Raw genomic sequence first — 57,671 nt, 5'->3', positions numbered from 1 at the left:
TGTCGGTGAGCTCGCTGGGCTCCTCGTCGAGGAGGATCAGCCGTCGGCGTACGACGGCCGGCTCGCCCTCGGGGACGCCGAGCAGCGCCGCCACGTCGGCGGGGGCGGGCACCTCACCGGCGTACAGGATGCGCTGGGTGCCGCGCCGCCCCTGTGCCGCGGCCTCGGCCGCCCAGGCGTCGCCCTGCCCGGTGCCCCGTGGCGTCAGATACGGCAACGATGTGCTGACCCATCCGCTCGCATCCACGACTCCTCCTGTACGGCCGACCGTTCTTTCGACCCTGCCGCCCTACACGGTAGGCGACTTGACTCATCCGCCAACCGCCACCCTCAGCCACCATCAGCCACCCTTCACGACCTTGTTACCTTTCGCGAATAACAGTAAGGTTTCGCCGCAGGACGCCCCAGGACCACCGGAGGTGCCCCCGTGCCCCTGTCACGGCAACGTCGTTTCCCCCGCTCGCGCGCCTCCGTGCGGGCCGCCCGGGTCTTCGTCCACCAGGTGCTGAGCGACTGGGGCCGCGTCGACCGGCTGGACGACATAGAGCTGTGCGTGTCGGAGCTCGCCACGAACGCCCTGCTGCACGGGGTGCCCCCCGGCCGGCAGTACTGCGTGACCCTCACCCTGGACGGCCCCCTGGTCCGCCTCGCCGTACGCGACACCGGCGACCATCCCGTCCCCGCGTGCCCGCCGGCCCCCGACGCCTGTTCGGGCCGGGGCCTCTTCCTGGCGCGGGAACTGGCGGACGACCTGGGCATCACCGAACACCCCGTCGGCAAGACGGTGTGGGTGACCTTCAAGACGGAGAGCCGGCCCGGATCGCCCTGACGACGGCTCCCGGCCTCCGGGCCGGGAGCGTCACGTGGGCTCAGGTCCTCCGGCTCAGGTCCTGGGGCTCAGGTCTTCTTGCGGGTCGTCATGAAGCGCTGGACCAGGATGAACGCGCACAGCAGCACCCCGGTGGCGATCTTCGTCCACCAGGAGCTGAGCGTGCCCTCGAACTGGATGATGCTCTTGATCAGGCCGAGCACCAGCACTCCGAACAGGGTGCCCAGCACGTACCCGGAGCCGCCCGTGAGCAGCGTGCCGCCGATGACCACCGCGGCGATCGCGTCGAGTTCCATGCCGGTCGCGTGCAACGGGTCGCCGGACTGGATGTACAGGGTGAAGAGCAGTCCGGCCAGCGCCGAGCAGAACCCGCTCACGGTGTACACGGCGATCTTCGTGCCGCCCTGCGGGAGGCCCATCAGCATGGCCGACTGTTCGTTGCCGCCGATGGCGTACACCCGGCGCCCGAAACGGGTGTAGTGCAGGACGTAGAACGCCACGGCGAGGACGACCAGCGAGACGATCGCGCCGATCGACAGGAAGCCCATCCCCAGCGACACCTGCGCCTGGGCCATGCTGCTCACCGAGGAGTCGCCGATGGAGATCGACTCCTTGCTGATGACCAGGCACAGGCCACGGAAGAGGAAGAGGCCGGCGAGGGTCACGATGAAGGGCTGGATCTCGAAGTTGTGGATCACATAGCCCATCAGGAATCCGCCGAGCGCGCCCACGCCCAGCGCCATGGGGATCACCAGCAGCAGCGGCAGCCCCTGCCGCTCCACCAGCCAGGCCGTGAACATCGTCGTGAAGCCGATCATCGAGCCCACGGACAGGTCGATGCCGCCGGACAGGATGACGAAGGTGACACCGACCGCGGCGACGAGCAGATAGCCGTTGTCGATGAACAGGTTCAGGAAGACCTGCGGTTCGCCGAACCCGTAGTTCTGGTACCGGCTCAGGCCCACGGTGTACATCAGCAGGAAGAGCAGGGCCGTCACCGCGACGGGCAGGCGCCGGTCGCCGAGCAGGCGCGCGGCCTTGGACGGGGTACGGCTGTCGGAGGCCGTGGGGCTCTGGGTGGTCGCGCTCATCACGACACCTCCATCTTGGGGGCGGCCTCGGACGCCGCGGCGGGGTCCGCCGGGGCCGCGGCCTGCTTGCCGCTTCCCTTCGCGCCGGATCCGGAGCCGAACCTGGCGCCGAACACCTTGGCGCGGAACTTCGGGGACTGGAGCAGGCAGACGACGATGACGACGGCGGCCTTGAAGACCAGGTTGGTCTGGGTCGGCACGCCGATGGTGTAGATCGTGGTGGTCAGGGTCTGGATGACGAGGGCGCCGACCACCGTGCCGCCGACGGAGAACCGGCCGCCCAGGAGCGAGGTGCCGCCGATCACCACGGCGAGGATCGCGTCGAGTTCGATCCACAGACCGGCGTTGTTGCCGTCGGCGGCCGAGGTGTTGGAGCTGATCATCAGGCCGGCGATGCCCGCGCAGAGCGCGCAGAACGCGTACACCATGATCTTGATGCGCCGGGACCTGATGCCCACCAGGCGGCTGGCCTCGGCGTTGCCGCCGACCGCCTCGACCAGCAGGCCGAGTGCCGTGCGGCGGGTCAGCACCACGGTGACGGCCACGACCACGGCCACCACGAAGATGGAGAACGGCAGGGTCAGCCAGTAGCCGCCGCCGATCAACTTGTACGGCTCGCTGTTGATCGTGATGATCTGGCCGTCGGTGATCAGCTGGGCGACACCGCGCCCGGCGACCATGATGATCAGGGTGGCGATGATCGGCTGGATGCCCATCCTGGCGACCAGGAAGCCGTTCCACAGACCACAGACGACCGCGGCCAGCAGGCCCAGGCCCATGGCGAGCAGCACCCCGGACAGGGCGCCCTGGTCCGACTGGTCGCTGATGTACGAGCAGGCCAGTGCCCCGGTGATGGCGACCACGGCGCCGACGGAGAGGTCGATGCCGCCGGTGGCGATGACCAGGGTCATGCCGACCGCCACCAGGATGAGGGGCGATCCGAACAGCACGATCGAGACGAGGCTGCCGTAGAGGTGGCCGTCCGCCATCTTGATCGAGAAGAAGTCGGGCGTGAAGGGGACGTTGACGAGCAGCAGCAGGACCAGGACCGCCACCGGCCAGAACAGGTGGTGGTGGGTCAGTGCTCGCCACCGGGAAGGGGCGGTCGAAGGGGTGGTCACTGGTGCTCTCCGCTCGCGATGGTCTCCAGGATCCGGCTCGTGGTGATCTCGGGCCCGTTGGCGATCTGCGCCACCAGCCGGCGGTCGCGCAGCACTCCGATGGTGTGACTGAGCCGGAGTACCTCCTCCAGCTCGGCCGCGATGTACAGCACCGACATGCCGTCCTCGGAGAGCGAGACGACGAGCTTCTGGATCTCCGCCTTGGCGCCGATGTCGATGCCGCGCGTCGGCTCGTCCAGGATCAGCAGCTTCGGACTCGTGATCAGCCAGCGGGCCAGCAGTACCTTCTGCTGGTTGCCGCCGCTGAGCCGGCCGACCCGGGCCTCGGGGTTGGCGGGGCGGATGTCCAGCGCCTTGATGTACTTGGCGACGAGTTCGTCGCGCTGGGCGACCGGGATGGGCCGGGTCCAGCCGCGCGCGGCCTGTAGGGCCAGGATGATGTTCTCGCGCACCGTCAGGTCGGGCACCAGGCCCTCGCTCTTGCGGTTCTCTGAGCAGAAGGCGACCCCGGCGCCGATCGCGTCGTTCGGGGCGCTCATCGAGATCTGCTTGCCGCCGATGGACACCTTGCCGGTGTCCGGCTGGTCGGCGCCGAAGAGCAGCCGGGCGAGTTCGGTCCGGCCCGATCCGAGCAGGCCGGCGAGCCCGATCACCTCGCCCTTCCTGATCTTCATGTCGAACGGGGCGATGCCGCCGGTCCGGCCGAGGCCGTCCGCCTCGAGCAGCGTCTCGCCCGCGTCGGAGTGCAGCTGGTGTTCGTGGAGCTCGTCCAGCTGGCCCATGGCCTTGCCGAGCATGAGCTGGACGAGGCCGACCTGGTCGAGGTCGCGCACCATGTGCTCACCGACGAGGGTGCCGTTGCGCAGCACGGTCATCCGGTCGCAGACCTCGTAGATCTGGTCCAGGAAGTGCGAGACGAACAGGATCGCGACGCCCTCGTCCTTCAACCGCCTCATCAGCGCGAACAGTTGGAGGACCTCGTCACGGTCGAGGCTGGACGTCGGCTCGTCGAGGATCAGCACCTTGGTGCCCGGTCCGTCGCCGTCGCCGTCACCGGTGTTCAACGACCTGACGATCGCGACCAGTTGCTGCACGGCCAGCGGGTACGAGGACAGCGGGGCGGTGACGTCGATGTCGAGTCCGAGCCGGTCCACCAACTCCGCTGCCTGACGGCGCAGTTGCTTCCACTGGATGCGGCCCATCCGGGTCGGTTCACGCCCGATGAAGATGTTCTCCGCCACCGACAGGTTGGGGCAGAGGTTGACCTCCTGGTAGACGGTGCTGATACCGGCCCGCTGGGCCTCCAGCGGGCTGGCGATCCGCACGGCCCCGCCGTCCAGCGTGATCGTGCCGCCGTCCAGGGAGTAGACCCCCGTGAGCACCTTGATGAGGGTGGACTTGCCCGCGCCGTTCTCGCCCATCAGGGCGTGGATCTCGCCGGGGAAGAGCCGGAAGTCGACGTCCGACAGAGCCCGTACCCCCGGAAACTCCTTGACTATGCCCGTCATTTCCAGGACGGGCCGTGGCTCTGCCATGGCAGCGCTCCTCATGAGATTCGTTCAGGCCCGCAGGGAGCCCCGGGACCGACGGCTCGGTCGGCCGGAGGCTCCCTGCCGGTGGGTGCGGTCGGTCAGTACTTGCGGCTCGGGAGCGCGGCCGCGGCCTGGTCCTGCATGAAGTCGCCCTCCTTGGTCTTGATCCAGCGCTCGACCGTCTCGCCGTCCTTGACCTTCTTGACGACGTCCATCAGCTGCGGGCCGAGGAGCGGGTTGCACTCGACGATGGCGTTGATCTTGCCCTCGGACATGGCCACGAAGCCGTCCTTCACGCCGTCGATCGAGACGATCAGGATGTCCTTGCCGGGCTTCTTGCCGGCCGCCTCGATGGACTGGATGGCGCCGATGGCCATGTCGTCGTTGTGCGCGAAGAGGACGTTGATGTCCGGGTTGGACTGGAGGAAGGCCGCCATGACCTGCTTGCCGCCGGCCCGGGTGAAGTCACCGGTCTGGCTGACGACGACCTTCCAGTCGCTCGCGTGGTCGGCGTCCATGACCTCCTTGAAGCCCTTGGCGCGCTCGATCGCCGGGGCGGCGCCGGTGGTGCCCTCCAGCTGGGCGATCTTCACCGCGCCCTTGAGCCCGGCCTTCGCGATGACCTTCTCGAGGATCCTGGCGGCGCGGCGGCCCTCGTCGGTGAAGTCGGAGCCGACCAGGGTCACATACAGGGACTCGTCGGAGGTCTCGACGGAGCGGTCGGTGAGGACCACCGGGATCTTCTTGGCCTTGGCCTCCTTCAGCACCGCGTCCCAGCCGGTGACGACCACCGGCGAGAAGGCGATGACGTCCACTCCCTGGGTGATGTAGCTGCGGATCGCGGAGATCTGGTTCTCCTGCTTCTGCTGGGCGTCGGAGAACTTGAGGGTGTAGCCCGCCTCCTTGGCCGCCGCCTTCACCGAGTCCGTGTTGGCGCTGCGCCAGCCGCTCTCCGAGCCGACCTGGGAGAAGCCGAGCGTGATGGCCTTGCCGCCGTCCCCGGAGGAGCTGCTGGACGCGTTGTCGTCCTCCTTGGCGCAGGCCGCCAGGCCACCCGCCGCCGCCACGCCGACCGCCGCGGTGAGGAAGTTCCTTCTGCTGAGCATGTTCTTCTCCTTTGAAGAGCCGGCCCGGGGATGGACCTGCTGGTACTCGATGAACCGGCCGCGCTGCGTCCAGCCTGTCGATCACTGTTCGGCATTTCGGCCATACTGCTGGTCAGGGTTCCGACGGGGTCCGTCAGTGGGGTGCGCCCTCCGGTTGGGCGGCGCTCGGGAAAGTGCTTGCGCGTACGACGAGTTGGGGTTCGATCGCGATCCGGGGCGTACCGGCGGCCGGCCGGCCCTCGATCTGCTCCAGGAGCAGCGCGATGCCTCGCTGGCCCACCGTCGAGAAGTCCTGCCGGACGGTGGTGAGCGGCGGAGCGAAGAACTCCGACTCCGGGATGTCGTCGAAGCCGACCACCGCGACGTCCTGCGGAGTCCGGACCCCCGCTTCCCGCAGGGCCCGCAACACCCCCAGCGCCATTTGGTCGTTGGCGACGAAGACGGCGGTCAGTCCGCGGCCCACCCAGCCGGCCAGTTCCTGGCCCGCACGGTAGCCCGACAGCGGACTCCAGTCCCCCCGCAGCAGCATGGGCGGCTCGACGCCCGCCGCTTCGAGGGTGGCCCGCCAGCCGGCGGCCCGGTCGGCCGCCTCCTGCCAGTCCTCGGGTCCGGCGAGGTGCCAGACCGTGCGGTGACCGGCGGCCAGCAGGTGACCGGTCGCCAGCCGCGCTCCCAGGTGCTGGTCCACACCGACGCGAGGGATGTCCATGCCCGGTTCGCCGCCCACGACCACCACCGGGAAGGGGTGGCGCAGTTCGGCCAGAGCGTCCACCGCCGACCGTTGCGGGGCGATGGCGACCACTCCCTCCACCCCGCCCTCGCTGAGGTGGTCCAGGGCCTCGGAGAGCTTCTCCATGGTCAGTTCGCGCAGACTGACCGTCGAGACGAGGTACCCCTCGGCGCGTGCCGCCTCCTCGAGCGCGAACAGCGTGCTGGCCGGCCCGTAGAGGGTGGTGTCGGAGGCGACCACGCCGAGCGTGCGGGTGCGCCGGGTGGCCAGGGCCCGTGCGGAGAAGTTGCGGCGGTAGCCCATCTCCTCGATCGCCCGCAGCACCCTGGCCCGGGTCTCGTCCCGCACGTTGGGGTGCTCCCCCAGCACGCGGGACACGGTCTGGTGGGACACGCCGGCCATGCGCGCCACGTCGGCCATGGTGGGCGGCCGGAGCCGGGTGTGTGTCACGGCCGCACCTCCTTGGCGTTCGGCTGCTGATAAGTCCTGTACGTCCTGCGGGGTGGGCGGAGGGTTCCGCGCCGCCGGCTTCACTCCGGGATCCCGGTGGGCCCGACGACACCGGGGGTGTGGGCGAGTTGGGACGCTGCGGGCACGACCGCTCGTACCTCCCCGTGTTGACGTCGTCGCCGACTGGTGAATGCGGAGGTCATTGTGAGCGCTAACAATTCACGGCGGTCAAGAGGGCTGCACGGGAACGTCGTCACGGTTCCATAACGCGCAGAGCGGGGACGGTGCATCGTCCCTGGTCACAGGCCGGAAGGCTGGCGGCGGCCGCGCACCGGCCGGCGGCCCGGCGACGGGACGCGCGGTCCGAACATCCCCAACCCGCTTCACCACACATCGATTTCGGCCAAACCGGGGCGTCCGTCGCGCGGCCGTGGACGGCCCACATGAAGACCGCTCAGCGGGACCGGAAGCGGAGCTGTCGGCTCCGGCGGAGCTCTACGAGCACCACCACAGGAAGCGCGTGCACGTCTGCGAGGGCGACGGGTCCGGGGTCGCCTCCGGCGTCGAGGGGTCGGCGGTCGGGGTGGAGTCCGAGCCCGAGTCGGACGGGGTCGATCCGGAGGTCGACCCGGAGGAGCCGGGGAGGGTGGCCGACTGGGCCTCCTTGTCCGGGCTCGGCGTGGCCGACCCGTCCTTCGCGGACTCCGACGCCGACGGGGAGGCGGAGGCGCTCGGGGAGGCCGAGGCGTCGTCGCCGCCCGTGTCGGTCCGGTCGTCGAGGGCCCGCGCGGACGCGCTCGGCCCCGACGACGACCCGTCGACCTCGGACGCCTCGCCGCCGGCCGCCGCCGGGTTCCCGGGCGAGGTGAACCCCGGTGCGTCCACGCCGAGTTCGGCCAGGCTCAGGCCGCCGGCCGCGAGTGCGAAGCCGACGGTGATCAGTACGATGCGCTTGCGGCGTCGGCGGTGGGCCGAGGCCTTGCGGTCGCGGCGACTCGCGTCCGGCGCGGCGGTCGCGCCCTGGGGGCCGCGGCGGCCACCCCGGCCCTGCTCGCGGCGACGCGCGGCCCGGCCCCGCGGCTCGCCGCTCTCGGCTCCGTGATCGTCGTGACCGTCCCGAGCCTCGTGATCGTCCCGGTCGTCCCGAGCGCCGTGGCCGTCCGCAGCGCCGTAGTCGTCCCGAGCGCCGTAGTCGTCCCGAGCGCCGTGGTCGTCCCGGTCGTCCCGAGCGCCGTGGCCGTCCGCAGCGCCGTAGTCGTCCCGAGCGCCGTAGTCGTCCCGAGCGCCGTGGTCGTCCCGGTCGCCGTGGTCGTCCCGGTCGCCGTGAGCGCCCGGGGAGCCGTGATCGTCCGAGTCGCCGGGCGCCCGGTGCGCCGACGTATCCTGCGCGCACGGCTCCGGACCGGGCGTGCCGGGCGGATACGCGCGTAGCTGTTGAGCAGGTGCGCCGCACCCCGGGCAGGCGAGGGCGCCGTTGAGGTGCCGTCGGCACGGGTGGCAGTAGTCCATGACGCGGGAAGACTAAGTTCCAGGACAGGCGCGTTCCCGGCTTTGCCTGTGAAAGTTGTGTGGGAACCGGCCATACCGGCGCGACCGTCCGAGTGACCTGGCCCACACCAGGACGGGCCGACTTTCGAAAGGAGTAGCGAAACTATCGAAACCGTTACCTGTTCGACCCATTGACACTCGCCTCGCGCAATCCTTACTGTCTGCCCAGCATTTCGAACATGTGACGAAATCTCGAACAGCCGAAGGGTAACTTCCGTGCGCATCACCGGAATCAGCACGCACGTGGTCGGGACGCCGTGGCGCAACCTGACCTACGTCCTGGTGCACACCGACGAGGGCATCACGGGTGTCGGAGAGACCCGCATGCTGGGTCACACCGACGCGCTGATCGGCTACCTGAAGGAGGCCCAGGCCAACCACATTCTCGGTTCGGACCCATTCGCTGTCGAGGACCTCGTGCGCCGGATGAAGTTCGGCGACTACGGGCGGGCCGGCGAGATCGTGATGTCGGGCATCGCCGTCGTCGAGATGGCCTGCTGGGACATCAAGGGCAAGGCCCTGGGCGTGCCCGTCTGGCAGCTCCTCGGCGGCAAGGTCACCGACAAGGTCAAGGCCTACGCCAACGGCTGGTACACCACCGAGCGCACCCCGGAGGCCTACCACAAGGCGGCCCAGGGCGTCATGGAGCGCGGCTACAAGGCGCTCAAGATCGACCCCTTCGGCACCGGGCACTTCGAGCTGGACCACCAGCAGACCCTGTACGCGGTCTCCCTCATCGAGGCCGTGCGCGACGCCATCGGGCCGGACGCCGAGCTGATGCTGGAGATGCACGGCCGCTTCTCCCCCGCCACCGCCGTCCGGCTCGCGAACGAGCTCGCGCCCTTCAAGCCCGCGTGGCTGGAGGAGCCGTGCCCGCCCGAGAACCTGAAGGCACTGGAGAAGGTCGCCGCGAAGGTCGACATCCCCGTCGCCACCGGTGAGCGCATCCACGACCGCGTCGAGTTCCGTGAGCTCTTCGAGAGCCAGGCCGTGGACATCATCCAGCCGGACGTCGGCCACATCGGCGGCATCTGGGAGACCCGGAAGCTGGCCGCCACCGCCGAGGCGCACTACGTGCTCGTCGCCCCGCACAACGTCGGCGGCCCGGTCCTCACCGCGGCCTCGCTCCAGGTCGGGTTCACCTCTCCGAACTTCAAGATCCTCGAGCACTTCAACGACTTCGCCGACTCGGAGATCAAGAAGGTCGTCAAGGGGGCACCGCAGGTCGTCGACGGCTACTTCGAGCTGTCCCACGCGCCCGGTCTCGGCGTCGAGCTCGACGTGGACGCCGCCGCCGAGTTCCCGCAGCAGCAGGCCCGTTTCGACCTCTGGGCCGAGGGCTGGGAGCAGCGCAAGCCCAAGGGCAGCACCAAGTGAGTACGGCCGTCGTCGTCGAGGCGCCGGGCGAGCACCGGCTCGTCCCGCACGAGCCGCGGCGGCCGGAACCCGGCGAGGCGCTCGTCCGCGTCCACGCCACCGGCATCTGCGGCAGCGACCGCGAGGTGTACCAGGGCAACCGCCCCGAGGGGTACGTCCGCTACCCGCTGACCCCCGGCCACGAGTGGTCCGGGACGGTCGAGGCGGTCGGCGCCGGGGTCCCCGCGTCGCTCGTCGGCCGCAAGGTCGTCGGCGAGGGCTTCCGCAACTGCCAGGTCTGCGACCGCTGTCACGCGGGCGAGACCACGCTGTGCACCGACGGGTACGAGGAGACCGGCTTCACCCAGCCGGGGGCCATGGCCGCCACCCTCACCCTCCCGGCCCGGCTGCTGCACGTCCTGCCGGACGACGCCGACCTCACCGCCGCCGCCCTGCTGGAGCCGGCCGCCTGTATCGCGGCCGCCGCGATCAAGGCGCACGCGCTGCCGGGCGAGAAGGTGGCCGTCGTCGGCACCGGGACGCTGGGCATGTTCGCCGTTCAGTTCCTGAAGGCGGGATCACCCGCCGAGCTGCTGGTCGTGGGCACCCGGAACGACCGGGAGGGCCTCTCCCGACAGTTCGGGGCCACCGACTTCAGGACCAGGGACCAGGCGCTCCCGGACGACTTCGACGTCGTCATCGAGACCGCCGGTTCCGCGTCCGCCGCGCGGACCGCCGCCTCGCTGCTCCGGCGCGGTGGCCGGCTGGTCCTCACCGGGATCCCGGCGCCGGGCGCCGACGGGCTCGACCCGACGGAGCTGGTCGTACGGCAGCTGGAGGTGCACACCGTCTTCGGGGCCCCGCCGGACGCCTGGTCGCACACCGTCCGGGTGTTCGGGGCCGGGCTGCTGGATCCGCTGCCGCTGGTCACGCACGAACTGCCGCTCGCCGAGTTCGCCGCGGCCATCGACCTGGTGGGATCAGGCGATCCGAAGGTGGGCAAGGTGCTGCTCAAGCCGTAGAACCCTGAGCCGTACGCCGGTGCGGGGGCTACCTGACCGCCCCCGCATCGGCGTACACCCACACCCGTACGACCTGAGCCGCGAACCTTGACCGAAATATCGAACACGAAGGACGGCATGTGACCACCGACGCTTCCGCCCCGGCAGCCCGTCGACCTGGTGAGCAGGCGCTCACCGCGCTCGGCCTGGGCGCGCCCGCCCTCGACCCCGCCGACGCCTCCGCCCACACCTTCCCCGACGGCGGCCGCTGGCGCACCGAGGTCCCTTCGTGCGAGGGTCCCGAAGCGCTGGCCGTCATCCTCAAGGAAGCCTCGCGTCTCGACGTGCCGATCCACCGGATCAGCCAGGGCAGCGGCGTGTGGATGCTGACCGACGCCGAGATCACCGAGATGGTCGACGCCACCGGCGAGCGTGACATCGAGCTCTGCCTGTTCACCGGGCCGCGCGGCACCTGGGACATCGGCGGCTCCACCCGGACCGACTCCCGGGGCGGCGGGCTGCGCGCCCGCGGTCACGACGCCGTCGCCGGCTGCGTCGAGGACGCCGTCCGGGCGACGGAGCTGGGCGTCAAGTGCCTGCTCGTCGCGGACGAGGGCGTGCTGTGGACGCTGCACCGCGCCCGCGCGGCCGGCATCATCCCGGCCGACACCACGCTGAAGGTGTCGGCGCTCATCGGGCCCGTCAACCCGGCGGCCTACGCAGTGTACGAGCAGCTCGGCGCCGACTCGGTCAACGTGCCCAGCGACCTCACCCTGGACCACCTCACCGAGATCCGCCGGGTGTCCGCCGCCCCCATGGACATGTACATCGAGGCCCCCGACGATCTCGGCGGCTACATCCGGATGTACGAGGTCGCCGAGCTGATCAGGCGCGGTGCACCGCTGTACCTGAAGTTCGGCCTGTCCAAGGCCCCGGGAATCTACCCGTACGGCCATCACCTGCGGGATCTGGCGCTCTCCACCGCCCGGGAACGGGTGCGGCGTGGACGGCTCGCCCTCGACCTGCTCGCCCGGCACGGCGCGGACGGCGACATGGCTCCGATCGGCTCGCGGCTGCCGGGTGAACTCAAGCGGTTTGACATCCAGTCATAACGTTCCGGAAACCCCGCTTCACAGAAGCCGACACAGGCGCGCAGAATCCCACACACCGCTTCTTCACTTCTTCAACTCTTCCCGGCATCGCTCCGGGAGCGTCCTACGCACCGCGATACCGACCCCTGCACACATCAAGGATGATGATCATGCGCAACCGTAGAGTCTCCCTCGCCGCCATAGCCGGAGCCGCCTCCCTCGCCCTGACCCTGTCCGCCTGCGGCCAGAGCGGCGACGGCGGCAGCAAGGACGAGGGCTCGGACAGCGCCAAGGGCGGGACCATCGGTATCGCGATGCCGACCAAGTCCTCCGAGCGCTGGATCGCCGACGGCGCCAACGTCGTCAAGGACCTCGAGGCCAAGGGCTACAAGACCAAGCTGGTCTACGGCGAGGACGACCCCGACCAGCAGGTCTCCCAGATCGAGAACCTGATCACGCAGGGCGTCAAGGCGCTGATCGTCGCTGCCATCGACAACAAGTCGCTGAACAACGTCCTCCAGCAGGCCGCCGACGCCAAGATCCCGGTCATCTCCTACGACCGCCTGATCCTCGGCACGAAGAACGTCGACTACTACGCGTCCTTCGACAACACCAAGGTCGGCGAGCTCCAGGCCAGCTACATCGTCGACAAGCTCGGCCTGAAGTCCGGCAAGGGCCCGTTCAACATCGAGCTGTTCGCCGGCTCCAACGACGACAACAACACCAAGTACTTCTTCAACGGCGCGATGAGCGTGCTCCAGCCGTACATCGACAGCAAGAAGCTCGTCGTCCAGTCCGGCCAGACCGGTCTCACCCAGGTCACCACCCTGCGCTGGGACGGCGCGACCGCGCAGAGGCGCATGGACGACATCCTCACCAAGTCGTACGGCAGCAAGAAGGTCGACGCGGTCCTCTCGCCGTACGACGGCATCTCCATCGGCATCCTGTCGGCGCTGAAGTCGGACAGCTACGGCTCCGCGAGCAAGCCGCTGCCGGTCCTCACCGGCCAGGACGCCGAGCTGGCCTCGGTGAAGTCGATCATCGCGGGCGGCCAGACCCAGACCGTCTACAAGGACCTCCGTGAGCTCGCCAAGGTCGCCACGACCATGGTCGACGACGTCCTCAACGACAAGAAGCCCGAGACGAACGACACCAAGACCTACGACAACGGCACCAAGGTCGTCCCGGCCTACCTGCTCCAGCCGGTCAGCGTGGACAAGACCAACTACGAGAAGGTCCTCGTCGAGGGCGGCTACTACACGGCCGACCAGCTCAAGTAAGCGTCGACCCTCAAGGATTGGAAGGCACGACCATGGCGGGACCCGTCCTGGAAATGCGCTCGATCGTCAAGACCTTTCCCGGTGTGAAAGCGCTGTCGGACGTCACTCTGACCGTCCGCCAGGGCGAGGTCCATGCCATCTGCGGTGAGAACGGCGCCGGAAAGTCCACCTTGATGAAGGTGCTCTCCGGCGTCCATCCGCACGGCACGTACGAGGGCGAGATCCTGTTCGAGGGAGAGACCGTCTCCTTCAAGGACATCCGGGCCAGCGAGCAGCGCGGCATCGTCATCATCCACCAGGAGCTGGCGCTGGTGCCGTACCTCTCCCTCGCGGAGAACATCTTCCTCGGCAACGAGCACGCCACGCGCGGGCTGATCAACTGGAACGACACCCTGCGGCACGCCTCCGAGCTGCTGCGCCGGGTCGGTCTGAGCGATCACCCCGAGACCCGCGTCGCCGACATCGGCGTGGGCAAGCAGCAGCTCGTGGAGATCGCGAAGGCGCTCTCGAAGAAGGTGAAGCTGCTCATCCTGGATGAGCCGACCGCGGCCCTCAACGACGAGGACAGCGACAAACTCCTGGATCTCATCCTGGAGTTGAAGAAGCAGGGCATCACCGCGATCATCATCTCCCACAAGCTCAACGAGATCCGCAAGGTCGCGGACTCGGTGACGATCATTCGCGACGGGCAGTCCATCGAGACGCTCGACGTGAAGTCGGCGGAGACGACCGAGGACCGGATCATCAGCGGCATGGTCGGCCGCGATCTGGACAACCGCTTCCCCGAGCGCACCGCGCACGAGGCGGAGTCGGGCGCGGCTCCGGCCCTGGAGATCCGCAACTGGACCGTGCACCACCCGATCGACCAGCAGCGCAAGGTCGTCGACGACGTGTCGGTCCAGGTGCGGCGCGGGGAGATCGTCGGCATCGCGGGCCTGATGGGCGCCGGCCGCACCGAGCTCGCGATGAGCGTCTTCGGACGCTCCTACGGCCGGCACGCGGGCGGCACCGTCCTCAAGGACGGCAAGGAGATCCGTACGAAGACCGTCGCGGAGGCGGTCGGCCACGGGATCGCCTATGTCACGGAGGACCGCAAGCACTACGGCCTCAACCTCATCGACACGATCAACCGCAACATCTCGCTGACCGCGCTGAACAAGGTGGCCAAGCGGGGGATCGTCGACGAGCACGAGGAGCGGAAGGTCTCCGAGGGCTACCGCAAGTCCATGAACATCAAGGCGCCGACCGTCTTCGAGCCGGTGGGCAAGCTGTCCGGCGGCAACCAGCAGAAGGTCGTCCTCAGCAAGTGGATCTTCGCGGGTCCGGACGTGCTGATCCTGGACGAGCCCACGCGCGGTATCGACGTCGGCGCCAAGTACGAGATCTACACGGTCATCGACCAGCTGGCCGCCCAGGGCAAGGCGGTCGTCTTCATCTCCTCCGAGCTGCCCGAACTGCTCGGTATGTGCGACCGCATCTACACCATGGCCGCCGGGCGGCTCACGGGTGAGTTCCCGCGGGCCGAGGCCACGCAGGAAGTGCTGATGCGTCAGATGACGAAGGACAAAGAGGTATCGCGATGAGCACCGACGTGACCAAGAGCCCGGCAGCCGCGCCGCCCGGCAAGAGCGGCGGCCCGGCGGCCGGCGGCGGCCTGCTCCAGCTGGTGCTGGACGGCCTGCGCCGCAACATGCGCCAGTACGGCATGCTGATCGCGCTCGGCCTGATCGTCGCGCTCTTCGCGGTGTGGACCGACGGCGACCTGCTGCTGCCGCGCAACGTCTCCAACCTGGTCCTCCAGAACAGCTACGTGCTGATCCTCGCGATCGGCATGATGCTGGTGATCATCGCGGGCCACATCGACCTGTCGGTCGGTTCACTCACGGCGTTCATCGGCGCGTTCGCGGCCGTACTGACGGTCCAGCACGACGTCTCGTGGCCCGTCGCGGTGGTGCTGTGCCTGATCGTGGGCGCGATAGCGGGCTCGGTGCAGGGCTTCTTCATCGCCTATCTCGGCATACCGTCGTTCATCGTCACCCTCGCCGGCATGCTGATCTTCCGCGGCATGACGGAGATCTTCCTGGAGGGCCAGACCCTCGGCCCGTTCCCGGACGGTCTGCAGAAGATGGGCAACGGCTTCCTCCCGGAGGTCGGCCCGACCACGAACTACCACAACATCACGCTGCTGCTGGGCCTCGCCGTGATCGCCATGGTGGTGCTCCAGGAGGTGCGCGACCGCAAGCGCCAGCAAGAGTTCTCGCTGGACGTCGTACCGCGCAACCTGTTCCTGCTCAAGATCGTCGCCATCGTCGCCGCGGTGCTCACCGTCACGATGCTGCTCGCCAGCTACAAGGGCGCGCCGATCATCCTGCTGGTCCTGGGCGCGCTGGTGGTCGGCTACGGCTACGTCATGCGCAACGCCGTCTTCGGCCGTCACATCTACGCGATCGGCGGCAACCTGCCGGCCGCGAAGCTGTCCGGCGTCAAGGACAAGAAGGTCACCTTCCTCGTCTTCCTGAACATGGGCGCGCTCGCGGCCCTGGCGGGTCTGGTGGTCGCGGCCCGGCTGAACGCGGCCGGTCCCAAGGCGGGTCTGAACTTCGAACTCGAGGCGATCGCCTCGGCGTTCATCGGTGGCGCGTCCATGAGTGGCGGTGTCGGCACCGTTCTCGGCGCGATCATCGGTGGTCTCGTCCTCGGTGTGCTGAACAACGGCATGAACCTGCTCGGCGTCGGCAGCGACTGGCAGCAGGTCATCAAGGGCCTGGCGCTGCTCGCCGCGGTCGGTTTCGACGTCTGGAACAAGCGCAAGTCCGGTTCGTGACCGGTTCCCGGCTCGGGACAGGTTCGTAGCTCAGGACAGGAAGGGCCTCGCCGGCGACGGCGGGGCCCTTTCCGATGAGCCCCGGACACCACGGTCACGACTGCTTCACAGGTGCCCCACAAGTTCTTACCGATTCCTCAACGGTTGAACAGCGCCATCCAAAACTCCGTACATAAGGGTGGCCCGCGCTCCCCCGCGCGGGCCACCCAATGACGACGGGCCCGGTCGTCCCCGCCGGGCCCGCCCCATACGGAGGTTCCATGGCCGACAACGTCTCCTCGTTGTTCCGCAACACCGCGGCTCACAGCCCGTCGATGGCGGCGCTGACGCGGGAGGGCGGCGAGGGTGTCGGCCCGGTGGACTTCTGTATCCCCTGCAACCCCTACTTCCCCACCCCGGCGATGATGGACACCATGGCCGCGCGACTGCGGGACATCATCACGTTCTACCCGAGCGGCGCCGACACGATCACGGCCGAACTGTGCAACCTGCTCCAGCTCCCGCCGCAGGCGGTGGCGATGGGCAACGGCTCGACCGAGCTGATCACCTGGATCGACCATCTGCTGGTCCGTGAGTCCCTCGCCGTCCCCGTCCCCACCTTCGGCCGCTGGACCGACCAGCCCATGGAGACCGGCAAGCGGGTCGACATGTTCCCGCTCCAGGAGTCCAGCGGCTTCGCCCTGGACCTCGCGCAGTACGCCGATTTCATCCGGACCCGCGGCACCAAGGTCGCCGTCATCTGCAACCCGAACAACCCCGACGGCGGCTTCCTGCACAAGCACGCGCTCGTGCAGTTCATGGACGCGATGGCCGACCTGGACCTGATCATCATCGACGAGTCGTTCCTGGAGTTCGCGGACGCGGAGCAGGAACCGAGCGTGGTGCAGGAGGCGATGATCCGGCCGAACGTCATCGTGCTGCGCAGCCTGGGCAAGAACTTCGGTCTGCACGGCATCCGGTTCGGCTACATGGTCTCCAACCCGTCGCTCGCCGGGCGGGTCCGCTCGATGCTGCCGAAGTGGAACCTCAACGCCTTCGCCGAGTACGTGGTGTTCATGCTGAAGGAGCACGGCCCCGAGTACGCGCAGAGCCTGATGCAGGTGCGCCGGGACCGTCTCGACATGGCGAGCCAGCTCAGCGCGCTGCCCGGGCTGACCGTCTACCCCTCCCAGGGGAACTTCCTCTTCGTACGCCTTCCCGTCGGCGCCGAGGGCACCGTGGTCCGCGACCGGCTGCTCGCCGAGCACCGCATCCTGGTCCGCGAGTGCGGCAACAAGATCGGTTCGTCCAGCCGCTTCCTGCGGCTCGTGGTGCGCCCCCAGGTGGACGTTCGTCGCCTGGTGTCCGGCCTGGAACAGGTGCTCTACGGGACCAGGAGGGGAGCCGCCGTGCCCGAGCTGAGCACCGGGACCAGCTACAGCTCGGGCACGCCGGCGGTGGACCGACTCGTGACCAACGGGGCCGGCATACCGGGCCTCGCCGCTCAGGCCATGGGGGTCGCGATGCCGGGGCTGGTCGCCGCCGCCCCTCCGATGCCGATGCCCGTCCCCGCGATGGCCCCGGCGATGACGCATGCCACGCCGTCCGACGGCCTCGGGATGCCGATGCCGGCCGCGGCACAGATCTTCCCCCAGCAGGTGCCCGCGCCGGCCCCGATGCCGGCTCCCGCCCCCGCCCCCGCCCCGGCCGCGGCTCCGCCGATGGCCCCGGCGGCCTCGATGGCACCGGCGGCCTCGATGGCACCGGCGGCCATGGCCCCCCAGCCCATGGCGCCCACCGCGATGGCGCCCGCCGCGATGGCGCCCGCCATGGCTCCGGCCGCCGCCCCGCCGATGGGCCCGACCCCGCCCGGCGTCCCGGCCCGCGGGGGCCTCACGGCCGCCCAGGTCCGCGGCACCAACGGCCTCACCCCCGCCGCGGCGACGGGCTGGCCGAACGCCCAGAGCTGGCCCAACGCGGCCGGCATGGGCCAGGCGGGATAGCGCCCCCGCGAGGACGCCCCCGTCGGGCCGATGGCCTCACGGGGGCGTCGCTCACAGCGGGTCGTCCGGTCGCCGGGGTGAGCGGCGGCGCGGCCGACGGTCAGTAGGCGACCGGCCAACCGGTGCTCCAGTTCAGCAGGTTGATGCCGAGCTTGGGTGTGCCGTTGTCGTTGCCGTCGTAGTAGTGGTAGACGATCAGGTCGCCGTCGGTGTCGTGCAGGATCGACTGGCCGCCGGGGCCGATGACGCTGCCGTGCGACTCCAGGACGGGCGTGCCGCCGTTGTTCGTCATCGCGACGCCGCTCTTGTCGTAGTAGGGCCCGGTGACGGCGGTGGCGCGGCCGACCTTGACCTTGTAGGTGGAGGCGGTGCCGGCGCAGCAGGTGTCGTAGGAGGCGAAGAGGTAGTAGTAGCCGCCCCGCTTGACGACGTACGGCGCCTCGACGGCCTTGGTCCCGGTGGGGCGGGAGGCGATCGAGCGCCGGGCGGTGTCGGAGGCGAGCTGTTTGCCGGTGGCCGGATCGAGCCGGATCATCTTGATCCCCGTCCACCAACTCCCGAACGACAGCCACCACTTGCCGTCGTCGTCCACGAAGAGGTTCGGGTCGATGGCGTTGTAGTCGCCGGCCGTGGTGGAGGTGTAGACGGTGCCGTAGTCGGTCCAGGAGCCGGGGAGTCCGGTGCTCGAACCGGCCAGTCCTATCGCGGACTTGTTGGATCCGAAAGTGGAGACGGCGTAGTACATCAGGTACTTGCCGCCCTGGTACGAGATGTCGGGCGCCCAGGCCTCGGTGGTGCCGTAGGAGGACCACCAGCCCGGCCGGGTGGAGAACGCGTCGCCGCCCGCGGTGAACGCGACGCGGTCGGTGGAGGTGCGGTAGGACAGGCCGCCGCCGGTGGCGTAGAGGAGGTAGCGGCCGGCCGAGGTGCGGATCATCGTCGGGTCGTGCACGACCGTGGAGCCGGTGACCGTACCGGGGTTGGGGTACGCGGAGGCGGTGGACGGCAGCAGCGCCAGCAGGGCTGCGGCCGGGACGGCGAGGAGTGCGGCCCTTCGGGACCTGCGGGGCGTGCAGGTCGTACGGGGGGTGCGGGGGGTGCGAGAGAGGCGGCTCATGCGGACGCTCCTTCGGTGGGGGTATCGTCGTTCGTGGTATCGAACAACAGTCGCGTCGTCGGACGGAACCGTAGAATCGAACCCCTTGCGCGTCAATGACCCGCACGCACACCCGAAAGTCTTCGAGAAACGGCGTGCCGCCGTGCGGCGGTCGAGCGACACCGGACCCTTTGTGTCGACACTTGCCCTGCAAGTAACTTGACGGCGTCTCATTTTGCCGAACTGACAGTCTTCCGACAGGAACCGTTTCTACGGTGCCGTGTCCATGACAGACACCTCAGATGCGCGCCCCTCCGTCGCGCGCCGTACCGTACTCGTCGCCTCGGGCGCGACCGCAGCGGCCCTGGCCGTAGGCGCCGCTGCCACGCCCGAGGCCCCCACCGCCGACGCGGCCGACACCGCGCCCGTCGCCGCAGCGGCCGTCTGCACCCTCACGAAGGAGATGACCGAAGGCCCCTACTACCTCGACGGACAGTACGTCCGCGCCGACGTCACCGAAGGCAAGGCGGGCATCCCGCTCAAGCTGACCCTGACGGTCGTCGACGACGACACCTGCGTGCCCCTCTCCAACGCCCTCGTGGAGATCTGGCACTGCGACGCCCTCGGCGAGTACTCCGGCTTCGTGGGCAACAACGGCCACACCGAACCGGACGACGGCACCTTCCTGCGCGGCGGAGTCCTCACCAACTCCAGCGGCGTCGCCGCGATCACCACCATCTACCCCGGCTGGTACCGGGGCCGCTGCGTCCACATCCACGTCAAGGTGCACACGAACGTCACCCTGACCTCGGACGGTTCCTTCACCGGCGGCCAGGAACTCCACACCGGCCAGCTGTTCATCAACGAGACCATCACGACGGCCGTCGCGAAGGTCTCCCCGTACTCGACCAACACGGTCACCCGCACCACCCTCGCCCAGGACTCCATCTACGACGAGGGAGGCGCCGCTTCCGGCCTCATGACCCTGACGGCCCTGGGCAGCTCGACCTCGTCCGGCTACGCGGGGACGCTGACCCTCGGAGTCGAGCGCTGACCTCGGCGACGCACGGTCCGACCCGTACCGCATGACCCGCACGGTGTGACCCTCCCTGTTCGGCCGGGCGTCACCGGAACTCCGGTGACGCCCGGTCGGCATGCCCGACTCCCTTGTCCGGCAAGTCACTTGACGCGTGATAGATTTCCTGACCCGTCAGATACCGACGGGAAACCTGCTCTATGGTGTCGTGTCCATGACAGACACCTCAGACGCACGCACCCCCCTGGCGCGCCGCGCCGTGCTCGCGGCCACCGGCGCCACCGCCGCGGTCCTGGCCGTGGGCGCCGCTGCCAAGAACGAGGCCCCCACAACCGAGACGGCCGACGCCGCACCCGTCGCCGCCGCGGCCGTCTGCACCCTCACCAGGGAGATGACCGAAGGCCCCTACTACCTCGACGGACAGTACGTCCGCGCCGACGTCACCGAAGGCAAGCCGGGCATCCCGCTCAAGCTGACCCTCACGGTCGTCGACGACGACACCTGCGCACCGCTGTCCAACGCCCTCGTGGAGATCTGGCACGCCGACCACCTCGGCGAGTACTCCGGCTTCGTCGGCGCCAACGGCCACACCGAACCGGACGACGGCACCTTCCTGCGCGGCGGAGTCCTCACCAACTCCAGCGGCGTCGCGACGATCACCACGATCTACCCCGGCTGGTACGTGGGCCGCTGCATCCACATCCACGTCAAGGTCCACACGAACGTCACCCTGACCCCCGACGGCTCCTTCACCGGCGGCCAGGAACTCCACACCGGCCAGCTCTACTTCAGCGAGACGATCACGACCCGCGTCAGCAGGCTGTCGCCGTACTCGGCGAACAGGGTCACCCGCACCACGCTCGCCCAGGACTCCATCTACGACGGTGGAGGCGCCGCTTCCGGCCTCATGACCCTGACGGCCCTGGGCAGCTCGACCTCGTCCGGCTACGCGGGGACGCTGACCCTCGGGGTCGAGCGCTGATCCACGCCACTTGACCCCTTCCCTCGCCCGCCTGGGCGTCACCGGATCCGCGGTGGCGCCCAGGCGGCATGCCGGAGGGCGGCGCGAAGCATCACTCCGGACGGCACCAGCCGCAGGGCGCCGGCGCGCAGGGCGATGGCGACGGGATGCGACCGCGGACCATCCCCACGCTCCCTCTCAGCGCCCCGGGCGAGCCTGCGTGACCGCCCGGGGCGGCGCCGCGTGGGCCGGGTTCACGCCCACGCGGCGCGGTGACCCGAGGGTCAGGAGCCGCTCACTTGGCCGGGCACTGCTGCCAGGCCATGTGGTAGATCGTGCTGAGGTCGCCGTCGGTCGAGTCCATGGTCATGAAGCTGACCTTGCTCGGCGACGACGTGCCCGCGTTCACCCGCAGTTCGGTGTTGATGTTGAAGTTGCGCTGAACCCCGCAGGGCGCCCAGACCAGTTGGGCCCAGTCGGTGCTGTCGGTCGCCTGCCAGCTGTCGTTGTAGGAGCCGCTGAAGTTGTGGTTCTTGAACACCGTCTGCGACGAGCCCTGGAAGTAGTACGAGGCCCGCTGCGTCGCGGTCGCCCCGGACTGGAGCGAGGCGTAGCCGCGGTAGTCCGCCTTGGCGATGGCGTACGTGAAGCCCGAAGGGACGTGGACGATCAGATTGAGCTGGCAGTTCTTGCGGAACGCCGTGGGGTTGGAGCCCCCGCCGACCTGGGCGAGGTAGTCGCTGTAGGTCACGGTGAAGGCGGTGTTGTCCTCGGAGACGGCGACGGCCGCCGTACCCGCGGGACAGCCGGAGCCGTTCACCGTGGCGACGTCGATGACGATCTTGTCCGGGGGCGGGTTGTCGAACACGGGGGACGAGTTGTGCGCGGGTATCGCCGCGGTGATGAGTGCGGCGACCGCACCGCCCAGGAGCAGCCCACTTGCCATGGTCTCTGTCCTTCGTTCGGATCGGTGGGGGGTGAATGCATCCGACTCCCCACAGCAACTCTGTGAAGTATCAATGGAGTTGCTGTGAAGAAGCGGGGCGATCGCATCGTAGGGAGAGCACTGGGGCACGCCCAGGTGGAACTCCGGCCATTCACCACGGCCCGTTCACACCCGGTCGCTGCGGGTCAGGAAACCAGGGGGCGCTCCTCCGATTCGGCCAGCTTCACGGTGCACAGGCCGCCGCGCTCGGTCGTCACGTCCACCACCTTCAACTGGGTGCCCGGCAGCAGGATGAACTCCTCCTCGCCGGTGAACGCGGAGAAGCTGCGGATGCCCACCGCCCGGACGGGCTGCACCTCGAAGAGCGTCCGCTTGCCGCGGCTGCCGAGGAACGACCGCGCCACGCCGAACTCGGACGTGCACGAGGACACGCCCCACCAGGTCACGGTCCGGCCGAGCGGATACTGCGCACGCAGGTCCAGAGCGACACCGCGCCACAACGACTCGGTACGGGACGGGAGGTGCGACACCGCCGAGAACAGCAGCCGCAGGTAGGGGAGATAGGGGACGACCTTGCTGCGGTCCGGGGAGCGCAGGATGGCGTTGATCTCCCGGTAGAACGCGGACTCGCAGGTGTAGAGGTGGAGCGCGGCGATCGCGTCGGCGGACAGACCGGCGGACGGATCGGCCGCCGCTTCGTCCGCCCGCCGCTTGCCGAACTCGTGCGAGCGCTGGACGTGCCGGTCGAGACCGGGAAGCAGCGCGGCGACCGGGGAGACCGCGTCGCGGAAGTCCATGAGCGGGGTGGCGAACACCCCGTCGATCGCGGGGAGGACCAGCCCCTCGTCCTTGACGCTGGACAGCCGCTCCAGATACAGCTGGTGCAGTTCCATGGTGGACGTGATGAACGCGCCCATCCGTTCGGCGGTGCCGGGGTCCGTCCCGCCGCCCTCCGTCACGTGCTCGTCCCAGCCCCTGCTCGGCAGCCAGTCGATCTCGTCGACGCCCAGCGACGCGAGAGCCGCGTTCACCGTGCCGAAGTGCTCGTCGTCGCAGAAGATGTCGCCCTGCGCCGCGGGGTTGCAGTGGTCGAGGTGGCGGACCTCGACGTCCGGGTACTTCTGCTGGAGCCGCAGGACGACCTTCTTCAGACTGCGGGCGTGGGCGCCCCACCAGGCGAAGACGACGGCGCGGTCCTCCTCGTCCTCCGCGTTCTGCTTGGCCCTGAGTATCTCCTCGACGATCCGCTCGGCGACCGGACGCCAGAACGCGGTGTGCGGGTCGGCGCCCCGCGGCCCGTCGCTGCCGGCCGTGAGGGCCGCGTTGAGCAGCAGCACCCCCTGGGTGAGCATCGCCTGGAACCATTCCGGCGGCTGGACGGTGTCCTGCTTCCTCAGCAGCGCGCGGATGTCGGCGATCGGCGTCTTCTTGGGAATGCCGTACTTCCACATCGCCGCCGCCTTGATGATGCAGCGGATGCTGACGACCCTGCCGAACTGGCTGTCCTTCCAGTCGTGGAAGGTGTTGTCGAACATGGCGATGCCGGTGGCGCTCTCCGGCCGCGGGTACGGATTCTGGCCGAAGACGACGACCTTCCACTTGTGCGGCGGGTGGGGCTTGAGCGCCTGGAAGGTCAGTTCACGGACCGGAACGACCTCCGCGCCGCGGCCCGGGCCGATGAACGCGGCCGCGTCCGGCTGCGCCTCGATGACGGGCTTCAGCAGCGGAAGCCACGGCTCACCGCCGCCCTCGAACAGTTCGGCGAGAGCCAGCGGGTCGCTCGGATCGGGCGGGGCGGGGGTGTTGGCGTCGATCATGGCCGGGAGGCTAGCAGCGGGGTACGACAACCCTTCCCCCAACTGCGTTGTCAGTGGCGGGCGGTAGCGTCATGACCAGTGGAAGGGCCGTCTCACACAGGGAGTGCACCATGACCGTGGACCGCGAACAGGCATCGCTCAGGGTCGTGTTGACCGACATCAACGCGAGCGTGGTGGAGGCCTGGCGGGCGGCGTTCGCCGACACCCCCGGGATGGAGATCCGCAAGGGCTCGATCCTCGACGAGGAGGTCGACGCCTGGGTCAGCCCGACCAACGCGCGCGGCCTGATGAACGGCGGGGTGGACGCGGCCATCAAGCGCCACCTCGGAGCGGGGATCCAGCTGCGGGTGCAGCGGGCGATCCGTGACCGGTTCGAGGGGAGGCTCCCGGTGGGCAGCGCGGTGTGCGTCCCGTCCGGGGCGGTCAACCCGAGGTTCCTGATCTCGACGCCGACGATGGAACAGTCCTCGCAGAACGTGAGCGAGACCCTGAACGTGGCCCTGGCCTGCGCCGCCGCGTTCCAGGCGATCCACCAGCAGAACAGGGAGTCGCCCGGCAGCATCGCGTCGGTGGCGCTGGTCGGCATGGGCGCCCACACCGGCCGGGTCCCGGCACGGGTGTGCGCCAACCTGATGTGGACGGGCCACACGCTGTTCCACGACCACCGCTTCGAGGACTACGACGACCTGCGCGGCACGATCGTCGCGCAACTCGACGACATCGAGCAGGCGCCGGCCGAGCAGCGGGTGCGCATCACCCCGCCCAGCCGTCGGACCGCCCGCCGCTGACCATCCCCGCCGTCGCCGCGGTCCGCGGTCCGCACTCTTCCACCCGTGCGGGCCGCGGTTGCCACGCCGGTCCCGGGCCGCGTCCTAGTAGGTGTAACTCAGACCCGACTTGTAGGGCGTGAGGGATCGCTGGCCGACGACTCCGCGGTACGTGTACCAGCCCCACTTCTTGCACATGGTCTGGTAGCTGAGCGTGTTGTAGGCACCGGCCCCCACCCGGACCCGCGGATAGATGACGTTGTCGCCCCAGTCGCCGCCGGCCGGCCCGCTGGAGTACGCGTCCACCGCCCAGTACACGCCCACGACCGAACCGCCCGCCGGACAGTTCCAACTGCCCAGGTTGACCCAGACGTTCCCGCCGGTCCACGCGCTCGCGGGTGCCGCTGCGAGACCGACGACACCGGCCGCCATCATCGTCCCCGCGGCCCACAGCCGCGCTCTGCGCATGATCGACCTGCCCATGTGACCCTCCCCTTTCGTGCAGCCGGAGTCGCGACTTTTCGCCCTGTCGCTCCGGCAGGCCAGGATCGTGTCACGCGGCGAATCGCGGCCGCTCCGGGTTCTTCGAAGCTCGAAAATAGGAGATATGTACGAACCGCGCCGAGCGGGATCCCTGCCGGCCGCCCGGGGTCGGGCGATGCCGTCGGTGGTCGTGACTCACGGGTTCTCCCAGGCCGCCGGTTCGGCGGCCAGCGCCTGGACCGGGTCCGGCAGGGCGTCCGCCGCGATGTCGGCGATCGTGACGCCCTCCAGGATCCGCCGCACGTTCGCCCGCAGGGCGATCCAGAGCGGGAGCAGGGGCTGCGCCGAGCCCGTGTACGTCAGGCCGGTCGGGCGTTCGCCGCGTACGGACACGATCGGGCCGTCCACCGCCCGGATCACGTCCGCGACCGTGATCGCCGCCGGGTCGCGGGCCAGCCGGTATCCGCCGCCCCCGCCGCGCCGGCTGTCGACGATCCCGCCGCGCCGCAGGTCGCCGAGGATCCCCTCGAGGAACTTGTGCGGAATCTCCTGCACGGTGGCGATCGACTCGGCCTTCACCGGGTCGCCGCCCTGCCGTACGGCGAGCTCCAGTACCGCCCGCACCGCGTAGTCCGCCCGTGCCGAGATCCTCATGAGCCCATTGTGCCGTCAGCCGCCGCCCCCCACGGGCCGGGCGTCACCCTCGTACGCCCGGCCTCCCCCGGCCTCCCCCGGTCATCCTCGGCCGCTTCCGGTCACGCCAGCCTGATCACGTTCCAGGACAGCGGCTCCAGCGTGGCCGTCAGCCCGCCGTCCGTCAGCGCCGTGCCCTCGGCCGCGTGCGGGGCGACCCGCTCGGGGTCGGCGAGGGTGTTGCGGGCGTCCGGGTCGGCGTCCGCGAGCACGCTGTGTTCGACGACCGTCGTCAGATCGAGGCCGCTCAGTCCGATGTGGAGGGGCAGCGCCTCGGTGCGGCTGCGGTTGACGGCGAACACGGTGACCGTGCCGTCGTCGGCGCGGACGGCGGTGGCGTGCAGGAGGTCCGCCTCGCCGTACTTGGCCGTCACATACGTCGGTGAGTCCACCCGCACGTCGAGGACCGTGCCCCGGCCGTGCTTGGACGCCTGCGCGAACGGGAAGAACGTCGTCTGCCGCCAGGCCGGGCCGCCCGGCTCGGTGAGGATCGGCGCGATGACGTTGACGAGCTGGGCGAGACAGGCGACCGTCACCCGGTCTGCGTGCCGCAGCAGCGCGATGAGGAGCGAGCCGAAGACGACGGCGTCCATGACGCTGTAGTTGTCCTCCAGCAGGCGGGGCGCCTCCGGCCAGTCGCTCGGGTCGGCGGTGCGGGCGTGCTCCTCCCACCGGGAGAGGTACCAGACGTTCCACTCGTCGAAGGAGAGGTTGATCTTCTTCTTCGACTTGAGCTTCGCGCCCACGTGGTCGCAGGTGGCGACGACGTTCTCGATGAACGACTCCATGTCCACCGCCGAGGCGAGGAAGGAGTCGAAGTCGCCGTCGTGCGGCTCGTAGTAGGCGTGCAGGGAGATGTGGTCGACCAGGTCGTAGGTCTCCGCCAGGACCTTCGCCTCCCAGTCGGCGAACGTCGGCATCGACTGGCTGGAGCTGCCGCAGGCGACGAGTTCCACCGTCGGGTCGATCTGGCGCATCGCGCGGGCCGTCTCGGCGGCGAGTCGCCCGTACTCCTCGGCCGTCTTGTGGCCGGTCTGCCAGGGTCCGTCCATCTCGTTGCCCAGGCACCAGAGCCGGATCCCGAAGGGGTCCTTGTCGCCGTGCGCGATGCGCTGTTCCGCGAGGGCCGTGCCGGACGGGTGGTTGGCGTACTCCTGGAGCTCCAGGGCCTCGGCCACGCCTCGGGTGCCGAGGTTGACCGCCATCATCGGCTCGGCCTGCGGGCCGATCTTCCGCAGGAAGGCGATGTACTCGGAGAGACCGAAGCGGTTGGTCTCCGTCGAGCGCCAGGCCAGGTCGAGGCGGCGCGGGCGGTCCTCGGCGGGGCCGACCGAGTCCTCCCACTTGTAGCCCGAGACGAAGTTGCCGCCGGGGTAGCGGACGGCGGTGACGCCGAGTTCGCGGACCAGGTCCAGGACGTCGGTCCGCAGTCCCGCCTCGTCGGCGGACGGGTGGCCGGGCTCGAAGACGCCCGTGTAGACGCAGCGGCCGAGGTGTTCCACGAAGCTGCCGAAGAGACGGGGGTTGACTTCGCCGATGGTGAAGGCGGGGTCGAGGGTGAGACGTGCGGTGTGCATGTACGCCTTTCGAGGAGGGAACGGATGCCTACTGGCCCGCCAGGCCCGTGTGGGCCACGCCCCGCACGATCTGGCTCTGGAAGAAGACGAACACGACGATCAGCGGGAGGCCGGCCAGCAGACCGCCGGCCATGAGCTGGGGCCAGACGATGCCGAAGGCGTTCTGCACGGTGGCGATGCCGTTCGGCATGGTCATCAGGTCGGGGTTGTTGGTCACCATGTAGGGCCACAGGAAGTTGTTCCAGGACGCGATGAAGGTGAAGATGCCGACCGCCGAGAGGGAGGGCTTCGACAGCGGCAGGACGATCGTGAAGAAGATCCGCCAGCGGCCCGCGCCGTCGATGAAGGCCGCCTCCTCCAGTTCCTTCGGCAGCGACTGGAAGAACTTGTAGAGGATGTAGACCATCGCCGCCGGCGCGCACTGCGGAAGGATCATGCCCCAGTAGGTGTCCACCATGCCGAGCGACTGGACCGTGGTGAAGAGCGGGACGCCGAGGATCGCCGGGGAGAACATCAGGCCCGCCATCGTCAGCGCCATCAGCGCCGACTTGCCCCGGAACTCGGTGCGCGCGAAGCCGTATCCCGCGAGGGAGGCGACCGCGAGGACGATGAAGGTGACGCAGACGGACACGACGACCGAGTTCACGAACCAGTTGGGGATGTTGCCGGCCTCGATCACCGCCTTCCAGGACTCCAAGGTGAAGTCCTGCGGGATCCAGTGCGGGGAGGTCACCGACTCGGTGGGGGTCTTGAGGGACGTCGACAGCGCCCAGGCGAGCGGAGCCAGCCAGACCAGGGAGAGGGCCGCCGCCACCAGCGTGAGGGCGATCTGGGCCGGGGTCCAGGAACCGCGCGGCCTGCGGAGCGAGGCGGTGGGGGGCGTCGGGGGCGTGGGCGGCGTCGTCATCGGGTCGCGACCTCCTCGCGGTTGCGCAGCAGCCACATCCGCCCAAGGGCGACGGCCGCGACGATGATGAAGAGGATGAAGGAGATCGCGGAGGCGTAGCCCACGCGGTAGCTGGTGAAGCCCTGTTCGAGGGTGTACTGCACGAAGGTGCGGGTCGATTCCTCCGGTCCGGGTCCGAACTGGTACATCACCACCGCCTGGTCGAAGACCTGGAGCGAGGCGAGGATCTGGAGGGCGAAGACCAGACCGGTGATGTTGCGCAGGTTGGGCACGGTGATGTGCAGCATCCGCTGGAACGCGTTCGCCCCGTCCAGCTCGGCCGCCTCGTAGAGGTGGTGGGGGATGTTCTGGAGGGCGGCCAGGTAGAGGAGGAAGGAGAAGCCGACCGTCCACCACAGGGTCGCGACGACCACCGCGAGCATCGCCGTGGACTTCTGGGTGAGCCACGGGGTGTCCAGGCCCAGGACGTGGTTGACCATGCCGTTGGTGGGCTGGAACAGCCACCACCACAGGTTGCCGATGACCGCGGAGGGCAGCAGGAAGGGCGCGAAGAAGCACAGCCGCCACAGCCACTTGAAGTGCACGGTGTGGTGGGCGATCAGCGCCATCAGCAGGGCCGCGACGACGATCACCGGGACCACGTAGAGCGTGAACTGCACGCTGTGCCAGAGGGAGTCCCAGACCAGGTCGTCCTTCAGGGCCTCGCGGTAGTTGTCGAGGCCGACGAAGCCGGTGTGGTCGCCGGAGATGTTGGCGTCGGTGAAGCTGAGGTAGAGGCCGCGGACGACCGGCAGCACGACGAACAGTCCGTAGAGGACGAAGAACGGGGCCACGAACCAGCCGCCGTGCTGGAAGCGGCGGCCCCAGCGGGCGCGGGCGGACTCGGCGGCGACCGCGGTGCGCGGCGGCAGTGTCCCGGCGTGCGCGAGCGTGCTCATGCGCCGGCTCCCTTCAGCTCCTGGGCTGCCGTGCGGCCGTCCATCGGGTTCTTCATCGCCAGCAGCTGCGCCAGCGCGGACTTCATGCGGCGGGCCGCCGCGTCCGGCGTGGCGGAGCCCAGGTTGGAGGAGGCCACGATCGGGCCGACGCGCTGGGCGAGGACGCCGGTGGAGCCGGCGAACCAGATGTGGGGTTCGTTGGCCTGGTGGTCCATGGCGGGCCGTGAGTACTCGCTCTGAGGGGCCAGTTCCAGATAGGCGGGGTCCTTGAAGGTGGGCAGATAGGCCGGGACGTGGCCGCCGTTGGCCCAGGTGGTGGCGTGGGTGACCATGTAGGCGGCGAGCCGGTAGGCGCCCTTGTTCGCGTCCCCGCCGCGGTCGGCCTGGTGGGGCAGGACGAAGGAGTGCGACTCGGCGTGGGTGGCCGGGGTGCCGAAGACCGGGGGCAGCGGCTGAGCGCCGTACTCGACCTTCTCGCCGTTGAAGTACGGCACCGACCAGTTGCCCTCCCAGGTGAACGGCGAACCGGCGAGGAAGGCCTCGCCGTCCGCCTCGCCGACGGTGACGTAGCCGTCGGTGACGTGCTTGCGGAGGAACTCCAGCACCTGGGTGGCCTTGTCGGTGTCGAAGGTGACGGTCGTGTGGTCGTCGTCGAAGTAGGCGCCGCCGAGCTGCTGGTAGAACGCGACGAAGAACCACCAGCAGAAGTTCTGGTCGTTGGCGTGCAGGCCGAGCGTCTGCTGCCCCTTCTTCAGCTGCCCCTTGGCCGCCTTCAGGATCTCGAACCACTCGTCGGTGGAGCCGGCGGCGGGGAGGCGGCCGTCGGCGTCGAGGAGGCCCGCCTTCTCGCAGACGTCCTTGCGGTAGAAGTTCAGCTGGACGTGGATGTCCAGCGGCAGGGCGTACAACTCGCCGTCGACGATGCCGCGTTGCCACAGCACCGGGTTGAAGTCGGCCTCGCGCACGCCGTACTCGGCGAGGAGGTCGACGTCCCAGGGGTCCAGGAGGCGGCCGGGTGCGAAGCCGGGGACGCGGCCCTGGTGCATGACCCCCAGGTCGGGGGCGCGGCTGCCGGCGGCGGCCATGGCGAGCTTGGTGTAGTAGGGGCCGCCCCAGGCGAGGGTGGAGTCCTTCACGGCGATGTCCGGGTGCCCGTCGCGGAAGGCGTCCACCATCGCGACCTGGTTGGCGCCGTCGCCGCCCTGGAAGAGGTTCCAGTAGCGGACACGGGTGTGCGCCTCGGCGGCGAGCGCGTCGGCCCCCGTACCGAGGGCGGCGAAGCCGAAACTGCCCGCCACCGTCAACCCGCCGGCGGCGGCGAGGAGTTGCCTGCGATTCAGGCCAGGTTGCCCCATACCTTGCCCCTGTCGTCATCGTGGTTCGACATTTCGAATTCCGCTCGTAACTTCGAACGGGACCGTAAAATCGATGCGCCTGCACGTCAATGGTTTTGACGGGATCTATGACAGCGCTTTCTATCGGTGGCTCCCGGTAGCCCGTGAAAACTTCCCGTGACGTGGGCACAACCGGCCGCGTAGGCTCGAACGGGCTGCCGTACGGCGGTTGAGAAGGGGGAGCGGATGGACATCGCGGGCGCGCGCGGGAGGGCGGCCCGGATCGGCTCGGCGCTGCGGCGCGCGAGGACCGGCCCGGCCATGCGCGAGCTGACCGGCGATCTCTCCGCCGCGGTACGGGCGCGTCCCGGCCGGCCGGCCGGCGTGCGGGACGTGTGCCGGGCGCTGTGCGAGGAGATGTCCGCGCGGCGCGGCGGACGGCCCGTCGAGGTGCGGTTCGAGCGGTTCCCCGACGAGATCGAGGTGACCGGGCTGTGGGTGGAGTTCCAGGACTTCGACCTGGTCATCGTCGAGGAGCGGGCCGAGGACGTACAGCAACTGGTCATCCTCGGCCATGAGTTGTGGCATCTGCACGCCGGTCACCGGCACCACCACGGCGTCGGCACGGTCGCGGCGGGCGTCCTGGCCGGGCGGTCCGGCTGGGACTCCCTCGCCCTGACCGTCGCCGCCCGCACCGGCTCCCGGGAGGACGACGAGGCCGAGGCCGACGACTTCGGCCACCGCCTCGCGGCCCGCTTCCGGCGCTATCTGTCCGACGCGGGACCGGCCGCCGCCGGACCGGGCGGGGAGACGGCCGCGGTCCAGCGGACCCTGGGCTATCGCGGACGCAGGGGCACGGCGCGGTGAGCCACGGGCTGTACGTCTCCTTCTGGCTGCCCACCGTGGTCCTGGGCGCGGCCCTCGCCATCAAGCTGCCCAGCATCCTCAAGCTCTGGCGGGACCCGCTGCTGCGCGCCGTCGGCGGTCTGCTGGTCTTCGCCTGCGCCGTGTTCGTGTTCGCGGCCCCGAAGACCATCGCCTGGACCAACCGGGTCACCGGCGTGCCGAACATCGCCGCGCCCTGGGTGTACTCCCTGCTCACCGCGCTCTCCGCGTCCTGGCTGCTGCTGATCATCGCCTGGCGCAACGGCCGTACCGAGCGCTCGGCCCAGACCCGGCGGGCGACCCGCTGGGTGGTCTCCGTCTACGCGGGGGTGGTCGTCGCGCTGTGGGTGCTCTTCGCGCTCGCCGACGTCCCCGTGGAACAGATCCGGGACCTGGACACGTACTACGCCAACACGCCCTTCATGCGCGAGGAGATCCTGCTCTACCTGCTCGCGCACACGGTGGCCTGCTCGGTCACCGCCCGGCTCGTGTGGAACTGGAGCCGCACCGAGGGCCTCGACGCCTGGCTGCGCTGGGGACTTCGGTTCCTGGGGGCCGGCTATGTGACGAACCTGCTGTTCAGCGCGGCCAAGCTGACGGCCGTCGGGGCCCGTTGGACCGGGCACGACCTGGACTGGCTGAACACCGACATCGCCCCGTCGGCCGCCTGCATCGCCGCCACCCTGGTCGCGGTCGGCTTCATCGTCCCGCACGCCGGCCAGTACCTCCAGGAGCGGTGGCGGATCCGCCGCCGGCACCGGAGCCTGAAGCCCCTGTCCCGGCTGATGCGGGACGTCACCGGCGCCCGCGAGCCGTTCGACCTGCGCGCCACGCCCGAACTGCGCCTGATCCGGCGTGAGACGTTCATCCGCGACGCGCTGCTCCAGCTCGCCCGGCACCTCGACGACGACCTGCGCGCGCGGTCCTACGACGCCGGCGTGGCCCTCGGTTTCGAGCGCGGCCGGGCGCAGGCCCTCGCCGCCGCCGTGACGCTCCTGGACGCGGTCGAGGCCCGGGGACGGGCGCTGCGGCACCCGGAGCCCTCGGAGCCCCCAGAGCCTCGTGAGGCCGCGCGCACCGCCTCCCCCGTCTCCCTCGCCGACCCGTCCGGCTCCTCCGGCCCTACTGCCCGCTCCGCCCGCTCCGGCCTCTCCGGCTCTCCCGGCCTCTCCGGCTCTTCCGGCCCTTCCGGCCCTTCCGGCTCTTCCGGCCCTTCCGGCTCTTCCGGCCCTTCCGGCCCTTCCGGCTCTTCCGGCTCTTCCCGCCCGGACACCACCTATCTCCTGCGGGAGATCCAGGCCGTGTCCCGCGTCCTTCGCCACCCCGTCGACATCCAGGCGGTCCGCACTCACGCGGCCGCCCCGGCAGAGAGCTTGTCCACGCATGAGTGAACCCTCCAACCCCGCCAGAACCGCCGTAGTCCTGGGGGGATCCCATGCGGGCATGCTCGCGGCACGCGCCCTGGCCGGCCTCGCCGACCGGGTCGTCGTCGTCGAGCGGGACGTGCTGCCCGACGGCCCCGCCCCGCGCAAGGGCCTGCCCCAGGCCCGCCACGCCCACATGCTGTGGTCGGGCGGGGTGCGGGCGGTGGAGGAACTGCTGCCGGGCGTCACCGAGACCCTCCTGGCCGCCGGGGCTCGCCGGGCGCCGGTCACCACGGACATGGTCGTCATGGGCCCACGGGGCTGGTTCCGGCGCTGGCCCGAGTCGCACCACGTGATCCTGGCCGGCCGCGACCTCCTGGACGCGACGATCCGGGCCCTGGTCCTCGCGGACGACCGGATCGAACTGCTCTCCGGCGTCGAGGCAGTGGGCCTGGCGGGCGATGCGGAAGCGGTCACGGGGGTGCGGGTGAGGGCCCGGGAGGGGCTGGCGCCGGGCGCCGCCGCGGCGCGGGACGCGGGGGCGGCACCCGACGCGGAGTGGGTGGTGCCGGGCGGGCTGGTGGTCGACGCGACCGGGCGCGGGTCGCGGGTCGGGCGGTGGCTGACCGAGCTCGGGCTGCCCGCTGCTGAACGGCGGGACGTGGACTCGGGGCTGGCGTACGCCAGTCGCCTCTACCGCGCGCCCGAGCAGGCCCGGTCCGGGTATCCGATCGTCAACGTGCAGCCCGACCCGCGCGCCGGGGGGCCGGGGCGGGCGGGGTTCCTGCTGCCCATCGAGGACGGCCACTGGATCGTCACCCTCAACGGCACCCGGGGCGGCGAACCCTCCACCGAGAACGACGACTTCGTCCGCTTCGCCCGCGAGGAACTGCGCCACCCCGTCATCGGCGAGCTCCTCGAACGGGCCGAGCCGGTGTCCGACGTGGCGTACACCCGGGCCACCGTCAACCGTCGCCACTTCTACGAGCGGATGCCGGCCTGGCCGGAGAACCTCACCGTCCTCGGCGACGCCCTCGCCGCGTACAACCCGCTGTACGGCCACGGTCTGGCCGTCGCCGCCCAGAGCGCGGTGATCCTGCGGGACGTGGTGCGCCGACGGGGGTGGGGCGCCGCCGGGCTGTCCCGGCGGGTGCAGAAGGCGGTGGCCCGGCCCGTGAGCACCGCGTGGGACCTCGCCGTCGGACAGGACGTGTTCTGCCCGGGCGCGACGGAGGACGGGCCCACCCTGCGGGACCGGCTCGTGGCCGCGTACGTCGGCCGCCTGATGCTCACGGCCACCGGCAACGGGCGGATCGCCCGCCGGGTGACGGACGTGACGTCGCTGGAGCGGGGGCCCGAGGTGCTGCTGGCTCCGTCGGTGCTGCTGGCGGCCGCGCTGGGGCCGTGGAAACCGGCGTTGACCGGCCCGCCGCTGACCGGGGACGAGTTGAAGCGGGCGGGCTTGGAGTAGTCCCGGACGCCGACCGGGCGGGCGGCACCGAGCCGCCCCCCCCTCCCGGCATCCGGCCGTCCCCTTCCCGGCACCGAGCCGCCCGCAGCCAGGCGCAGAGCCGACCGCCGACAGGCGCGAAGCCGACCGCAGCCAGGCACGGAGACGCCCTCCGCCGGGCGCGGAGCCGTCCCCCGCCGGGCACGGAGTCGACCGCTCGCGAACGCTCGCGAGCGGGCGCCCGCGCCCCGGCTGCCCGGCTGTCTGCCGGGCGCGTGTTCAGCCGGCGAAGGCCGGTTGTGCCAGGCCCTTTCCGGCGTCCGGTACGACCAGCAGCGATCCCGCCACCGGGTGCGGTGACTCCAGGCCCACCCGGGCGGTGGTGATGTACAGGTCGGTCAGGTCGGTCCCGCCGAACGCGCAGGCCGTGACCCGCGGGGTCGGGAGGGTGAGCACCCGGTCCAGTTCGCCCTCCGGGGTGTAGCGGCGTACCGCTCCCCCGTCCCACAGCACCACCCACACGCAACCGTCGGCGTCGACGGTGAGACCGTCGGGGAAGCCGGCGCCGTCCTCGATCTCGACGAGGGTGCGGCGGTCGCTCAGCCGCCCGTCCGCCGAGTGCGCGAAGACGTCGACCCGGCGCGTCGGCGAGTCGGCGTAGTACATCAGCGTCCCGTCCGGGCTCCAGCCCGTGCCGTTGCTGACCGCGACGTCGTCGAGGACCGTCTCGACCGAGCCGTCGCCGGTGAGCCGGGACAGGGTGCCGCCGCCCGGGGCCTCGTCGTAGCGCATGGTGCCGGCCCACAGGGAGCCGTCGGGCGCGACGGCGGCGTCGTTGGCGCGGCGGCCGGGGACCGGCTCGTGGTGCAGCCAGCGAAAGCTGTCGTCCGGGTCGAGCAGGCCCACGCCGTCCCGGAGGTTGAGGACCAGGCCGCCCCCGGCGCGGGGCTTGGCCGCGCCCACGTGCTGGTCGGTGACCCGGACCGTGCGGCGGCCGGTCGAGGGGTCGTAGCCGTGCAGGCGGGAGCCGAGTACGTCGAGCCAGAGCAGCCGGCCGGTGGCCGGGTCCCAGGTCGGCCCCTCGCCGAGGATCGCCTCCGCCCGCACGGCCACCTCGTACGACGTCGTCATGCCACGCTCCGGTAGCCCAGCAGCTCGGACAGCTCGGCGGCGCCCTTCGCGGCGAGCTGCTCGAGTTCGACGCGACGCTCGTCGCTCCAGCGGATCATCGGCACGGAGATGGACAGGGCGGCGACGACCTGGCCCGTGCGGTCGCGCACCGGCGCCGCCACACAGCTGACGTCCGGGTTGGACTCACGGCTCTCGACCGCGACGCCCCGCTCCCGGATCTCCGCCAGGGCCTCGCGCAGGGCGCCGGGCTCGGTAATGCTGTTGGGGGTCATCCGGATGAGGTCGGCGTCTTCGGGGATGCGCGCGCTGAGCTCCGGCTCGGGGAGCGAGGCGAGCAGCATCTTGCCGACGGAGGTGCAGTGGGCCGGAAGACGGCGGCCGGCGGCCGACACCATCCGGACCGCGTGCGTGGAGTCGACCTTGGCGATGTAGATGACGTCCGTGCCCTCCAGGATCGCCACGTGGACCGTCTCGTCACACGTCTCAGCGACGGTGCGCGCGACCTGCTGACCCTCGGCGGCGAGGTCGAGCTGCTCGGCGTAGCGGCTGCCGAGCTGGTACGGACGTACGCCGAGGCGGTACCGTCCGGGCTGTCCCGGTACGGCCACGATGTACGACCGTGCCGAGAGTGTGGTCACCAATTCGTGCACGGTGGTGCGCGGAAGCTGGAGCTTGCGCACGATATCGGGGGCGGAGAGCGAACCGTCCCCGTCGAGGAAGAGCTCGAGAATGTCGAGAGCTCGGGTCACGGCGGGTACGAGGCGTCCCACAACCGGCCCTCCCTTAGGTAGTCGTCTCAGTGCCTGTGTTCGAGATTTCAACAGGCGATCGGCATGACGAACACAGGCTGTCATACGGCGTTGCGCCGGGCAATGGGCGGGAAACGCACAGTGGCCCAGGACGGTACGCCCGGTGGGCCAGGATGGAGGGCATGCCGACCCAAAAACGCCTCACCGGCTCCTTTTCGGCGCTCGACTTCCAGCAGGTCCTGCTGCGCCGCATGGCCGATCACAATCCCGATCTGGTGGAGGAAGCCCGCCATGCGCTGGGCGTCTCCCTCGCACAGACGCGGGAGGCCAACAAGCGGTGGCAGGCGATGCTCCACTCCCCGCACGCCCGCGGCGCACTGGCCCGCTACCGCTCGGTCCTCGGCGAACCGGAGTCCCGGTCGCCCCACCGCGTCGGGGATCTCGACTGCGAGGCCTGGCTCTGGCCGCTGCCCCTGTGGCCCGAACTCCGCTTCGAGGTGCTCCTCGCCCCGAACGGCGGCGTCTGGAACGAGTGGCTGGTCCGCGCCCCGGGAGCCGCACCGCCGCGCCTGACGAGCCTCGAGGACCTCACCCCCTGGTCCTGCACGGTCGACGAGGTCGCCCACGCCTTCGCCCCGGCCCGCCCCCTGGAGGGCACCGCCCCCACCCGCTGGGGACTGGCCTTCACGGCCCCGGACGGCTGGGGCGTACGACGGGAGGTCGTCGCCGAGTTCACCTGGGGACTGCTCCAGCGGACGGCGGTCCGCTAGATCCGCGCAAGAGCCGCTAGGGCCCGCTGCCCCGGCCGAAGACGATGTCGCGCACCTCCTCGCGCAGCCGTGCCGCTTCCTGGCCACGGCCCACGGTGTCGAGGCGGATGGACAGGACGTTGAGACTCTTGGCCAAGTTGCGCCAGTACGCCTCCGGTCGGGCTTCGGCCAGCCGCCGGTAGATGCCGACCGCCTCCCGGGCCGCGTCGAGCGCCCTCGGCCTCCCGTCTCCCAGCAGGTCGAGGGCGTGGGACAGCACCTCCAGGGCGTCGGCGAGTTCCGCACGGAGCAGTCCCGACTGCTCGGCTTCCAGCTCCCGGTAGATACCGACCGCCTGAGACGCGTTGGACACGGCCTCCCCGGACTGCCCGACGGCACCCAGCCACAGTGACAGGTTGCGCAGACCGCGGGCGAGGGCCTGCCGGAGGTCGACGGCCCCATGGGCGACGAGGTTCGAGTAGATCCCGACGGCCTCGCGCCCCACCACCAGCGCGGTCGTGACCCGGTCGCGGTCCGCATTGTTGACGGCCAGGCAGTGGAGGACTTCGGCGAGCTGCGGATGGGCGGCGTCGGGTCGCTGGGCGGCCAGTTCCCGGTGGATCGCCACGGATTCCGCGATCGCCTGGTGCGCGCTCTCCCACCGCTGGAGAACGCGTTCCCAGTGCCAGCGCACGTGCAGGCTCTGGGCGAGGGCGGCCCGCGCACGCGGGTCCGAGGCGGCCTGCACCCGTCGCAGGTCCACCGCCTCGCCGGCGGCGCGCAGGGCCTCCACTGGCCGCTCGACAGCGCCGTACCGGTCGACGAGACTGCCGAGCCCCACGGCCAGCGCCGAGCGGTGCGCCACCGGATCGACGCGGGTCAGCCCGCGGAGGAGGTCGACCGTCTCCAGGGCGGCGTGCAGGGCCGCTCGGCTCTCGCCACTGCTTTGCAGTACGAGTGACCACAGGTGGAGGCTCTCCGCCAGCCGCGGCCGCTGCTCCGGGTCCCGGTCGGCCAGCCGCCGGCGCAGCGCCACGGACTCTTCGGCGGGCGGTCGCGCCTCCACCCAGCGGTATGCCTCGGCCAGCAGGCTCGCGAGACCGTACAGCGAGGTCGCCAGGGCCGGCAGGGCGGTGTCGGGCAGTCGCTCGGCGAGTGGTCTGAGCAGCGCGACCGCCGACTCGTTCGCGGCCACGGCGTCGGCCAGGTTTTTCGACGCGGCATACCGCCCGGCCAGTTCGTCCAAGGCGGCGGCGGCTTCCACACCCCTGTTCGGGCCGAGCAGCATCATGTTGGACACGGCACGGTCCCGGTCGTCCGCCGAGGTCGTCGGCTCGCTGATCACCTCGCGCAGGAACGCGGCCGCCTCCTGCGCATAGACTTCGCCGAAGTCGGACGGTCGCAGGTCGTCGGGGAAGCGGCGCAGGGCGTAGCGCGGGTTGGGCAGCAGGTCGCGTGGAACCCCGGCGGCGAAGTTGCGCGGTGTCGACGGTGACTCGCCCGGCCAGTCCGCGGCGACGGCCCGCATGAGGTCGCCGCCCGTGATGTACCGGTTGCGGGGCAGCCAGCCCCACCCCTGTGGCACCTCGTCCGGGCCCCGCCGAAGCAGTCGGGCCAGCCACCTGCCGAACGGGCCCTCCCCGCCGACCTCGTAGGGCATGGCGGCGGCCACCTGACCGGTCCAGGTCGTGGCTCCCAGTTCCATGGGCTGCGGTGGGTATCCCCAGGTCCGGTCGCCTCCGGGGGTCCGCACGGTGTCCATCACCACGATGACCTGTTCGGCCCCCGACGTGGTGACCAGCCGGAACACCGTCTCGCTGTCCAGGCAGGTCTCCGGCCGCGCGGGGTCGCTGTCGCGCAGGACGAGCATGGGGTGAGCCGGGCCCTCGGCGGCGTATCCGCGGAAGTACAGCACGAGCGGCCCGCCGCGCGGCATCCTCAGCCGGCGGAGACGGTCGATGACTGACGCGGCGGAAGGGTCGGCGAGGTACTCCCTGACGTAGTCGGCGCCCAGTGCGCCGCCCACCTCTCGGCACAGGTCGGGTTCGGTGTCCAGCGGGGGCAGGAGTCCGTCGTCGTACCGCGTCACCGAGATGCCGAGGAACCTCCCGCCGAGGCCGCCGCCGCCCAACGGCAGGGCACGCTCCGGTACCAGGAAGACATGGCCGCGCGCGGTCCGCAGCCGGACGGGCCCAGCCCCGACGGACACGCGCACCTGCCAGTCGGCCGGCACGGACAGCTCCTCGTCCCGGTCGCGCAGGCCGCCGGAGAGCAGCGTCAGCAGGCGGGGTGCGGTGTCGGGCACGGACAGGGCGTACGTGCCGGGCGGCACCTCGGTCGGGCCGACCGTGTCGACTGCCCTGCCGTCGAGCTCCAGCTCGTCGCCGTCGCGGCGCACGGTGATCCGGACATCGTCGAGGAGTCGTGTCAGGTCGCCGAGACGGCGTGCGGGCAGCGGAGCGCGTTCCGTGCGGGACGGGAAGCGCCCCGCGGCGAACCACGGGCGGGCCGCCTGGGCCAGCTGCCAGCCGGTGGGAGAGTCGCGGACGTCCTGCGGCAGCCGGTTCCAGGCGGAGGCGAGCCACTGTTTCAGCCCGTCGCGGTTCTCGTGGGCGATGGCCTTGAACACCGGTGCCAGCGCGTTGTCGATCTCGGCCGGGCGCCCAGCCACGGCGAGCCAGGTGACGCGCTCCTCCAGGAACAGAGCCGGTGACAGGTCACGGTGCACCCGCTCGACGACCCGCCACAACGAGTGCACCGGGGCATCGGGGGGTTGTCGCCGCAGCCAGCCGCCCAGGCGTCGGTGCAGCCGGCGTCGCACCTCGGTCTCGAAGACGATCTCCTCGGCCCCCTGGGACCGCACGAGGCCGCTGAACCAGAGCTCGGCCTCCGTCTCCACACCGAACCGCGGGAACAGCGCGAGCCGGACCGCCCGGATCAGTTCGGGCTCCACCCTCACGGCCACGCTGAGCGCGGTCGCCAGGTCGAGGACCGGCTCGTCGCCGTACTCCCCGTCCCCTTCACCGCCCGCGCAGTCGTTGTCGAGGATCACGAGCGACGCCCGACCACCGCGGCGACCGTGCTGGCCGTCGTCGAACGGTCCCAGGTGAGGACCGACAGCAGCCGTGTCAGCTCCGTGGGCACCCGATCGGCCGGATACGGCACGAGGGCCAGAGCCGTGCATCCGGCCCGGACGATCTCGTCCAGCACGCCGTACCACTCGGCGGCGAGGGCGCGCCGGGGATGGAAGACGGGCCCGCCCGCGCCGAGGTCGGAGACGACCAGGACACGCGTACCCGGGCTCGGCGTGCGATAGGGCAGCCAGGTCCGCCGGGCGCCGGGGCCCGTGCCACGGGTCGGCGCGTCGGCGAAGTAGCGGACCTGGGTGAGCTCGGCGCCGACGAGACCGGTGATCCGGCCGACGAGGTCCTGCTGGTCCCGGTGGTACGGCTGCATCGCGTCCCCCAGGTCGACGAGGACCTGCACGCCGAACCGGAGGGTGGGGCGCGCGGCCCTCGGCAGCCGGGTCAGCGGAATCCCCCGGGCGAAGGCCTCGACCAGGCTGTCGATGTCGGGCTCGCCGTCGTCGCGGACCCGGGTGGTCAGCATCGCGTTGAGGATCGCGGCCGAGGACCGTCCGGTGAGCAGCGGCTCCAGCTGCGGCCTCGCGCTGAGGTGCCGCTCGGTCACCACGTCAAGGGAGGGTATGGCCTCCCAATCGGTGAGATCCGGAGCGTCGAACCGGGCCACCTCCAGCACGGGCAGGTCCGGCGGCCTGGAGAGGAGGGAGGGGCCGGGGTCCGGGGAGGGCGGCTCGTCCCGGTCACCGGTGACGTCCGGGACCGGCACGGGCGGGGGGACGTGCGGCGGCGCCGAAGGGACGGCCGCGGGCGGACAGGGGACCGGTGCGACCGGTATCGGGACGGGCGCCGGCGCCCCCTCGGTGAAACCGAGGAGGTGGGCGATCCCTCGCCGGGCGGCCGGGTCGTCGCCCGCCGCCGCCAGCGCCCGGACCAGATCTCCCACCCAGATCTCGGGCACCCGCCCCGTCACGGGACGTTGTCCTGCTTGAGCAGAGCCATCCGGCGCACGGCCGGCCAGTACGGGTCGCTCTCCTGGGGCCGGATGCCCATGCTGCGGCAGGCGTTGAACGCGTCGAGGAACTCGGCGGTGCTGGGCTTTCGGTGCGCCCTGCGCTCGGCGTCCGTTCTGAGGTACTCGACGACGCCCGCCAGCTCCTCGGCGAGGACCGCGTCCTCCTGAGTGAACGATCCGCCATAGGTGTCGGCGTGTTCGCGCGCGATCTCGACCAGCTCCCGTCGGTCGGGATGGTCGAGCTTCACGACGAGGCAGCGCCGCAGGAACGCCTCGGGCAGCTCGCGCTGTTCGTTGGTGGTGATCACCACGAGTGCCTGGGCCTGATCCTCAGGCTCGACCTTCTGTCCGGTCTGCGACAGGGTGAAGCGGCGGGAGCCCAACGGCACGAGCAGCCCGTTGGGCAGTTCCGGGTCGGCCTTGTCGATCTCGTCGATCAGGACGACCGAACAGGCCGGCAGGGTGCTCATGTCCGCCTCTCCGCCGTCCAGGAAGACGTCCGGCCAGGCCCGGTGGGCCCTGGCACGGACGGCGTAGGCCCGGGCGGACCGCGGCGCGAACGCCTTCCACAGCACACCGGGCTCCACATAGGTGTCCATGGGGCGGAGCCGCTGCGCCTGGGCGTCGGCCAGCCTGAGCACATGATCGAAGCTCCACAGCAGGTCCGGCGCCTGGGTGCGCGAGGTCACCACGTGCTCGTGGTAGGCCCACCTCTCGCGCCCCGCCACATGGGCGGCGAACGACGACTTGCCGCACCCCGGGTCCCCGCGCAACAGAAGCGGCCGTCCGGTGGCGAGGGCGGCCGTGACGGCCAGGTCGAGATCCCCTCGTACGACGTACCCCTTGCCGTCCGGCCGGTCGGGTGCGTTGCGCGACCCGACGGGGTGCGCCGGGGACTGAGGGGTCGTCACGACGCCAGGTCCTTTCCGTACTGCTTCCTCCTGGCGAGGATGTCTTCCAGCGCCCGCGCGGTGCGGCCCACACGGTCCTCCGTGCCGGGTTGCAGCTCGATGCGCAGTGCACGGCGGCCGATCATGTCGAGCTCCGCGGTTTCGGCGTCATCGGTCAGGACGACGATGTTGAGCCAGTAGAGGTCCGGGTGCTGGATCAGCGCGCCCACCAGCTTCCCCACCGTCCTCAGGTCGGTGTCGTCCGGGTCGATGACGAGGAAGAGCACCTCGCCGTCCAACGGCGCGTCCTGCACGTTCTCCGACTTGAGCAGTCGGCACGCAGCGGCCAGACAGGCCCGCATGAATTCCTGCTCCTGTTCCTCGCCCGCCCTCAACAGGACCGTTTCGACCCAGTAGCGGCCCGAGGAACACGAGGCCCTGTGGATGTGCTGGTGGGCCGTGCGCGACTTCTTGGCGGCCAGCGTGGCGACCACCCGGCTGCCGTCCGGAAGGAGCAGCCGGACGTCCATCGGATCGATCCAGGTGGGCAGGATCAGGGTGACGAACTGCGAGAGCCGGTCCAGCGTCAGATAGAACTCGATGTCGGCGACGGCGCCCGGCACCTGCCCGGTCGGCACCGGCCCGAGGAACTGGTGCGCGACGAAGCGACGCCCCTCCCAGGGGGTGACGAACGGCCACTCGCCCACGTCGTTCCCGAGCGCCCGGGCGATGTCGATCAGCGGCTGTTCTGCGTTCACCCCGTCCAGACAGTGCTCGATCTTGTCCGTCAGGGACCGCATCCCGGAGGTGTCCGTCCGGCCCGGTGCGCCGCCCGCGTCGCCCAGACGTTTGACGATGCGGTCCACCAGCTCCTCGCACCCTTCGGACTCGCCTTGGAGCACGCACTGGAGATCCGCGAGATGCGACAGTTCCGACCGCCGCAGATCGCTCGGCGTCACCCCTCGCAGCAGCACCGGCACGAGAGTGAGACGCGCCCCCAGCTGAGAGCGCCAGAAAAGGTTGTTGGCCTCGCGTTTCAGCCAGGTCGCCGTGAGTCCCTCGCGGTGGATCAGGATGACGGCCGAGTCGCATCTGGCCATCCAGAGGAAGAGTTCCTGACGCCACTCCGCCCCGGGGAGAAGCCTCTTCTCGTCCACCAGGACTTCCCGGTCGGGCTCGAGCCGGGCTATGAGTTCACGCCGCATGGAGTCGGCGTTGCGTTGATCCTCTTCGGCTTTCGCCGAGCTGTGACTGATGAAGGTGCTCATCATCGAACACTGACCGTCCTGCCGCACTGCCCCTGTTAAGGGGCAGAGCGTCCCAGGTGAGGCGCTCATGGGTCAACTCGCCCTGATCAACCGAGAAGTGACGGTTGTTCACGAGTGATCAACTCCGACCCCGGAAAGGCTCATTACGCCTCGATCCGACGAGGCGCAGCGCAGCGCTCGTCCGGGAGACGGCCCGGGGAGCAGACGGCGAGGACGGCCCGGGAGGAGCAGACCATGGTGTCATCGGGGACGGCGCGTCCGGTCGTCGCGCTGGTCGGCAGCGCAGCCTCCGGCCCTGTCTACGTGCCCGAGCTGAAGCGGCCCGAAGCCGTCCCGGAGGCCTGCCGCGAACTGGGCCGCAGCCTCGCCCGGGCCGGCTACGACCTGGCCGTGTTCTCCGCGAAGCCCAAGTACATCGAGTACCACGTCGTCCAGGGCTACGCGGAGCCCTGCGACCTCGGTGGGCCGCGTCATGTCTTCGTCCACGTCCCCCGCCAGCAGGAGCAGGACTTCGGCCTGCCGGCCGACAGCTCCGTGACGCTGCGGACCGTCCGGGACACCGGCACCGAGTGGGAGGTGTCCTTCTTCCGTACCCTGCTCGCCAGTGACGGGGCCCTGCTGATCGGAGGCCGGCAGTCGACGCGGGTGGCCGGGGTGATCGCCATGGCCCAGCGCATCCCTCTGCTGCCCGTGGCCGCGTTCGGGGGCGGTGCCGGGCAGGTCTGGGTCAACCTGGACAAGGTCCGCAATGACGTGACGGACGCGGACATCACGCTGCTCGGACAGGACTGGCGGCCGGACTCGGCGGACCGGCTGGTCGACTGTCTCGACCGCCAGCGGCAACGCCGTGCGCAGTGGCTGCGGCAGAGCGAGCGATCCACCCGCCGTGCCTCGCTGACCACGGGCCTCGGCATGGTCGTGGCCCTGCTGTTGCTGGCACTGTCCCTCACGGGATTCGCTCTCGCGGGTGAACGCGGTCCCGCGACGGGCCGCAGCCTGGCCGTCCTGGTCGTGGCCCCGCTGCTGGCCTCCATGGCGGGCGCGGTCATCCGCGGTTCCTTCGAAACGGCGGACCGGTGGCCGAGGGCCGCGGTGAGGGGGCTGGGCGCGGGCCTAGTCTCCGTGCTGCTGTACGTGGCCTCACAACTGCTGGCGGTGCCCACATTGTTGGAGGAGGTGGACGTGCGCAGGCTGCTCTTCTTCACGCTTCCGCTGGGCTTCAGCGCCGGATTCACCTTCGACCTGGTCTTCGAACGGCTGCGCTCGGGAGCGGCGCCGGAGCCACCGCCCCTGCCGGGCGGCGGAGCCACGGCCGAGCGCCCGCCGCGTCAGCCCTGACCGGGAGTCCGCCGACGGGAGCCGTCCCTCAGCGGGCCGCCGCCAGGATCGACGCCGCGACGGTCGGCGCCGACTTCGGGTGCAGGAACAGGAACAGGTTCGGCTCGACCAGTTCCAGTTCCATCACGCGCGGCTCCCCGTCGTCGCCGTCCACGAGGTCGACGCGGGCGTAGAGCAGCTCCGGCGCGTCCGGTACGGCGGCCAGGGCGCGTTCGGCGACGGCGAGCTCGGCCGGGGTCGGGGTCCATTGCTCCAGGCCGGGGTGGGCGACCTTGTCCGCGTCGAAGGCGGTGCCGGGGGCCAGTACGGCCCGCTTGCGGCTGGCGTGCAGCAGGCGCCCGCCGTAGAACTGGAGGGCCCGCTCACCGCCGGTGTCGATGCTCCGCATGTACGGCTGCACCATCGCCGTCAGTCCCTCGGCGTGCATCCGCGCGAGGTGCCGTACGGCCGCCTCGTGCTGGTCGGGCGTGTAGCGGGCGGCGTACCGTGCGCCGGCGCCGGAGGTGGGCTTGACGACGTACTCGTGGTCGCCCGGCAGCCCCGCGGCGGCGTCGGGGTCGTCCGGGGCGAGATAGCGGGTGGGGACCGTGGGCACCCCGGCCGCCGCGAGCTCCCCGATGTACCGCTTGTCGGTGTTCCAGCGCACGACGGAGGCCGGGTTGGCCAGCCGCGTCAGTTTGCCGCACCGCTCCGCCCACGCCGTGAACTCGGCGGCGCGCCAGCTGTAGTCCCAGGTCGAGCGGATGACGGCGAGGTCGTAGGAGGCCCAGTCGGCGTCGGCGTCGTCCCAGAAGACGACGTCCGCCTCGGCCCCGGCCGCCTCCAGCGCCGCCCGCAGCCCGGGAAGGTCGCCGTCCTTGCTCGGCTCCGGCCGGGGGTCATAGGTGACGAGGGCGATTCGGGGCACGGCGGGACTCCGTTCTCGTACATCTGGACATCTGTACATCCGTACGTCTGTGTCGTACCTCCGCAGGTTAACGGCCGCCCCCGCGACCGGGACAACCTGTTTGACCTTCCCCCTCGGGGAGGCCCCAGCATCGGTGGCGGGAACGAGGAAGCGACGGGGAGAGCGGAATGGACATCGGGCCGGGCATACGGACGCTGACGATCGGGGCCTTCGCGCGGGCGTGCAGGCTGTCGCCGAAGGCGCTGCGCCTCTACGACGAGCTGGACCTGCTGCGGCCCGCCCGGGTCGACCCGGACACCGGCTACCGCCACTACGCGGTGGAGCAGCTTGAGCAGGCCCGGCTCGTGGCGTGGCTGCGACGCCTCGGCATGCCGCTGGCCCGGATCCGTGAGGTCCGCGCCCTCGACGATCCGGCGGCGGCCGCCCGGGAGATCCGCGCGTACTGGGCGCGGGTCGAGGCGGAGACGGCCGTCCGACGGGACCTCGCCGCGTTCCTCGTGGACCACCTCTCGGACACCTCACGAAGGGATGCCACCATGCTGGAACTCCGCTACTCCGCCCACTCCGACCGGGGCCTGGTCCGGCCCGCCAACCAGGACACCGCCTACGCGGGCGCCCGGCTCCTCGCCGTCGCCGACGGGTTCGGGACGGCCGGCGGACCCGCGAGCAGCGCCGCCGTCGAGGCGCTGAGGTTCCTCGACACCGAGGAGGCGCCGGCGGGCGGGGTGCTCAACCTGCTGGAGGACGCGGTGCGGGGCGCGAGCGACGCCGTGCGGGCCGTGTCCGACGGCACCGCCGAGACCGGCACCACACTGACCGCGCTGCTGTGGACGGGATCGCGCCTGGCCCTCGTCCACATCGGGGACTCCCGCGCCTACCTGCTGCGCGACGGCGGCCTGTTCCGCATCACCCACGACCACACGGTCGTCCAGTCGCTGCTCGACGAGGGCCGGCTGACCCCCGAGGAGGCCGTGAGCCACCCCCAGCCCGCCCTGCTCCTGAAGGCCCTGTCCGGCGGCAACCCGGGCACCCCCGACCTCCGTCTGCACGACGCCCGCCCCGGCGACCGCTACCTCCTGTGCTCCGACGGCCTCCCGGCCGTCGTCCCCGACGAGGACATCCGCGCCCTCCTCGCCACGACCCCGGCCCCGGACGCCGCCGTGCACGCGCTGGTGGACGCCGCGAACGGCGCCGGCGGGCCGGACAACGTCAGTTGCGTCGTCGCGGACGTGGTGGAAGCGGCGGCCTGACAGGTGAGGGCAGGGCGCGTGGGGTATGAACGGGTCTGTCGTGTCCCGCAGCCACTCAAGGAGCCCGTTTCGTGTCCTCTCTCTTCCCGGCCCTGACGGACGACCCGTCCGGGCGCCCCGCCCTGCGGTTCGGCGAGCGTTCCCTGACGTACGCGCGGCTCGCCTCGGCGGCCGGCGCCGTCGGTGAACGCGTGCGGGGGCAGGAGAGGGTCGCCGTGTGGGCGACTCCGTCGCTGGAGACCGCCGTCGCGGTGGTGGGCGCGCTGCTCGCCGGGGTGGCCGCCGTGCCGCTGAACCCGAAGTCGGGCGACAAGGAGCTCGGGCACATTCTGGGCGACAGCGCGCCGGGGGCGGTGCTGGCGGCTCCGGGCGACGAACTGCCGGCCGCGCTGCGTGAGCTGGAACGGATCGACGTCCAAGTCGAGGTCGAGGTCGAGGTCCAGGTCGAAGGGGGTGTCGACGGGGACGGTGCCGACAGGGACGGTGTCGGCGTGCCCGTGGGTGATGAGGACCCCGCCCTCGTCGTCTACACCTCCGGCACCACCGGGCCGCCCAAGGGCGCGGTCATCCCGCGGCGCGCGATCGCCACGACCCTGGACGCGCTCGCCGACGCCTGGCAGTGGACCGGGGACGACGTCCTCGTGCACGGGCTGCCGCTGTTCCATGTGCACGGGCTGGTGCTGGGGATCCTCGGGCCGCTGCGGCGCGGCGGGTCCGTACGGCATCTCGGGCGGTTCGGCACGCAGGGCGTGACGCGCGAGCTGAGCACCGGCGCGAGCATGCTCTTCGGGGTGCCGACGATGTACCACCGCATCGCCGAGGCGCTGCCCGACGACCCCGCTCTGGCCAAGGCGCTCGCCGGGGCGCGGCTGCTGGTGTCCGGCTCGGCCGCGCTGCCCGTGCACGACCACGAGCGGATCGCCGCCGCGACCGGGCGGCGGGTGATCGAGCGGTACGGGATGACGGAGACGCTGATGAACACCAGTGTCCGGGCGGACGGGGAGGCGCGGGCGGGCACCGTCGGGGTGCCGCTGCCCGGCGTGGAGCTGCGGCTGGTGGACGAGGACGGCTCGGCCGTCGAGGCGTACGACGGGGAGAGCGTCGGGGAGATCCAGGTGCGCGGGCCGAACCTGTTCACCGAGTACCTCAACCGGCCGGACGCGACAGCCGACGCGTTCACTTCCGACGGCTGGTTCCGGACGGGTGACGTGGCCGTGCGCGATCCCGACGGCTATGTCCGGATCGTCGGGCGCAAGGCGACCGACCTCATCAAGAGCGGCGGGTACAAGATCGGGGCCGGTGAGATCGAGAACGCGCTGCTGGAGCATCCGGGGGTGCGCGAGGCCGCCGTCACCGGGGAGCCGGACCCGGACCTCGGGGAGCGGATCGTCGCCTGGGTCGTGCCGGCGGACCCCGGATCGCCCCCGGCCGAGGACGAGTTGGCCGACCATGTGGCCCGTCGGCTGGCCCCGCACAAGCGGCCCCGCGTGGTGCGTTACCTGGACGCGCTGCCCCGCAACGACATGGGGAAGATCATGAAGCGGGCGCTGCCGTCATGACGACGCGGCGGGCGAGCGCGCGGGAGGTCATCGCCCTCGTCGCCGACGACTTCAGCCGGTTCCCCGACCCGCCGGGCGGGCAGCGGGCGTCCGCCCCCGACGGGCCCCTCGGCTGGCCCGGCTACGACGCCTCGCGCGAGCGCGCCGCCCGGCGCACCGGTGAGTCGGAGTCCGTCGTCTGCGGCACGGCGAGCGTCGGGGGCACCCGGGCCGTGCTGATCGCCTTCGAGTTCGGCTTCCTCGGCGGATCCCTGGGCGAGCGCACCGGTGACCGGCTGGAGGCGGCGTACACGTACGCCCGTGAACACCGGCTGCCGGTCGTGCCGTTGGTCGCCACGGGCGGCAGCCGGATGCAGGAGGGCATGCTCGCCCTCACCCAACTCCAGCGGGTGGCGCGGCAGTCGGCGCTCACCCGGGAGGCCGGGCTGCCGCAGGTCGCGGTCCTGCGGGACCCGACGACCGGCGGCGGCTGGGCCACCCTGGGCGCGGGCGCCGACGTGGTGCTCGCGCTGCCGGACGCCCAGGTCGGCTTCGCGGGCTCGCGGGTCCGGCCGCCGGACGCCGACCCGGCCGCCTACACGGCGCGGGCGCAGGTCGCGGCGGGAGCGGCGGACGCGGTGGTGCCCCCGGCGGAGCTACGGGACGTACTGGGCCGCTGGCTACGCCTGCTGACCGACGGAACACCGTCAGCGCAACGCCCGGCCGAGACCCCCGGCACCCCCGGCACCCCCGGCACCGGCAGGCCGACCGCCGCCGGGACAGGCCCCGTCCCCGGGGCGGGCGGCCCCCCGACCGAGCCTCCCCCGGGGTCGCTTCGCGAACCCGCTCCCGTTCCCGCCGCGCTCGGGGTCGCGGATCTGCCGCGTACCGGGTGGGAGGCGGTCCGGCGGGCGCGGGCGGCGGAACGGCCTCGCGCGCGGGTCTATCTGGACGCCTACTTCATCGACCGGCTCGCGATCTCCGGGGATCGGTGCGGCGGCGTCGACCCGGACGGGATGCTGTGCGGGTTCGGTGTCCACCAGGACCGTACGGTCGCCTACGCCGCCCAGACCGGGGCGGCGACCCGGCCCGCCGGGTACCGGACGGCCGCCCGGCTGATCCGCCTCGCGGACCGGCTCGGCATCCCGGTGCTGACCCTGGTGGACACCCCGGGCGCGGCCAACGACGCCGAGGCCGAGGGGCAGGGGGCGGGTGCGGCGATCGCGGAGCTGTTCGGCGTGGTCGCCACCGCCCGTACGCCGATCACCACGCTGGTCATCGGCGAGGGCGGCTCCGGCGGCGCGCTGGCCCTGGCCGCGCCCGGCCGCACCTGGGCCACCCCGGACAGCTACTTCTCGGTCATCGCACCGGAGTCGGCGGCGGCGATCCTCAAGCGACCCCCGCGGGAGGTGGAGGCGACGGCCGATCAACTCCGTATCAGGCCGCAGGACTTGGTAGAGCTTGGCCTGATCCGGATCACGGAGGCGGGCTGAACACAGGACAATCTCCCGTACCGTCCGTGACAATGGATGCGCGCAGAGCCGCAGGACCACAACGGGTGAGGGGTTACGAGGGGACCGTGGACGCACTGGTGGAGTTCAGGACCGACGACGGTGCCGTGGTCGCCGTCGAGGCGGTCGCGGAAGGGCGGCCCGGTTCCCGGCTGGTGGCCCGCGACGGGACGGTCCAGGCGGCCCGCACCTTCGAGGGGGCCCTGGAGGGCGTGCGCGCGGCCGCCGAGTCCGCGCTGCGGGTGTTCCGCGACGGGACGTTGCGGCCCGACGGGGTGGAGATCGAGTTCGGGGTGAAGCTGTCGGCGGAGACCGGCGCGATCATCGCCAAGGGCACGGCGGAGGGCCACCTCGTGGTGCGGCTGACCTGGTCGCCCTCCCCCGCCTCATGAACAGCGCCGAATGGCACGCCCGGATCGAGAGCGCGGGCCAGGTGGCGGGCGCGGGCTTCCTCGTCACCCCGCGCCGGGTGCTGACCTGCGCCCATGTCGTGCGGCAGGCCGACCCGGACGCCCTGACGGTGACCTTCACCGAGCGCCCCGGCGCCCCCGCCGTGCCGGCCCGGGTGGTCGCCGACGGCGGCTGGGGCGGCGGCGCCACCGACCTCGGCGACCTGGCCGTCCTGGAGCTGGCGCACGAGGTCCCGATCGCCCCGGCCGCGCTGGCGCCCGTGGACGCCGCCCACGACCGGCGGCCCGACCGGCCCCGCAAGCTGGTCGTCTACGGCTTCCCGGTCGGGTTCGACGAGGGCACCCTCGCCGAATACCGCATCACGGCGACGCAGTTGCTCAACCGTGAGTGGATCCAGCTGGAGGCCTGGCAGCCCGGCGGCCAGCCGCTCGCCCCCGGGTTCAGCGGCGCCGCGGTCACTCTCGTCGACACCGGTGAGGTCGTCGGCATGGTCACCGCGGCCGCCGGTGACCGGGGCGTGCACAACGGGCGGATGATGCCCACGGAGGTGATGGCCCGCTACTGGCCCGATCTGGAGGGCCTGGTCCCCACTTCCGACCACGGCACCGCCGACCGCGCCCGGCTGCGCGAGCTCGTCGAACGTGCCGTCCGCGCCGGCCTGGACGGCGATCCGGGGCGGCGCGTGCGGCTCTACGAGTCCGCCCGGGGCCCGTTGGACCCGGACGGGCCCGAGGAGGGGTTCGACTCGCTGTGGTCGGCGGCCCTGTTCGTGCTGTGCGAGGTCGACGGCGCCGACGCGGCGGCCACCGTCGCCCGCTTCACCGCCCATGTGGAGAGCCTCTTCCAGGCGCCTGTCGAGAGGGCCGCCGAGACGGCCGCCGCACCCGACTGGTCGCCCATCCTCGTCGACCTCCAGCACAGCGGCGCGGGCGACGAACACGTCCTCGTCGAGGTGTCGGCGTACAGCGGGGGCCGTCGGCACCCGGTCGGCTCCGGCACCGTCCCGCAGGCCGGGCTGCGCGCCTTCGTGCAGGACCGGATCGAGGCCGCCTTCCGGTATCTGACGCCCGGCTGCGACGAGTTGCTCGCGTTCGCGCTGCCCCGCGACTGGATCGACCTGCCCGTCGACCGCTGGGCGAGCACGCCCGACGACGACACCCCGCTCGGCTGTGTCTATCCGCTCGTCGTCACCGACCAGGCGCGGCGCAGGGCGGGTGTCCGGCATCAGCTGACCCGGGTGTGGAACCGGCTCGACGCGGCGCCCGGCGCCCGGGTGCACCGCGTCGAGTGCGGCAGCCCCGAGGAACCCCGCCGGCTCCGGGTGCGGCTGCGCCGGGACGACGCCTGTCTCGCCGGCTTCGCGACCGCCCCGGCCGCGTCCCACACCCGCCCCCACTTCGACACCTCGCTCAACGCGCCCGCCCCGATGGTCATCTGGTCCCGTGGGGGCTGCGCAGGCGGTCCCGAGGAGTCCTGCGCCGGCGGGGACGGCTGCACGGGCAAGACGTTCCTGGACGAGCTCGACACCTGTGTGTCCGGCGTGTCGCCGGGCGAACTCCCGCGTCGGGTGCTGGCGTTGCGCGAGGAGGCGGACGCGGAGGACGGCCACTGGGCGCACGACATCCAGCTGCTGTGGGACGACCCGCGTCTCTTCGCCGACCCGCACGGCGAGGCGGCCGGCCACCCGCACTCCCCCGTGACCTGAGCCGCGCCCGCCACCCCCCACCGCGGTCACCCCGCCATCCCCGTCACCCCCGCCACCGAGCCACGAGCCGCACCAGCCCTACGAGTCACGCGAGCCCCACGAGTCACACCAGAGTTTCGGAGAACCATGCCGCACTGGTCCGTCTACACCGGGAACAGCGAGCCGCACGACGGCATCGCCCGGCTGCCCGCGCCGCCGCCCTGGCGGGCGTTCGACGGCGCACCCGTCGTGCCGCCGCCCCGGGACGCCGACGACGAGGCGGCCGTGTCGCCCGATCGCGTCCACCGTGCCCGCTCGTACGTGGCCACCCCGGAGAGCGTCGAACTCGTCAACGCGGCCCTGGTGCTGCGCCGCCCGCTGCTGGTCACCGGCCCGCCCGGCACCGGCAAGTCCTCCCTGGCGTACGCGGTGGCGCGCGAGCTGGGTCTCGGCCCGGTGCTGCGCTGGAACATCACCAGCCGCTCCACCCTGGCCGACGGCCTCTACCAGTACGACCCGCTGTCCCGGCTGTACGCGGCCCGGCAGGCGGCGTGGCGCGAACGGGACGGGGACGCCGGGGGCGGGGTCGAGGACCATCTGCGCCTCGGCCCCCTCGGCACGGCCCTGCTGCCCTACGATCGCCCCCGCGCGCTGCTCGTGGACGAGATCGACAAGAGCGACCTCGACCTGCCCAACGACCTGCTGAACGTCCTGGAGGAGGGCCAGTACGAGATCCCCGAGCTCATGCGGGCGGCCCGGCACTCCGCCGAGGACGTCACCGCCGGGGTCCTGGCCGACGGCTCGGACGACCCGGTCGCCGTCACCCGGGGCCGGGTGCGCTGCCGCGCCTTCCCGTTCGTCGTCCTGACCAGCAACGGCGAGCGTGAGTTCCCGCCCGCCTTCCTGCGCCGCTGCGTCCGGCTGAAGCTGCGCCGCCCCGGTCGCGAACAGCTCACCGAGATCGTCCGGGCGCACCTCGACACCCCGCCCGGCGAGGCGGAACACCTCATCGACCGCTTCCTGACCCGCGCCGCCGACGGCGAACTCGCCACCGACCAGCTGCTCAACGCGCTCTACCTCACCGGAGTCGCCGGGCTGGACGCCGACTCCCGTGACGGGCTGGCGGAGCGACTGATGCCGTACCTCAGCGCCACGGCGGACGGCGATGGCTTCTGAGGCTTCTGAGGAGACACCGGGGGGTGACATGTCCGCCCTGGACCGGCTGACCGCACTGCTGACGGCCGCGGCGGGCAGCACGCCCACCCCCCGTGAGCTGGCCGAACTGCTCTGGCTCGCCGAACTGTCGAGCGACCCGGAGGGGCCGTCGGAGCCGGCCGGGTCGCCGCTGCCGGACCCGGCGGCCGCACCGCGGAAGCGGGACACCGACGGCCGGCCCGACGAAGCGGCCGACGGCGCGCCGGACAGTGCGGCCGGGAGCGCGTCGCCGAAGTCCGCGCCCGTCGCCTCCGCCGACCGTGTCCCCCTCCACCTCCCCACGCCCGCGCCCGCGCCCGCCGCCGATTCCGGTGGTGATCGCGGCGGCGCCGGGAGCCGCCCCGTCCTCGCGCCCGCGCCTCCGATGCTCCCGCACCCCCTCGCCCTCCAGCGGGCCCTGCGCCCGCTGAAGCGCACGATGCCCTCGGCGCGCGCCCGCCTCCTCGACGAGCGGGCGACGGCCGACCGCATCGCCCGGCTGGGCGCCCACCCGGACGTCTGGCTGCCCGTGCTGCGTCCCGCGCGCGACCGCTGGCTGCGCCTCAACCTCGTCCACGACACCGGTCCGACGATGCCGGTCTGGCGGCCCCTCGTCCGTGAACTGCACACCGTCCTCGCCCAGTCGGGCGTCTTCCGGACGGTCACCGCGCACCCGGCCACGCCCGACGGCGAGGCCCGGCACGTCCCCGACCCGGCGGACGGCCGGACGGTCACCCTCGTCGTGAGCGACTGCATGGGCCCGCAGTGGCGCCCAGGACCGGCGGGCGAACGCTGGTACCGGGCCCTGCGGCACTGGGCGGCCCGGATGCCGCTGGCCGTCGTACAGCCGCTCCCGGAGCATCTGTGGTCCACGACGGCCCTCCCGGCCGGGCCGGGTCTGCTCTCGGCCGTGACCCGGGCGGCCCCGCTCTCCGCGCTCACGTTCACCCCGTACGACCCCGAGGCCGCGCCCCGGCCCGGCGCGGCCCTCCCGCTCCCCGTCCTGGAGCCGGGCGCGCCCTGGCTGGCCAACTGGGCGGCGCTGGTCGCGGGTCCGGGCGGCGCGCGCACCCCGGGCGCGGTGGCCTGGCTGCCCCCGGCCCCCGCCCCGCCCGGGACCGCCGGGCCCGAGGCCGCCGACCCGGCCGCCCTGCCCGCCCGGGACCTGGTGCTGCGCTTCCGCGCCACCGCCTCCCGGGAGGCCTTCCGGCTGGCCGGCCACCTGGCCCTGGCCGTCCCCTCGGTCCCGGTGATGCGTCTCGTCCAACGGGCCGTGATCCGCGACCCGCGCCCCCAGCACCTGGCCGAGGTGATCCTCAGCGGCATGCTGACCACCGTCCCGGGGCCGCCCGGCTCGTACGACTTCCGTCCCGGCGTACGCGACCTGCTGCTGCGCACGCTGCCGCGCACGACACGCGGCCGCACCCGTGAACTCCTGGACCGGATCGGCGGGTTGATCGACGAACGGGCGGGCCGCACGGCGGGCGAGTTCCGTGCGGAGGCGGGCGGCGCGGGCCGGGCCCACGGTGCGGGCGCGTTCGCCACGGTGAGCGCGGAGACGGTGCGCAGGCTGGGCGGGGGCGTCGAGGAACCCCCGCGACAGGCGACCGGGACGGCCACGCTCCTCTTCGAGACGGCCGGCGACCTCACCGCCCGGCCCGAGACCCGCATCACCCTCGAGTACGCCGTCCACGAGGTCCTCGCCCGTGGTGACCTCACCCCCCAGCAGTACGAGGTCCACGTCCGCGGGAACGGCTATGCCGTCCGGATCCAGCCGGAGGCGTATCTCCTGCCGGTGCTGGCCGCCGCGCTGCGCGGGCTTCCCGGACCGCTCGCCGAGCTGGCCGAACGGCCGCGTCTGCGGGTGACGTTCCAGGACGGACCCGGGTCGCCCGCGCCCCCGCAGGGCGCCGCCCCCGTCGTCCTCACCGTCCCCCCGGCCCTCTACGCGGCCTTCGCCGACAGCTCCGCCGCCTCCGGGCCGCACCGCTTCCGGCCCCTGTTCGGCGACGCCCCGGACGCCCCGCCGCTGGCCTGGTACTGCCCGCTGCCGCCGGAGGGGGGCGCGGCGGGAGCGACGGACGGCCCCGACGACGTCCGGGACCTGGTGCGGGGGCCCTTCCTCACCCGTGACCTGCGCCAGCTGGGCATCCCCGCGCCCGGCCGCACAGCGATCGTGCACACCCGTCCCGACAGCCCGCTCACCCTCCTCGACCCCGTCCTGCCCTACGGCGGCCGCCCGCCGCGCCCGGCGACGTACTACGAGGTCGACCTCACCCCGCAGCACGCCGTCGACCGGATCTCCCTGCCGAGCTCCGGGAAGGGCCTCTTCACCGCGGCCGTCGAGCTGACCTGGCGGGTCGACGACCCGGTGGCGTTCGTGCGGGCGGAGACCGCGGGCGTGCCCGAGCGGCTGCTGGCGCATCTGCTGGCGGCGGGCTCGGACATCACCCGTCACCACTCCGTCCGCCGGGCGGCCGGTGCGCAGCGGGCCGTCAACTCCCAGCTCGGCAGGTGGCCGGTGCCGGGAGTGGCGGTGACCTGCGCGGTCACGCTCGCGCCGGACTACGCCCCGCCCCCCGAGGTGCGCCGGCCGGCCGGCCCCTCCGCGCGCCCGCTCCAGGACCTGCTCGCCGACGCCGAGACCGTGCTGTTCGGCTTCGACGGCCCGCTGATCCGGCTGTTCACCGCGACGACCGCCCGTGCGGCCGCCCTCGACCTGCTCAGGATCGTCGCCGAACACCGCGATCCCGAGGACGCCCTGGCGGGCCGTCCGCCGGTCGCGCCGGGCGCCGTGGGCCGGGAGCTGTTCGTGCACCCGCTGGACGTGCTGCGGGTCTTCGCCCGGGACCGGCTGGGTCCTTCGCTGCGGGACCGTCTCGACCGGCTGGAGCTGAGCGCCGTGCCGGACGCGCCCACGACACACCACTCCGTCGTCCTCGTCCGCACCCTGCACGACACCGGGCGCCGGGTCGGGGTGGCCACGGACGTCTGCGCGGCGGCCGTCCACCGCTATCTGGAGTCCTACCGGCTTCCGCTCCTGGCCGGCGTCCACGGCCGCGACGACGACCTCGGCCGGCTCACGCCGGACCCGCACCGTCTGCTGCACGCCCTGCGGCCGCTCGACGCGCCCGCCGCCACCGGCGTCCTGATCGGCTCCACGCTCGCCGAGCTCGCCGCCGCGCGGGCCGCGGGTCTGCGCTTCCTCGGCCTCGCGCGCAATCCCACCGTCGAGCAGGCGCTGCTCGGGGCGGGCTGCGACGTGGTGGTCCCCTCCCTCACCCCGGTGCTGGAAGCGGCCCGCGCCCTGTAGTGCCGGCCGAACCGGGCGATGCACCGTCACAGGCGAAGGTACCGGCGAAAACCGGCACTCCGCGGGGCCAACTGGCTTACTGTGGCGGGGATTTGAGAGTCTCATGGAGATTTCCAGGGGGAAACACGCATGTTCAGCACACCGTCAAGACGCACCGTCCTGCGCGGACTCACGGTCACCGGAGCCGCGGTGATCGGCTTCGATCCCGGCGCCCGCGGCTGGGCCGCGACCACGGCCGAGCCGGACGCCGAGGCCGTCACGGAACTGGCCAGGGTGCCCCGGCTGGACGGCACGCTCGTCACGGACGACCCCTCCCTCACGGCGGCGGCCGACGACTACGGGCACATCGTGCACCGCCGTCCTTCGGCCGTCCTGCGCCCGGGCTCGGTCCGTGACGTGGTCGCCATGGTCCGCTTCTGCAACGACCACTGTCTGCCGGTCGCGCCGCGCGGCCAGGGACACGCCCCGTTCGGTCAGGCCCAGGTGGAGGGCGGTCTGGTCATCGAGACCGCGACGCTCGCGGACATCGGACCGCTGGGGCCCGACAGCACCACCGTCACCGTCGGCGCGGGCGCCAGGTGGAGCTCGGTCGCCCAGGCCACGCTCGCGCACGGCCTCACCCCGCCCGTCTTCACCGACTACCTCGAACTCTCCGTCGGCGGCACCCTGTCCGTGGGCGGGCTGGGCGGCCAGGCCCACCGGCACGGCGCCCAGGTCGACAACGTGACCGAGCTGCGGGTCGTCACCGGGGCGGGCGAGCTGGTGCGCTGCTCCCCGTCCCGGCGCGCCGACCTCTTCCACGCCGTCCTCGCCGGCCTCGGCCAGTGCGCCGTCATCGTCGAGGCCACCCTGCGCCTGGTCCCCGCGCCCCGGACCGTACGGCGCTACCAGTTGACCTACGACGACCTGCAGGTCTTCCTCGACGACCAGCGCGTCCTGGTGCAGGACGGCCGCTTCGACTACGTCGAGGGACAGGTTTACCCGGACGCCGCCGGAGCGTTCGGGGTCTTCGTCCTGGAGGCGGTGGCCTACGGCCAGCCGGTGGGCCCCGCACCGGACGACACGGCGCTGCTGCGCGGGCTGCGCCACGACCCGGCGAGCGCCCAGTCCACCGACCAGCCCTACTACGACTTCCTCGACCGGCTGGCCCCCGTCATCGCCGCCCTGAAGGCGGCCGGCATCTGGACGTACGCCCATCCCTGGCTCAACCTCATGCTGCCCGGCAGCTCCGCCGCGACCCTCGGCGCGCGGATCCTGGGCGGGCTCACCCCGGCCGACGTGGGCCCCGGGGCCGTCATCCTCTTCTACCCCCTGCGCGGCGACCGCCTCACCACCCCGCTGCTGCGCACCTCGGACGACGCCGTGTCGTACCTCTTCGACGTGCTGAGCTCCGCCGCGCCGGACGACACCGCCGCCGTCGACCGCCTCCTGGCGGCCAACCGCGCCGC

At 71.7% G+C, this 57,671-nt stretch carries 47 protein-coding genes (2 of these 47 running past the window's edge); 24 read left to right on the top strand and 23 right to left on the bottom strand.

What is annotated here, in order from left to right:
- Positions 1 to 247 carry the 5' portion of a GntR family transcriptional regulator gene (locus ACIRPU_RS03170; protein WP_403860893.1) on the bottom strand. 296 nt of this gene lie to the left of the window's left edge, so only the first 247 of its 543 coding nucleotides appear in the window; the start codon lies at positions 245 to 247; its stop codon lies beyond the left edge, outside the window.
- Between the two features lie 180 nt (positions 248 to 427).
- On the opposite strand from ACIRPU_RS03170, the gene ACIRPU_RS03165 reads away from it, so the two are divergent.
- The gene (locus ACIRPU_RS03165) at positions 428 to 829 is read left to right on the top strand and encodes an ATP-binding protein (RefSeq protein WP_355705658.1); all 402 of its coding nucleotides are present in this window, start codon (positions 428 to 430) and stop codon (positions 827 to 829) included.
- Positions 830 to 897: 68 nt separating this feature from the next.
- On the opposite strand, the gene yjfF is transcribed toward ACIRPU_RS03165, so the two are convergent.
- The 6 genes from yjfF to ACIRPU_RS03135 form a co-directional block, all read right to left on the bottom strand.
- Entirely contained in the window at positions 898 to 1,920 is a 1,023-nt protein-coding gene (gene yjfF / locus ACIRPU_RS03160) for a galactofuranose ABC transporter, permease protein YjfF (protein ID WP_355705659.1), read from the bottom strand.
- Positions 1,920 to 3,041, bottom strand: coding sequence for an ABC transporter permease (locus ACIRPU_RS03155; RefSeq protein ID WP_403860888.1), 1,122 nt, complete (start codon positions 3,039 to 3,041; stop codon positions 1,920 to 1,922). The genes yjfF and ACIRPU_RS03155 overlap by 1 nt, the downstream gene beginning before the upstream one ends.
- Complete coding sequence (locus tag ACIRPU_RS03150; protein ID WP_403860885.1) at positions 3,038 to 4,576, bottom strand: sugar ABC transporter ATP-binding protein; 1,539 nt, start codon at positions 4,574 to 4,576, stop codon at positions 3,038 to 3,040. The genes ACIRPU_RS03155 and ACIRPU_RS03150 overlap by 4 nt, the downstream gene beginning before the upstream one ends.
- Positions 4,577 to 4,671: 95 nt before the next feature.
- Positions 4,672 to 5,679 carry an ABC transporter substrate-binding protein gene (locus ACIRPU_RS03145; protein WP_403860882.1) on the bottom strand — a complete coding sequence of 336 codons (1,008 nt, stop codon included), beginning with the start codon at positions 5,677 to 5,679 and terminating at the stop codon, positions 4,672 to 4,674.
- Between the two features lie 133 nt (positions 5,680 to 5,812).
- Positions 5,813 to 6,859, bottom strand: coding sequence for a LacI family DNA-binding transcriptional regulator (locus ACIRPU_RS03140; protein WP_403860879.1), 1,047 nt, complete (start codon positions 6,857 to 6,859; stop codon positions 5,813 to 5,815).
- A 495-nt stretch (positions 6,860 to 7,354) separates the two neighbouring features.
- Complete coding sequence (locus tag ACIRPU_RS03135; RefSeq protein WP_403860876.1) at positions 7,355 to 8,368, bottom strand: hypothetical protein; 1,014 nt, start codon at positions 8,366 to 8,368, stop codon at positions 7,355 to 7,357.
- 255 nt (positions 8,369 to 8,623) lie between these two features.
- Here ACIRPU_RS03135 and ACIRPU_RS03130 point away from each other — a divergent pair, with 255 nt between their 5' ends.
- From ACIRPU_RS03130 to ACIRPU_RS03100, 7 genes are all read left to right on the top strand, one after another.
- Positions 8,624 to 9,784 carry a mandelate racemase/muconate lactonizing enzyme family protein gene (locus ACIRPU_RS03130; protein ID WP_384125117.1) on the top strand — a complete coding sequence of 387 codons (1,161 nt, stop codon included), beginning with the start codon at positions 8,624 to 8,626 and terminating at the stop codon, positions 9,782 to 9,784.
- Positions 9,781 to 10,785 carry an alcohol dehydrogenase catalytic domain-containing protein gene (locus ACIRPU_RS03125; protein ID WP_355705666.1) on the top strand — a complete coding sequence of 335 codons (1,005 nt, stop codon included), beginning with the start codon at positions 9,781 to 9,783 and terminating at the stop codon, positions 10,783 to 10,785. The genes ACIRPU_RS03130 and ACIRPU_RS03125 overlap by 4 nt, the downstream gene beginning before the upstream one ends.
- A gap of 119 nt (positions 10,786 to 10,904) precedes the next feature.
- Positions 10,905 to 11,876, top strand: a complete 972-nt coding sequence (locus ACIRPU_RS03120; protein WP_403860872.1) for a hypothetical protein — start codon at positions 10,905 to 10,907, stop codon at positions 11,874 to 11,876.
- A gap of 149 nt (positions 11,877 to 12,025) precedes the next feature.
- Positions 12,026 to 13,135, top strand: coding sequence for a multiple monosaccharide ABC transporter substrate-binding protein (chvE, locus tag ACIRPU_RS03115; RefSeq protein WP_403860869.1), 1,110 nt, complete (start codon positions 12,026 to 12,028; stop codon positions 13,133 to 13,135).
- Between the two features lie 32 nt (positions 13,136 to 13,167).
- The gene (gene mmsA, locus ACIRPU_RS03110) at positions 13,168 to 14,718 is read left to right on the top strand and encodes a multiple monosaccharide ABC transporter ATP-binding protein (RefSeq protein ID WP_403860866.1); all 1,551 of its coding nucleotides are present in this window, start codon (positions 13,168 to 13,170) and stop codon (positions 14,716 to 14,718) included.
- On the top strand, positions 14,715 to 15,959 hold the full coding sequence (gene mmsB / locus ACIRPU_RS03105; protein ID WP_355705670.1) for a multiple monosaccharide ABC transporter permease: 1,245 nt from the start codon (positions 14,715 to 14,717) through the stop codon (positions 15,957 to 15,959). Before mmsA ends, mmsB begins: the two co-directional genes overlap by 4 nt.
- A 260-nt stretch (positions 15,960 to 16,219) precedes the next feature.
- Positions 16,220 to 17,941 (top strand): pyridoxal phosphate-dependent aminotransferase, encoded by a 1,722-nt coding sequence (locus ACIRPU_RS03100; protein ID WP_403860862.1) that lies wholly within the window; start codon positions 16,220 to 16,222, stop codon positions 17,939 to 17,941.
- A gap of 100 nt (positions 17,942 to 18,041) precedes the next feature.
- Here ACIRPU_RS03100 and ACIRPU_RS03095 read toward each other — a convergent pair whose 3' ends face one another.
- The gene (locus tag ACIRPU_RS03095) at positions 18,042 to 19,058 is read right to left on the bottom strand and encodes an arabinan endo-1,5-alpha-L-arabinosidase (protein ID WP_403860859.1); all 1,017 of its coding nucleotides are present in this window, start codon (positions 19,056 to 19,058) and stop codon (positions 18,042 to 18,044) included.
- 265 nt (positions 19,059 to 19,323) lie between these two features.
- Here ACIRPU_RS03095 and ACIRPU_RS03090 point away from each other — a divergent pair, with 265 nt between their 5' ends.
- Positions 19,324 to 20,091 (top strand): intradiol ring-cleavage dioxygenase, encoded by a 768-nt coding sequence (locus ACIRPU_RS03090; protein ID WP_403860856.1) that lies wholly within the window; start codon positions 19,324 to 19,326, stop codon positions 20,089 to 20,091.
- A 196-nt stretch (positions 20,092 to 20,287) separates the two neighbouring features.
- Positions 20,288 to 21,055, top strand: a complete 768-nt coding sequence (locus ACIRPU_RS03085) for an intradiol ring-cleavage dioxygenase (RefSeq protein ID WP_403860853.1) — start codon at positions 20,288 to 20,290, stop codon at positions 21,053 to 21,055.
- A gap of 274 nt (positions 21,056 to 21,329) precedes the next feature.
- Here the strand turns inward: ACIRPU_RS03085 and ACIRPU_RS03080 are convergent, their stop codons facing one another.
- Positions 21,330 to 21,980 (bottom strand): DUF4360 domain-containing protein, encoded by a 651-nt coding sequence (locus tag ACIRPU_RS03080; RefSeq protein WP_355705675.1) that lies wholly within the window; start codon positions 21,978 to 21,980, stop codon positions 21,330 to 21,332.
- A 185-nt stretch (positions 21,981 to 22,165) separates the two neighbouring features.
- On the bottom strand, positions 22,166 to 23,797 hold the full coding sequence (locus tag ACIRPU_RS03075) for an ADP-ribosyltransferase domain-containing protein (RefSeq protein WP_403860850.1): 1,632 nt from the start codon (positions 23,795 to 23,797) through the stop codon (positions 22,166 to 22,168).
- Positions 23,798 to 23,907: 110 nt separating this feature from the next.
- On the opposite strand from ACIRPU_RS03075, the gene ACIRPU_RS03070 reads away from it, so the two are divergent.
- The gene (locus ACIRPU_RS03070; RefSeq protein ID WP_403860847.1) at positions 23,908 to 24,585 is read left to right on the top strand and encodes a macro domain-containing protein; all 678 of its coding nucleotides are present in this window, start codon (positions 23,908 to 23,910) and stop codon (positions 24,583 to 24,585) included.
- 84 nt (positions 24,586 to 24,669) lie between these two features.
- Here ACIRPU_RS03070 and ACIRPU_RS03065 read toward each other — a convergent pair whose 3' ends face one another.
- The 6 genes from ACIRPU_RS03065 to ACIRPU_RS03040 form a co-directional block, all read right to left on the bottom strand.
- The gene (locus ACIRPU_RS03065; protein ID WP_403860844.1) at positions 24,670 to 25,047 is read right to left on the bottom strand and encodes a hypothetical protein; all 378 of its coding nucleotides are present in this window, start codon (positions 25,045 to 25,047) and stop codon (positions 24,670 to 24,672) included.
- Positions 25,048 to 25,242: 195 nt separating this feature from the next.
- A complete protein-coding gene (locus ACIRPU_RS03060; protein ID WP_355705679.1) occupies positions 25,243 to 25,701 on the bottom strand; it encodes an Rrf2 family transcriptional regulator in 459 nt (152 codons plus the stop codon).
- 101 nt (positions 25,702 to 25,802) lie between these two features.
- Positions 25,803 to 27,317 (bottom strand): alpha-N-arabinofuranosidase, encoded by a 1,515-nt coding sequence (locus tag ACIRPU_RS03055; RefSeq protein ID WP_403860841.1) that lies wholly within the window; start codon positions 27,315 to 27,317, stop codon positions 25,803 to 25,805.
- A gap of 28 nt (positions 27,318 to 27,345) precedes the next feature.
- Positions 27,346 to 28,224, bottom strand: a complete 879-nt coding sequence (locus ACIRPU_RS03050; protein WP_403860838.1) for a carbohydrate ABC transporter permease — start codon at positions 28,222 to 28,224, stop codon at positions 27,346 to 27,348.
- Positions 28,221 to 29,162, bottom strand: coding sequence for a sugar ABC transporter permease (locus ACIRPU_RS03045; RefSeq protein WP_355705682.1), 942 nt, complete (start codon positions 29,160 to 29,162; stop codon positions 28,221 to 28,223). Before ACIRPU_RS03045 ends, ACIRPU_RS03050 begins: the two co-directional genes overlap by 4 nt.
- Complete coding sequence (locus tag ACIRPU_RS03040) at positions 29,159 to 30,517, bottom strand: extracellular solute-binding protein (protein ID WP_403860834.1); 1,359 nt, start codon at positions 30,515 to 30,517, stop codon at positions 29,159 to 29,161. Before ACIRPU_RS03040 ends, ACIRPU_RS03045 begins: the two co-directional genes overlap by 4 nt.
- 225 nt (positions 30,518 to 30,742) lie before the next feature.
- Here ACIRPU_RS03040 and ACIRPU_RS03035 point away from each other — a divergent pair, with 225 nt between their 5' ends.
- From ACIRPU_RS03035 to ACIRPU_RS03025, 3 genes are read left to right on the top strand one after another with little or no spacing between them, the layout of a single operon-like run.
- A complete protein-coding gene (locus ACIRPU_RS03035) occupies positions 30,743 to 31,363 on the top strand; it encodes a toxin-antitoxin system, toxin component family protein (RefSeq protein WP_403860831.1) in 621 nt (206 codons plus the stop codon).
- Positions 31,360 to 32,772: an MAB_1171c family putative transporter gene (locus tag ACIRPU_RS03030; RefSeq protein WP_403860828.1), complete on the top strand. Its 1,413-nt coding sequence runs from the start codon at positions 31,360 to 31,362 to the stop codon at positions 32,770 to 32,772. The genes ACIRPU_RS03035 and ACIRPU_RS03030 overlap by 4 nt, the downstream gene beginning before the upstream one ends.
- 52 nt (positions 32,773 to 32,824) lie before the next feature.
- Positions 32,825 to 34,216, top strand: coding sequence for a pyridine nucleotide-disulfide oxidoreductase (locus ACIRPU_RS03025; RefSeq protein ID WP_403860825.1), 1,392 nt, complete (start codon positions 32,825 to 32,827; stop codon positions 34,214 to 34,216).
- A gap of 258 nt (positions 34,217 to 34,474) precedes the next feature.
- Here the strand turns inward: ACIRPU_RS03025 and ACIRPU_RS03020 are convergent, their stop codons facing one another.
- Both ACIRPU_RS03020 and ACIRPU_RS03015 read right to left on the bottom strand, forming a co-directional pair.
- Positions 34,475 to 35,326: an SMP-30/gluconolactonase/LRE family protein gene (locus tag ACIRPU_RS03020; protein WP_403860822.1), complete on the bottom strand. Its 852-nt coding sequence runs from the start codon at positions 35,324 to 35,326 to the stop codon at positions 34,475 to 34,477.
- Positions 35,323 to 36,096 carry an IclR family transcriptional regulator gene (locus ACIRPU_RS03015; protein WP_355705688.1) on the bottom strand — a complete coding sequence of 258 codons (774 nt, stop codon included), beginning with the start codon at positions 36,094 to 36,096 and terminating at the stop codon, positions 35,323 to 35,325. Before ACIRPU_RS03015 ends, ACIRPU_RS03020 begins: the two co-directional genes overlap by 4 nt.
- A gap of 152 nt (positions 36,097 to 36,248) precedes the next feature.
- Here ACIRPU_RS03015 and ACIRPU_RS03010 point away from each other — a divergent pair, with 152 nt between their 5' ends.
- Positions 36,249 to 36,845, top strand: a complete 597-nt coding sequence (locus ACIRPU_RS03010) for a hypothetical protein (protein ID WP_403860819.1) — start codon at positions 36,249 to 36,251, stop codon at positions 36,843 to 36,845.
- 16 nt (positions 36,846 to 36,861) lie between these two features.
- Here the strand turns inward: ACIRPU_RS03010 and ACIRPU_RS03005 are convergent, their stop codons facing one another.
- Genes ACIRPU_RS03005 through ACIRPU_RS02990 form a run of 4 tightly spaced genes read right to left on the bottom strand, consistent with a single transcriptional unit; the run spans position 36,862 to position 43,077 of the window.
- On the bottom strand, positions 36,862 to 39,876 hold the full coding sequence (locus ACIRPU_RS03005) for a hypothetical protein (RefSeq protein WP_403860816.1): 3,015 nt from the start codon (positions 39,874 to 39,876) through the stop codon (positions 36,862 to 36,864).
- Entirely contained in the window at positions 39,873 to 40,877 is a 1,005-nt protein-coding gene (locus tag ACIRPU_RS03000) for a hypothetical protein (protein ID WP_403860813.1), read from the bottom strand. Before ACIRPU_RS03000 ends, ACIRPU_RS03005 begins: the two co-directional genes overlap by 4 nt.
- Entirely contained in the window at positions 40,874 to 41,830 is a 957-nt protein-coding gene (locus ACIRPU_RS02995; RefSeq protein ID WP_403860810.1) for an AAA family ATPase, read from the bottom strand. The genes ACIRPU_RS03000 and ACIRPU_RS02995 overlap by 4 nt, the downstream gene beginning before the upstream one ends.
- A complete protein-coding gene (locus ACIRPU_RS02990) occupies positions 41,827 to 43,077 on the bottom strand; it encodes a TIR domain-containing protein (protein ID WP_403860807.1) in 1,251 nt (416 codons plus the stop codon). Before ACIRPU_RS02990 ends, ACIRPU_RS02995 begins: the two co-directional genes overlap by 4 nt.
- 234 nt (positions 43,078 to 43,311) lie before the next feature.
- On the opposite strand from ACIRPU_RS02990, the gene ACIRPU_RS02985 reads away from it, so the two are divergent.
- Complete coding sequence (locus ACIRPU_RS02985) at positions 43,312 to 44,415, top strand: hypothetical protein (protein ID WP_403860804.1); 1,104 nt, start codon at positions 43,312 to 43,314, stop codon at positions 44,413 to 44,415.
- A gap of 28 nt (positions 44,416 to 44,443) precedes the next feature.
- Here ACIRPU_RS02985 and ACIRPU_RS02980 read toward each other — a convergent pair whose 3' ends face one another.
- On the bottom strand, positions 44,444 to 45,322 hold the full coding sequence (locus ACIRPU_RS02980) for a RimK family alpha-L-glutamate ligase (protein WP_403860801.1): 879 nt from the start codon (positions 45,320 to 45,322) through the stop codon (positions 44,444 to 44,446).
- A gap of 185 nt (positions 45,323 to 45,507) precedes the next feature.
- Between ACIRPU_RS02980 and ACIRPU_RS02975 the strand changes: the two genes are divergently transcribed.
- The 8 genes from ACIRPU_RS02975 to ACIRPU_RS02940 all read left to right on the top strand — a co-directional run.
- Positions 45,508 to 46,572, top strand: a complete 1,065-nt coding sequence (locus tag ACIRPU_RS02975) for a MerR family transcriptional regulator (protein ID WP_403861588.1) — start codon at positions 45,508 to 45,510, stop codon at positions 46,570 to 46,572.
- Positions 46,573 to 46,643: 71 nt separating this feature from the next.
- Positions 46,644 to 48,131 carry an acyl-CoA synthetase gene (locus ACIRPU_RS02970; RefSeq protein ID WP_403860798.1) on the top strand — a complete coding sequence of 496 codons (1,488 nt, stop codon included), beginning with the start codon at positions 46,644 to 46,646 and terminating at the stop codon, positions 48,129 to 48,131.
- Positions 48,128 to 49,603 carry a carboxyl transferase domain-containing protein gene (locus ACIRPU_RS02965; RefSeq protein ID WP_403860795.1) on the top strand — a complete coding sequence of 492 codons (1,476 nt, stop codon included), beginning with the start codon at positions 48,128 to 48,130 and terminating at the stop codon, positions 49,601 to 49,603. The genes ACIRPU_RS02970 and ACIRPU_RS02965 overlap by 4 nt, the downstream gene beginning before the upstream one ends.
- 86 nt (positions 49,604 to 49,689) lie before the next feature.
- Positions 49,690 to 50,013: a CU044_2847 family protein gene (locus ACIRPU_RS02960; protein ID WP_355705777.1), complete on the top strand. Its 324-nt coding sequence runs from the start codon at positions 49,690 to 49,692 to the stop codon at positions 50,011 to 50,013.
- Complete coding sequence (locus ACIRPU_RS02955) at positions 50,010 to 51,737, top strand: trypsin-like peptidase domain-containing protein (RefSeq protein WP_403860792.1); 1,728 nt, start codon at positions 50,010 to 50,012, stop codon at positions 51,735 to 51,737. Before ACIRPU_RS02960 ends, ACIRPU_RS02955 begins: the two co-directional genes overlap by 4 nt.
- Positions 51,738 to 51,863: 126 nt before the next feature.
- Positions 51,864 to 52,892 (top strand): AAA family ATPase, encoded by a 1,029-nt coding sequence (locus tag ACIRPU_RS02950; RefSeq protein ID WP_403860789.1) that lies wholly within the window; start codon positions 51,864 to 51,866, stop codon positions 52,890 to 52,892.
- Positions 52,893 to 52,920: 28 nt separating this feature from the next.
- Positions 52,921 to 56,223, top strand: a complete 3,303-nt coding sequence (locus tag ACIRPU_RS02945; RefSeq protein ID WP_403860786.1) for an SAV_2336 N-terminal domain-related protein — start codon at positions 52,921 to 52,923, stop codon at positions 56,221 to 56,223.
- 129 nt (positions 56,224 to 56,352) lie between these two features.
- Positions 56,353 to 57,671 carry the 5' portion of an FAD-binding protein gene (locus ACIRPU_RS02940; RefSeq protein WP_403860783.1) on the top strand. It continues 172 nt past the right edge of the window, so only the first 1,319 of its 1,491 coding nucleotides appear in the window; it begins with the start codon at positions 56,353 to 56,355; the stop codon falls past the right edge of the window.

It is taken from the genome of Streptomyces sp. NPDC102259 (assembly GCF_044766465.1).
Classification (GTDB): domain Bacteria; phylum Actinomycetota; class Actinomycetes; order Streptomycetales; family Streptomycetaceae; genus Streptomyces.
This window is presented reverse-complemented; position numbering and strand designations above follow the sequence as displayed.

Bases quoted from the DNA above. Each gene is read 5' to 3' on its own strand.
- yjfF (WP_355705659.1), bottom strand. From the start codon at position 1,920: ATGAGCGCGACCACCCAGAGCCCCACGGCCTCCGACAGCCGTACCCCG.
- ACIRPU_RS03150 (WP_403860885.1), bottom strand. From the start codon at position 4,576: ATGGCAGAGCCACGGCCCGTCCTGGAAATGACGGGCATAGTCAAGGAG.
- ACIRPU_RS03145 (WP_403860882.1), bottom strand. From the start codon at position 5,679: ATGCTCAGCAGAAGGAACTTCCTCACCGCGGCGGTCGGCGTGGCGGCG.
- ACIRPU_RS03135 (WP_403860876.1), bottom strand. From the start codon at position 8,368: ATGGACTACTGCCACCCGTGCCGACGGCACCTCAACGGCGCCCTCGCC.
- chvE (WP_403860869.1), top strand. From the start codon at position 12,026: ATGCGCAACCGTAGAGTCTCCCTCGCCGCCATAGCCGGAGCCGCCTCC.
- mmsA (WP_403860866.1), top strand. From the start codon at position 13,168: ATGGCGGGACCCGTCCTGGAAATGCGCTCGATCGTCAAGACCTTTCCC.
- mmsB (WP_355705670.1), top strand. From the start codon at position 14,715: ATGAGCACCGACGTGACCAAGAGCCCGGCAGCCGCGCCGCCCGGCAAG.
- ACIRPU_RS03100 (WP_403860862.1), top strand. From the start codon at position 16,220: ATGGCCGACAACGTCTCCTCGTTGTTCCGCAACACCGCGGCTCACAGC.
- ACIRPU_RS03095 (WP_403860859.1), bottom strand. From the start codon at position 19,058: ATGAGCCGCCTCTCTCGCACCCCCCGCACCCCCCGTACGACCTGCACG.
- ACIRPU_RS03090 (WP_403860856.1), top strand. From the start codon at position 19,324: ATGACAGACACCTCAGATGCGCGCCCCTCCGTCGCGCGCCGTACCGTA.
- ACIRPU_RS03085 (WP_403860853.1), top strand. From the start codon at position 20,288: ATGACAGACACCTCAGACGCACGCACCCCCCTGGCGCGCCGCGCCGTG.
- ACIRPU_RS03080 (WP_355705675.1), bottom strand. From the start codon at position 21,980: ATGGCAAGTGGGCTGCTCCTGGGCGGTGCGGTCGCCGCACTCATCACC.
- ACIRPU_RS03075 (WP_403860850.1), bottom strand. From the start codon at position 23,797: ATGATCGACGCCAACACCCCCGCCCCGCCCGATCCGAGCGACCCGCTG.
- ACIRPU_RS03070 (WP_403860847.1), top strand. From the start codon at position 23,908: ATGACCGTGGACCGCGAACAGGCATCGCTCAGGGTCGTGTTGACCGAC.
- ACIRPU_RS03065 (WP_403860844.1), bottom strand. From the start codon at position 25,047: ATGGGCAGGTCGATCATGCGCAGAGCGCGGCTGTGGGCCGCGGGGACG.
- ACIRPU_RS03060 (WP_355705679.1), bottom strand. From the start codon at position 25,701: ATGAGGATCTCGGCACGGGCGGACTACGCGGTGCGGGCGGTACTGGAG.
- ACIRPU_RS03055 (WP_403860841.1), bottom strand. From the start codon at position 27,317: ATGCACACCGCACGTCTCACCCTCGACCCCGCCTTCACCATCGGCGAA.
- ACIRPU_RS03050 (WP_403860838.1), bottom strand. From the start codon at position 28,224: ATGACGACGCCGCCCACGCCCCCGACGCCCCCCACCGCCTCGCTCCGC.
- ACIRPU_RS03045 (WP_355705682.1), bottom strand. From the start codon at position 29,162: ATGAGCACGCTCGCGCACGCCGGGACACTGCCGCCGCGCACCGCGGTC.
- ACIRPU_RS03040 (WP_403860834.1), bottom strand. From the start codon at position 30,517: ATGGGGCAACCTGGCCTGAATCGCAGGCAACTCCTCGCCGCCGCCGGC.
- ACIRPU_RS03035 (WP_403860831.1), top strand. From the start codon at position 30,743: ATGGACATCGCGGGCGCGCGCGGGAGGGCGGCCCGGATCGGCTCGGCG.
- ACIRPU_RS03025 (WP_403860825.1), top strand. From the start codon at position 32,825: ATGCTCGCGGCACGCGCCCTGGCCGGCCTCGCCGACCGGGTCGTCGTC.
- ACIRPU_RS03020 (WP_403860822.1), bottom strand. From the start codon at position 35,326: ATGACGACGTCGTACGAGGTGGCCGTGCGGGCGGAGGCGATCCTCGGC.
- ACIRPU_RS03010 (WP_403860819.1), top strand. From the start codon at position 36,249: ATGGAGGGCATGCCGACCCAAAAACGCCTCACCGGCTCCTTTTCGGCG.
- ACIRPU_RS02990 (WP_403860807.1), bottom strand. From the start codon at position 43,077: ATGAGCACCTTCATCAGTCACAGCTCGGCGAAAGCCGAAGAGGATCAA.
- ACIRPU_RS02985 (WP_403860804.1), top strand. From the start codon at position 43,312: ATGGTGTCATCGGGGACGGCGCGTCCGGTCGTCGCGCTGGTCGGCAGC.
- ACIRPU_RS02965 (WP_403860795.1), top strand. From the start codon at position 48,128: ATGACGACGCGGCGGGCGAGCGCGCGGGAGGTCATCGCCCTCGTCGCC.
- ACIRPU_RS02955 (WP_403860792.1), top strand. From the start codon at position 50,010: ATGAACAGCGCCGAATGGCACGCCCGGATCGAGAGCGCGGGCCAGGTG.
- ACIRPU_RS02950 (WP_403860789.1), top strand. From the start codon at position 51,864: ATGCCGCACTGGTCCGTCTACACCGGGAACAGCGAGCCGCACGACGGC.
- ACIRPU_RS02945 (WP_403860786.1), top strand. From the start codon at position 52,921: ATGTCCGCCCTGGACCGGCTGACCGCACTGCTGACGGCCGCGGCGGGC.